Source organism: Curvibacter sp. GW821-FHT01G03 (genome assembly GCF_059422285.1).
Genome location: NZ_JBWKWP010000026.1, coordinates 1 through 56007, shown reverse-complemented (window position 1 = coordinate 56007; position 56007 = coordinate 1). Strand labels below are relative to the sequence as shown.

At 66.8% G+C, this 56007-nt stretch carries 50 protein-coding genes (1 of these 50 only partly in view); 18 read left to right on the top strand and 32 right to left on the bottom strand.

The genetic code is table 11. The features are described from left to right. Positions 1 to 104 carry the end of a tRNA (N6-threonylcarbamoyladenosine(37)-N6)-methyltransferase TrmO gene (tsaA, locus tag AC07VS_RS26505; protein ID WP_494752449.1) on the top strand. 385 nt of this gene lie to the left of the window's left edge, so 104 of the gene's 489 nt are visible here — the last part of the coding sequence; its start codon lies off the left edge, out of view; it ends in the stop codon at positions 102 to 104. A 6-nt stretch (positions 105 to 110) separates the two neighbouring features. Here the strand turns inward: tsaA and AC07VS_RS26500 are convergent, their stop codons facing one another. Further along, positions 111 to 377, bottom strand: coding sequence for a hypothetical protein (locus AC07VS_RS26500; RefSeq protein ID WP_494658833.1), 267 nt, complete (start codon positions 375 to 377; stop codon positions 111 to 113). Between the two features lie 360 nt (positions 378 to 737). Between AC07VS_RS26500 and AC07VS_RS26495 the strand changes: the two genes are divergently transcribed. Further along, the gene (locus tag AC07VS_RS26495) at positions 738 to 1520 is read left to right on the top strand and encodes a MipA/OmpV family protein (RefSeq protein WP_494752448.1); all 783 of its coding nucleotides are present in this window, start codon (positions 738 to 740) and stop codon (positions 1518 to 1520) included. A 27-nt stretch (positions 1521 to 1547) separates the two neighbouring features. Here the strand turns inward: AC07VS_RS26495 and AC07VS_RS26490 are convergent, their stop codons facing one another. The 3 genes from AC07VS_RS26490 to AC07VS_RS26480 all read right to left on the bottom strand — a co-directional run bounded on the left by AC07VS_RS26490 (position 1548) and on the right by AC07VS_RS26480 (position 5272). After that, positions 1548 to 2942 (bottom strand): DUF1501 domain-containing protein, encoded by a 1395-nt coding sequence (locus tag AC07VS_RS26490; RefSeq protein ID WP_494752447.1) that lies wholly within the window; start codon positions 2940 to 2942, stop codon positions 1548 to 1550. 7 nt (positions 2943 to 2949) lie between these two features. Next, on the bottom strand, positions 2950 to 4692 hold the full coding sequence (locus AC07VS_RS26485) for a DUF1800 domain-containing protein (protein WP_494752446.1): 1743 nt from the start codon (positions 4690 to 4692) through the stop codon (positions 2950 to 2952). Positions 4693 to 4783: 91 nt separating this feature from the next. After that, positions 4784 to 5272: a hypothetical protein gene (locus AC07VS_RS26480; RefSeq protein WP_494658829.1), complete on the bottom strand. Its 489-nt coding sequence runs from the start codon at positions 5270 to 5272 to the stop codon at positions 4784 to 4786. An 838-nt stretch (positions 5273 to 6110) separates the two neighbouring features. On the opposite strand from AC07VS_RS26480, the gene AC07VS_RS26475 reads away from it, so the two are divergent. The 3 genes from AC07VS_RS26475 to AC07VS_RS26465 all read left to right on the top strand — a co-directional run bounded on the left by AC07VS_RS26475 (position 6111) and on the right by AC07VS_RS26465 (position 9412). Further along, complete coding sequence (locus AC07VS_RS26475) at positions 6111 to 6437, top strand: hypothetical protein (protein ID WP_494658828.1); 327 nt, start codon at positions 6111 to 6113, stop codon at positions 6435 to 6437. 87 nt (positions 6438 to 6524) lie between these two features. After that, positions 6525 to 8114, top strand: coding sequence for a DUF1800 domain-containing protein (locus AC07VS_RS26470; RefSeq protein WP_494658827.1), 1590 nt, complete (start codon positions 6525 to 6527; stop codon positions 8112 to 8114). Positions 8115 to 8137: 23 nt separating this feature from the next. Further along, a complete protein-coding gene (locus AC07VS_RS26465) occupies positions 8138 to 9412 on the top strand; it encodes a DUF1501 domain-containing protein (RefSeq protein WP_494658826.1) in 1275 nt (424 codons plus the stop codon). A 16-nt stretch (positions 9413 to 9428) separates the two neighbouring features. Here the strand turns inward: AC07VS_RS26465 and AC07VS_RS26460 are convergent, their stop codons facing one another. Both AC07VS_RS26460 and AC07VS_RS26455 read right to left on the bottom strand, forming a co-directional pair. Continuing rightward, entirely contained in the window at positions 9429 to 10394 is a 966-nt protein-coding gene (locus AC07VS_RS26460; RefSeq protein ID WP_494658825.1) for a Bug family tripartite tricarboxylate transporter substrate binding protein, read from the bottom strand. 33 nt (positions 10395 to 10427) lie between these two features. Continuing rightward, entirely contained in the window at positions 10428 to 11549 is a 1122-nt protein-coding gene (locus AC07VS_RS26455; protein ID WP_494658824.1) for an L-talarate/galactarate dehydratase, read from the bottom strand. Positions 11550 to 11663: 114 nt separating this feature from the next. Between AC07VS_RS26455 and AC07VS_RS26450 the strand changes: the two genes are divergently transcribed. After that, a complete protein-coding gene (locus tag AC07VS_RS26450) occupies positions 11664 to 12665 on the top strand; it encodes a LacI family DNA-binding transcriptional regulator (RefSeq protein WP_494752445.1) in 1002 nt (333 codons plus the stop codon). Between the two features lie 272 nt (positions 12666 to 12937). Continuing rightward, positions 12938 to 15322, top strand: a complete 2385-nt coding sequence (locus tag AC07VS_RS26445; protein WP_494752444.1) for a DNA polymerase II — start codon at positions 12938 to 12940, stop codon at positions 15320 to 15322. A gap of 520 nt (positions 15323 to 15842) precedes the next feature. On the opposite strand, the gene AC07VS_RS26440 is transcribed toward AC07VS_RS26445, so the two are convergent. The 3 genes from AC07VS_RS26440 to AC07VS_RS26430 all read right to left on the bottom strand — a co-directional run bounded on the left by AC07VS_RS26440 (position 15843) and on the right by AC07VS_RS26430 (position 17825). Continuing rightward, positions 15843 to 16325, bottom strand: a complete 483-nt coding sequence (locus tag AC07VS_RS26440) for a GreA/GreB family elongation factor (protein WP_494658821.1) — start codon at positions 16323 to 16325, stop codon at positions 15843 to 15845. Positions 16326 to 16524: 199 nt separating this feature from the next. Then, positions 16525 to 17241 (bottom strand): flagellar filament capping protein FliD, encoded by a 717-nt coding sequence (gene fliD / locus AC07VS_RS26435; RefSeq protein WP_492350477.1) that lies wholly within the window; start codon positions 17239 to 17241, stop codon positions 16525 to 16527. 68 nt (positions 17242 to 17309) lie between these two features. Next, on the bottom strand, positions 17310 to 17825 hold the full coding sequence (locus AC07VS_RS26430) for a DUF4405 domain-containing protein (protein WP_492350476.1): 516 nt from the start codon (positions 17823 to 17825) through the stop codon (positions 17310 to 17312). A 136-nt stretch (positions 17826 to 17961) separates the two neighbouring features. Between AC07VS_RS26430 and AC07VS_RS26425 the strand changes: the two genes are divergently transcribed. Continuing rightward, on the top strand, positions 17962 to 18537 hold the full coding sequence (locus tag AC07VS_RS26425) for an Lcl C-terminal domain-containing protein (RefSeq protein WP_492350475.1): 576 nt from the start codon (positions 17962 to 17964) through the stop codon (positions 18535 to 18537). Positions 18538 to 18564: 27 nt separating this feature from the next. On the opposite strand, the gene AC07VS_RS26420 is transcribed toward AC07VS_RS26425, so the two are convergent. Beyond that, on the bottom strand, positions 18565 to 18960 hold the full coding sequence (locus AC07VS_RS26420) for a high-potential iron-sulfur protein (RefSeq protein ID WP_492350474.1): 396 nt from the start codon (positions 18958 to 18960) through the stop codon (positions 18565 to 18567). A 118-nt stretch (positions 18961 to 19078) separates the two neighbouring features. Continuing rightward, the gene (locus AC07VS_RS26415) at positions 19079 to 20077 is read right to left on the bottom strand and encodes a Bug family tripartite tricarboxylate transporter substrate binding protein (RefSeq protein ID WP_492350473.1); all 999 of its coding nucleotides are present in this window, start codon (positions 20075 to 20077) and stop codon (positions 19079 to 19081) included. Between the two features lie 289 nt (positions 20078 to 20366). Between AC07VS_RS26415 and AC07VS_RS26410 the strand changes: the two genes are divergently transcribed. Then, on the top strand, positions 20367 to 21560 hold the full coding sequence (locus AC07VS_RS26410) for a porin (RefSeq protein ID WP_492350472.1): 1194 nt from the start codon (positions 20367 to 20369) through the stop codon (positions 21558 to 21560). Positions 21561 to 21715: 155 nt separating this feature from the next. On the opposite strand, the gene AC07VS_RS26405 is transcribed toward AC07VS_RS26410, so the two are convergent. The 4 genes from AC07VS_RS26405 to AC07VS_RS26390 form a co-directional block, all read right to left on the bottom strand. Further along, entirely contained in the window at positions 21716 to 22273 is a 558-nt protein-coding gene (locus AC07VS_RS26405; protein WP_492350471.1) for an RBBP9/YdeN family alpha/beta hydrolase, read from the bottom strand. A gap of 111 nt (positions 22274 to 22384) precedes the next feature. Beyond that, positions 22385 to 23440 carry a beta-keto acid cleavage family enzyme gene (locus tag AC07VS_RS26400; protein WP_492350470.1) on the bottom strand — a complete coding sequence of 352 codons (1056 nt, stop codon included), beginning with the start codon at positions 23438 to 23440 and terminating at the stop codon, positions 22385 to 22387. A 57-nt stretch (positions 23441 to 23497) separates the two neighbouring features. Further along, positions 23498 to 24346 carry a TauD/TfdA dioxygenase family protein gene (locus AC07VS_RS26395; RefSeq protein WP_492350469.1) on the bottom strand — a complete coding sequence of 283 codons (849 nt, stop codon included), beginning with the start codon at positions 24344 to 24346 and terminating at the stop codon, positions 23498 to 23500. Between the two features lie 35 nt (positions 24347 to 24381). Further along, positions 24382 to 25362, bottom strand: a complete 981-nt coding sequence (locus tag AC07VS_RS26390; RefSeq protein ID WP_492350468.1) for a quinone oxidoreductase family protein — start codon at positions 25360 to 25362, stop codon at positions 24382 to 24384. A gap of 130 nt (positions 25363 to 25492) precedes the next feature. On the opposite strand from AC07VS_RS26390, the gene AC07VS_RS26385 reads away from it, so the two are divergent. After that, positions 25493 to 26566 carry an AraC family transcriptional regulator gene (locus AC07VS_RS26385; protein WP_494658814.1) on the top strand — a complete coding sequence of 358 codons (1074 nt, stop codon included), beginning with the start codon at positions 25493 to 25495 and terminating at the stop codon, positions 26564 to 26566. Here AC07VS_RS26385 and AC07VS_RS26380 read toward each other — a convergent pair. Then, positions 26462 to 27493 carry an AraC family transcriptional regulator gene (locus tag AC07VS_RS26380; RefSeq protein ID WP_492350466.1) on the bottom strand — a complete coding sequence of 344 codons (1032 nt, stop codon included), beginning with the start codon at positions 27491 to 27493 and terminating at the stop codon, positions 26462 to 26464. The two genes, AC07VS_RS26385 and AC07VS_RS26380, sit on opposite strands and share 105 nt — an antisense overlap. A 139-nt stretch (positions 27494 to 27632) precedes the next feature. Here AC07VS_RS26380 and AC07VS_RS26375 point away from each other — a divergent pair, with 139 nt between their 5' ends. The 4 genes from AC07VS_RS26375 (at position 27633) to AC07VS_RS26360 (ending at position 31879) form a co-directional block, all read left to right on the top strand. Further along, the gene (locus AC07VS_RS26375; RefSeq protein WP_492350465.1) at positions 27633 to 28616 is read left to right on the top strand and encodes a tripartite tricarboxylate transporter substrate binding protein; all 984 of its coding nucleotides are present in this window, start codon (positions 27633 to 27635) and stop codon (positions 28614 to 28616) included. Positions 28617 to 28843: 227 nt separating this feature from the next. After that, positions 28844 to 30505, top strand: a complete 1662-nt coding sequence (locus tag AC07VS_RS26370) for a 3-(methylthio)propionyl-CoA ligase (protein ID WP_494752443.1) — start codon at positions 28844 to 28846, stop codon at positions 30503 to 30505. Further along, positions 30502 to 31578, top strand: coding sequence for a YeiH family protein (locus AC07VS_RS26365; RefSeq protein WP_494752442.1), 1077 nt, complete (start codon positions 30502 to 30504; stop codon positions 31576 to 31578). Before AC07VS_RS26370 ends, AC07VS_RS26365 begins: the two co-directional genes overlap by 4 nt. Then, the gene (locus tag AC07VS_RS26360) at positions 31571 to 31879 is read left to right on the top strand and encodes a Rieske (2Fe-2S) protein (protein ID WP_494658810.1); all 309 of its coding nucleotides are present in this window, start codon (positions 31571 to 31573) and stop codon (positions 31877 to 31879) included. Before AC07VS_RS26365 ends, AC07VS_RS26360 begins: the two co-directional genes overlap by 8 nt. Positions 31880 to 31908: 29 nt before the next feature. On the opposite strand, the gene AC07VS_RS26355 is transcribed toward AC07VS_RS26360, so the two are convergent. Then, complete coding sequence (locus AC07VS_RS26355) at positions 31909 to 32985, bottom strand: tartrate dehydrogenase (RefSeq protein ID WP_492350461.1); 1077 nt, start codon at positions 32983 to 32985, stop codon at positions 31909 to 31911. Positions 32986 to 33094: 109 nt separating this feature from the next. Between AC07VS_RS26355 and AC07VS_RS26350 the strand changes: the two genes are divergently transcribed. Continuing rightward, positions 33095 to 34003, top strand: a complete 909-nt coding sequence (locus AC07VS_RS26350) for a LysR family transcriptional regulator (protein ID WP_492350460.1) — start codon at positions 33095 to 33097, stop codon at positions 34001 to 34003. A gap of 136 nt (positions 34004 to 34139) precedes the next feature. Continuing rightward, entirely contained in the window at positions 34140 to 37976 is a 3837-nt protein-coding gene (locus AC07VS_RS26345; RefSeq protein WP_494752441.1) for an ATP-binding protein, read from the top strand. Between the two features lie 168 nt (positions 37977 to 38144). Here AC07VS_RS26345 and AC07VS_RS26340 read toward each other — a convergent pair whose 3' ends face one another. The 3 genes from AC07VS_RS26340 to AC07VS_RS26330 form a co-directional block, all read right to left on the bottom strand. Further along, complete coding sequence (locus AC07VS_RS26340; protein WP_492350458.1) at positions 38145 to 38981, bottom strand: TorF family putative porin; 837 nt, start codon at positions 38979 to 38981, stop codon at positions 38145 to 38147. 129 nt (positions 38982 to 39110) lie between these two features. Next, positions 39111 to 39482 (bottom strand): hypothetical protein, encoded by a 372-nt coding sequence (locus tag AC07VS_RS26335; protein WP_494752440.1) that lies wholly within the window; start codon positions 39480 to 39482, stop codon positions 39111 to 39113. A 138-nt stretch (positions 39483 to 39620) separates the two neighbouring features. Further along, positions 39621 to 41096, bottom strand: coding sequence for an MFS transporter (locus AC07VS_RS26330; protein ID WP_494752439.1), 1476 nt, complete (start codon positions 41094 to 41096; stop codon positions 39621 to 39623). Positions 41097 to 41187: 91 nt separating this feature from the next. Between AC07VS_RS26330 and AC07VS_RS26325 the strand changes: the two genes are divergently transcribed. Further along, positions 41188 to 42132 (top strand): LysR family transcriptional regulator, encoded by a 945-nt coding sequence (locus AC07VS_RS26325; protein ID WP_492350455.1) that lies wholly within the window; start codon positions 41188 to 41190, stop codon positions 42130 to 42132. 13 nt (positions 42133 to 42145) lie between these two features. Here the strand turns inward: AC07VS_RS26325 and AC07VS_RS26320 are convergent, their stop codons facing one another. The 12 genes from AC07VS_RS26320 to AC07VS_RS26265 form a co-directional block, all read right to left on the bottom strand. Continuing rightward, positions 42146 to 42595 (bottom strand): Lrp/AsnC family transcriptional regulator, encoded by a 450-nt coding sequence (locus AC07VS_RS26320; protein WP_494658804.1) that lies wholly within the window; start codon positions 42593 to 42595, stop codon positions 42146 to 42148. A gap of 109 nt (positions 42596 to 42704) precedes the next feature. Then, positions 42705 to 43961: an NAD(P)/FAD-dependent oxidoreductase gene (locus tag AC07VS_RS26315; protein WP_494752438.1), complete on the bottom strand. Its 1257-nt coding sequence runs from the start codon at positions 43959 to 43961 to the stop codon at positions 42705 to 42707. Between the two features lie 122 nt (positions 43962 to 44083). Next, entirely contained in the window at positions 44084 to 45277 is a 1194-nt protein-coding gene (locus AC07VS_RS26310) for a saccharopine dehydrogenase family protein (protein ID WP_494752437.1), read from the bottom strand. Between the two features lie 221 nt (positions 45278 to 45498). After that, complete coding sequence (locus AC07VS_RS26305; protein ID WP_492350451.1) at positions 45499 to 47655, bottom strand: xanthine dehydrogenase family protein molybdopterin-binding subunit; 2157 nt, start codon at positions 47653 to 47655, stop codon at positions 45499 to 45501. 15 nt (positions 47656 to 47670) lie between these two features. Beyond that, entirely contained in the window at positions 47671 to 48138 is a 468-nt protein-coding gene (locus tag AC07VS_RS26300) for a (2Fe-2S)-binding protein (RefSeq protein ID WP_492350450.1), read from the bottom strand. 155 nt (positions 48139 to 48293) lie between these two features. Further along, a complete protein-coding gene (locus AC07VS_RS26295) occupies positions 48294 to 49835 on the bottom strand; it encodes a UxaA family hydrolase (protein WP_494752436.1) in 1542 nt (513 codons plus the stop codon). Between the two features lie 35 nt (positions 49836 to 49870). Then, a complete protein-coding gene (locus tag AC07VS_RS26290) occupies positions 49871 to 51013 on the bottom strand; it encodes a mannitol dehydrogenase family protein (protein ID WP_494752435.1) in 1143 nt (380 codons plus the stop codon). 13 nt (positions 51014 to 51026) lie between these two features. Beyond that, a complete protein-coding gene (locus tag AC07VS_RS26285) occupies positions 51027 to 52037 on the bottom strand; it encodes a zinc-binding alcohol dehydrogenase family protein (RefSeq protein ID WP_494752434.1) in 1011 nt (336 codons plus the stop codon). A 52-nt stretch (positions 52038 to 52089) separates the two neighbouring features. Continuing rightward, entirely contained in the window at positions 52090 to 52863 is a 774-nt protein-coding gene (locus AC07VS_RS26280) for a transporter substrate-binding domain-containing protein (RefSeq protein ID WP_492350446.1), read from the bottom strand. A 35-nt stretch (positions 52864 to 52898) separates the two neighbouring features. Continuing rightward, complete coding sequence (locus AC07VS_RS26275; RefSeq protein WP_492350445.1) at positions 52899 to 53627, bottom strand: amino acid ABC transporter ATP-binding protein; 729 nt, start codon at positions 53625 to 53627, stop codon at positions 52899 to 52901. Continuing rightward, positions 53611 to 54261, bottom strand: coding sequence for an amino acid ABC transporter permease (locus AC07VS_RS26270; RefSeq protein WP_492350444.1), 651 nt, complete (start codon positions 54259 to 54261; stop codon positions 53611 to 53613). The genes AC07VS_RS26275 and AC07VS_RS26270 overlap by 17 nt, the downstream gene beginning before the upstream one ends. Positions 54262 to 54279: 18 nt before the next feature. Continuing rightward, a complete protein-coding gene (locus AC07VS_RS26265) occupies positions 54280 to 54963 on the bottom strand; it encodes an amino acid ABC transporter permease (protein WP_492350484.1) in 684 nt (227 codons plus the stop codon). 236 nt (positions 54964 to 55199) lie between these two features. Here AC07VS_RS26265 and AC07VS_RS26260 point away from each other — a divergent pair, with 236 nt between their 5' ends. After that, entirely contained in the window at positions 55200 to 55901 is a 702-nt protein-coding gene (locus tag AC07VS_RS26260; protein ID WP_494658796.1) for a FadR/GntR family transcriptional regulator, read from the top strand. Positions 55902 to 56007: the final 106 nt, after the last annotated feature.

Genomic DNA, 56007 nt, shown 5'->3' with positions numbered 1-56007 from the left:
CCTATGTCCCCAAGTTCGATGTACGCCAGACGGAACGTGTGGGCTGGTTCGCCAAGAACCTGCCCAGCCTGGAGCAGACGCGATCAGATGATCGGATGAGTTAGGGCGCGTTAATTGAACGCTTGCTCAGCCGGCGGCCCGACCCTTTGCAATGCAACCGCCAGGTCTTGTGCATCCACCGCTTTCAGCAAGAGGGACTGGGCAGCGCCATCGGGCCTCAAGAAGCTCAGCACCACATCGTTTGAGCCCATGACAGTTTCAAGCGCCCATTCCTCGACCTGAAGTGCGGGCCTGGCTTGGGTGTCGCAAGTGACCGCCGCGCGCACCCAGACGGTTTGCTCACCAGCGCTACCGCTGCCATCGTCCAGGACGGGCAAGGGTTGACGTCTCCCGAATGGCGCTGGGATCAAGGCCTCGCCCCATGAGGCCGACGTATTGTCCTCCCTCGCCTCCCTCGAGGCGAGGGAGGGCGTGACGATGCCAGAGCGGATTGACTGCATGATGGTCGCCGGGTTCGTTATATTCTTCAGTATATAGTCCTTGCTTGTTGCACGACAAGCAATCGGTGCCTTTCGTGAAGGGCAAGGGTGGCACACGGGTGGGAAACGGGTGCGAGACGGGTGTGTCACCGCATGAAGCACGCCCCACCTTGGTTGGATGGTCGCCCTGCCGGGCTTGGGTACACTCGCGCCGCAACCAGTCCCGGACGCTCGCTCGGGCGTCCCACCATCAAAAGCATGCCCACACCAAGCACCTTCAAAATTCCATGCCCCACCGGGGCCCTGATGGCCTCGCTGCTGGCCGCTTTGGCCACGCTGACGCCAGCGGCCGGTCGTTGTGAGGACACTGCCGCCAAGCCCGACGCCGAGGCCTTCAGCGGCGACATCGGCCTGGGCGTGTTGCATGGCGGCAGCGGCATTCAGGGCGTGTCGGCCCGAACCAGCGTGGTGCCTTATCTGAACTTCGAAAAAGGGCGTTTGTTTGCCCGCATCGATACCTTTGGCGTCAAGACCCTGCCCCTGGGGGCCGGCCATCTGGAGCTGCTGGGCCAGGTGCGCAGCGATGGCTACAAAGGCGGCGGTTGGTCGGCGCGCAAAGACCCGGTGCCCCTGGGGCTGGGCACGCTGCAGATCACCCCGGTGGGCGCCTTTGGCGTGAATGTGCTGCACGACTTCGGCGCCTCGGGCGGCACCCTGGTGCAAGCGCGCTACCTGGCCGAGCTGCCGCTGGGGCGCGTCACGCTGTACCCCGAGTTGGGGCTGGAGCGGCAGTCGTCGGGCTACACCCGCTACTACCTGGGCACCACGGCCGCCGATGCGGCTGCCGCTGGCCGGGCCTACCAGCCCGGTGCGGCCCTGAACCCCTATGTGGGCGGCCTGATTGAGCTGCCGGTGAGCGGCCCCTGGGTGCTGAACCTGTACCTGCGTCGGGTGTTCACCGACCGCAGCCTGGCCAACAGCCCCCTGGCCGGCCCGGGCCACCGCGATACGGCGCTGCTGGCACTGACCTGGCGCTACTGAGCGTTGTCGAGGTGGCCGGGCGAGCCCTCAAGCCCCCATGAAGACCAGATTGCCCGTTGAATAGTTGCCGATGTTGGGCAGCACGCTGACCAGGTCGGTGGCCGACACCCCAAACCAGGTGGCCAAGGTGGCGGCGTACTGGTCCACCGCGGTCGACGGCAACAACCTGCCCTGCCCCACATCGTCAGGGCCGTTGTTGGCGATGACGGGCGGGGTGCCGACGAAGCCTTGCCCCTTGACCGCATCGCCCACCACAAAGTGCATGCTGCCCCAGCCATGGTCGGAGCCGTCGTTGTTGCTGACCAGGGTGCGGCCAAAGTCGGAGGCCGTGAATGCCGTCACCTGCTTGGCCACACCCAGCTCCACCGTGGCCTGGTGGAAGGCCCCCAGCGCGTCGCCCACCGTCTTCATCAAGCCTGGGTGAACGGCCAGCAGGCTGTCATGGGTGTCGAAGCCGCTGATGGACACGAAAAACACCTGGCGCTTGGCACCCAGGGTGGATCGAGCGGCGATCAGACGGGCCACCATCTTGAGTTGGTCCGCCAGGTTGTTGCCGCTCGGGAAGGGGGTGCTCAGGCTGACCCCGTTGAGGGCCGTGCTCACCTGGCTGTTGGCCGAAATGGAGCGGGCACCGACACGGGCGTACTCGTTCTCGAACAGATGGACCCGGGTGGCGGTCATGAGTTGATTCAACGCGCTGCTGCAGGCGGCCGAACCAAACAGTGGCGACTGCAGGCCCGCCACGGGCACCGAGCCGGTGGGGGTCATCTGGTATTGCACGGCCGACTTGCCGGACAGGTAGACCGCATTGCCCGACACACCGATCGCCGTGAAGGTGGCATTGCCATTGCCCGCGGCAAACAGGTCACCCATGCGGCCACCCCAGCCCGAGACGGCACCCTCGGGCGACTCGGACTGCCAGAACGACTGCTGGTCATTGTGCGAGAACAGCTTGGGCGGCAGCGGCACGGAGCCGGCGGTGTACTGGGCCTTGGTGGTGGGCTGGATCAGCGTGCCCACATTGAGCAAGACCGCCATCTTGCCGGCGTTGAACAAGGGCAGCAGGGGATCCAGCCCGGGGGCCAGGGCGTATTGCCGCCCACCGGGCAGCGCGTTGGCGGGCTGCAGCAGCAAGGGGCTCAGGCTGTTGCGGTCGATGGCCAGGTTGCTGCGAAACTGAAGCTGGGCGTTGTAGCTGGCCTGGTCATAGGGCAGCAGGGTGTTGGCGTAGTCGTTGCCGCCGTACAGAAAGACGCAGACCAGAGCCTTGTAATCGCTCGCAGTGGCGGCCGCGGCCTCGCCCATGGCGGCCAGGCTCAGGGCAAAGGGCGTGGCGCTGCCCGCCAGGGACAAGGCAGCACCGCGCTTCAAGAAGGCACGGCGTGAGGCATTGTCAGGATGGAGCTTGGGGAAGTGGTTCATGACAGCCTCACTTTTGCGTGATGTACTCAGGACTGGCCAGCACCAGGGTCAGGGCGGCTTCGATGCGCCGCAGCTGCCCCGCCGACGTGCTGGTCGAGACGGTGGCCACCGCGCTCTGGATCAGGTTCAAAGTGGCGGCCGAAACCTGGCCGCCCGCCAACACCTGGTTGATCTCGGACAACAGAGCGGCCGGATCATTGGCCAGGGGCAGCAAGGTGCTGTAGTCGGCCGTCAAATCCCCGGCCCCGCTGCCGGCCACGACGCGCTGCATCCAGTTCACATAGCCGGCCACCGATGATTCGTTGGTGATCTGGAACTCGGGCCCGCACAGGTTCTGGCTGGCCAGCGCCGTGCCGGGGGGCACATAGCCGGGCCGATAGAAGTTGAACACCGAGCCCGAGCGCATGGGGCTTTGCCCCAGGCGGGTGGCCGGGTCTGAGGTGTCGCCAATGGCCCACTGCCCCGATGGCGAGGTGGCACCGTACGCGCGTGCCCAATTCAGGAAGCGGACCACCGGCTCGCGCAGCTTGCCATAGCTGGGCGAGGCGGCCAGGCTGGCATTGCGGGCCTCCGGGTCGAGCAAGATGGCGCGGATGACCGCCTTCAGATCACCCCGAACGCCCACCCCGTTGTTGCCGAAGGCAGCGGCCACCCGCGACACATAGGCCGCACTCGGGTTGCTGGTGACCAGGCGCTGGATCAGCTGCCGCCCAATGAAGGGGGGCAGGTTGGGGTGATTGAACAAGGTGTCGAGCGCGGTGTTGAGGGCATCGAGCGCTTGGGTGCCCGCGGCAATGGTGGTGCCGAGAAAGCTTTTGCTGCCCGTCTCGTAGTTGCTGGCGTGGTTCACCAACGGCCGCATCTGGTAATCCGGTGGGTAAGGCGCGGTCAAACCGGCCACGTCGACGTTCCACCCCGTGAAGACACGCGCCAGCCCGCTGACATCGGCTTGTTGGTAGGTCTCAAGGCCCGCACCGTGGCTGCCCGTCTTGACGCTGCCGTCAGCATTGAGCTGCAGCAGGCCAATGGTGAAGAGCTGCATCAACTCACGGGCGTAGTTCTCGTCGGGCTCGCTGCCCGTGCTGGGGTTGGCTTTGAGGTTGCCCCGGTAAGTCAGGTAGTACGCCATGGCCGGGCTCAGCGTGATGTCTTGCAGCAGCTGGCGGTAGTTGCCGAAGACGTTCGCCTCCAGGAGGTCGAGGTAATGCCCCACGGAGAACTGCCGCCACTGCGCATTGATGCCCAGCACCGAGACCACACAAATCTCTGACAAGGCCAGCACCAGGCGTTGGCGCAGCGGGTCGCCCGAGCTGATGAACTTGCGCCACAGGGTGTTGTCCAGACCGGTGGTGTTGTTGATGTGGCTGGCATCGGCATAGCCGTTGGCCTTGAGCCAATCGCAATGGCCCTGACTGGTCGGGGCATTGAACTGTGCCGTGATCCAGTCGCTGTAGTTGCTGGCCATCAGGGTGTTGAGGTCGGCCCGGCTGTAGCCCAGCGTGGCCTGGCTCAGAAACCGGCCGGCGTCGGCCGCACTGGGGCCTGCGACGGTCGCCGCCAAGGCCTTGGTCTCAACCGAGCCGCTGGCCAGGCCGGCCTGGCCCTCCCCGCCCCCACAGGCCGCCAGCGTGGTCAACAGCAGGCCCGCCCCGGCCGTGACGGCCACGCGCCCAGGGGCTTCGGGCCACTGCGCCGGTGGCAGCGAGCCCACATCATCGTTCGGCATCGGGGTCTCCAGGTCGGTCAACATGGCGGTTCCTTTCCTTGGTCAATCCCTTGCGGGCGGTGGCATGGGCAGGCTGGCCAGCACCGTTGGGGTGCACAACGCGCCGGCCTTGCCTTTACAGGCTACGGCTGGCGTCGCGCAAGGCCAGATCGGTGGCCCGGATGGCCTCATCGATGTGGCGGATCGCGCGATCCCGCAGGCCGCGCACATCGGCGTAGTCCTCTTCGCGGGCGATGTCGTTGTGCGCCTTGCGCAACAGTTCCATGGCACGGTTCAGGCGGCCGCGGCCGTCCAGGCGTTGGTCTACCGGCGGGTGGTCGTCCAGGTTCTTGCCATCGTCCAGGGCCGCGCGTTTGATCTCGTTGATGGCCTCATTGACGCGCTCCATGGCCGCCTCTTCATCGACGGTGACCCGCAAGTCCCCTGGGCGGTGCGAGAGCAGCCAGCGCGCGGCGCGCAAATCGCTCAAGGCGTGCAGGTAGGCGGGGTGCTCGGCGCGGTATTGCACGCGCAGCGGCTGAGGCGCGGGTTGGGCAGGCACCATCTGCACGGCGCAAGCCATCAAGGGAAGCGTGAGCAAAAGGCTGTAGGGCCAGGTTTTCATGGGTTCTCCTCGTGAAGGTCTGGTGGGGGCGAGGGGTCTCGATTCAGGCCCTGGCCAGAAGGCGCAACAAGCGCCGGGCCCACATTCGTCTGCCCCGGGCAGCGCTGGCCGACTGCGGCCCGGGTGACCTGCCCTGAGGGCAGGACCGCGCCTGCCCGGCTGGCGAGGCGAGCTCGCCTGAGCGGGTCTCACGGGCAATCTCTGAATCCGAGAACATCGGTTGCGCGGGCAGTTTCATGGTCGTTCAACAAGGTCGCCTACGGGCTTGATCCATTTGTAGCGAATACGTTACCGTTCGTTAACTGACCAGGCACTGACTGCCCCGTGATACCCGACAGCCCACCCAGCGTTCGACCGCTGGCAGGCGAAGCGGTGGCACAGTTCGCTCAGGGAGAGAATCCGTTTTGACCAAGCTGCCCGCGTTTGAAAGGCAGCGCAGACGACGCTGTTTTGAAGGCCTTCCCATGGAGCGCGACACGATTCCGTCCCAGCTTTTTACTGAAGAGACGACACCCAGGCGCCGCCCGCCCACCCGAAAGATCGGGGGCCTGGGCGTGGTCGTGATCGCGGCACTTTTGGCCCTGGGGGGCCTCGCCCTGACCAAACTCATCCAATGGCTTGTCAGGCCAGCCAAGAAGTAGAAGAGGCCGGGCCTGCCCCCGCCGGAGCCGCCTGAGCCACCGGCCAAGGCCGGCCCGCACCACGCAAGCCCGCCGCGCTGAGCGTCAAGGTTTACGCAAGCGATACGCAAGCCGGGTCAACTGCGGTTTCCAGGCCCACGTTGTAGGCCCAGGGTACCCAAAACCACTCAACCGCAACATCCAAGCAGGAGATCACCATGAAAAAGCAAGTCATCCTCGGTGCCGTTCTCACCACCCTGGCCTTGGCCGGCTTTGCGCAAACCCCTGCCGCCACCTGGAAGCAGGAGCACCCGCGACGCGCTGAAGTGAATCAACGCCTGGCGAACCAGAACAAACGCATCCAGCAAGAAGCCAAGAGCGGCGAGATCAGCGCCTCCCAAGCGGCTGCGCTGCACCGCGAAGACCATCAGATCCGGCAAGAGGAGCGCAGCATGGCCTCGCTCAACGGCGGTCACATCACCAAGGCAGAACAAAAGGCACTGAACCAGCAGGAGAACAGCGTCAGCCGGCAGATCGGCAAGTAAGCCACCGGCTGCAAGGGCCTTGCCAAGTGCAGCGCTTGTTTTTCAAGCCCCGGGGCCTCTGGCCCCACCTCTGACACCACCGCCATCATGACCCTGAACCCAAGCCAACTGAGCCGACGCCAACTGCTGAACCTGGGGCTGGGTCTGCCCCTGCTGACGGGTGTTGGCCTGGGGCCAGCACGGCCTGCCTGGGCCCAGGCCATGCCGCCGCCACAGGCAGACACCCTTCACCTGTTGAACCGCCTCAGCTGGGGCCCGAGCCCGGCGCAGGTGCAACAGGTGCAGCAGCTGGGCCCCGAGGCCTGGCTGGAAGAGCAGCTGCATCCCGAACGCATCCCCTTGCCAGAGGGCCTGGTGCGCACGCTGCAGGCGCTGCCGTCCACCCAGCTCAGCCAGCGTGAGGCCGTCACGCAATACCGCAACGCGGCCCAGCAGGCCCGGCGCGACCCCGGGGCGGGCAAAGAGGCGCGGCAGGACATGCTCAAGCAGGTCAGCCTGGAGGCCGGCGAAGCCCGGCTCTTGAACAGCCTGATCAGCCCCCGCCAACTGCACGAAGTCATGGTGGATTTCTGGTTCAACCACTTCAATGTGTTTGCCGGCAAGGGGCTGGATCGCGTGCTGGTTGAAAACTACGAACAAGAGGCCATCCGCCCCCATGCCCTGGGCCGTTTCCGCGACCTGCTGGGTGCCACGGCCCACCACCCGGCCATGCTGTTCTACCTGGACAACTGGCAATCGGTCGCGCCCGGCTTTCAGCCACGGCACCCCGGAGCCAAGAATGCGCCAACCGGCCTCAACGAGAACTACGCCCGAGAGCTCATGGAGCTGCACACCCTGGGCGTCGAGGGGGGTTACAGCCAGAGCGATGTCACGGAACTGGCCCGCATGCTGACCGGCTGGACTTTCGATCTGCGTGCCCGTGGCCCGTCCCTGTTTGTTTTCGAGGCGCCACGCCATGACACGGGCAGCAAACGCTGGCTGGGTCAAACCGTGGCATCAGCCGGCCAGGCCGAGGGCGAGTGGGCGCTTGACCAGTTGGCCCGCCACCCGGCCACGGCCCGGCACATCAGCTTCAAGCTGGCCCAATACTTTGTGAGCGACGACCCACCCGCCGCCCTGGTCGATCGACTGGCCCAGCGCTTTTCTGCCACCGATGGCGATGTGCGTGCGCTGCTGAAGACCCTGGTCACCAGCCCCGAGTTTCGGGACCCGGCCCACCATGGGGCCAAGTTCAAGACCCCCCAGCGCTATGTGCTGTCGGCCTTGCGCGCCGCGGCCGTGCCCGTGGTGAACGTGCGGCCCTTGCTGGGCGCACTGCGGCAACAGGGCATGCCGCTGTATGGCTGCCCCACCCCGGACGGTTACAAAAACACCGAGCAGGCCTGGCTCAACCCCGAAGCCATCACGCGCCGAGTCAACTTTGCAAGCGCACTGGCTGCGGGGCGGCTGCATCTGGATCGCCCGGCCCCCGCCCTGGCCACGCCGGGGCGCGGGGGCGGCAACCAACCGCCCCCTGGCGAGTCATCGCCGCGCCCTGCTCAGGCACTCGATGCCGGTACCTTGCTGGCCGCGCTGGGCAGCAGCATCTCGGCCCCGACCCGTGAGGCCGTGCAAAAAGAGCGCGTGGATTTGCAGGCAGCACTGGTTCTTGGCAGCCCCGATTTCATGCGCCACTGACTTTCGTCGACTGGAGCCCCCTCATGCAACGCAGAACCCTGATGTGCGCCAGCCTGGCCGCCGTGACGACGATCCCTTTGGGCCAATATGCGCTGGCGGCTGTGCGCACCGATGCCCAAGCGTCTGAAAGGCCGCGTCGCCTGGTGGTGGTTTTTTTGCGGGGGGCGGTTGATGGCCTGAACGTGGTGGTGCCCTACGCCGACCCCGGGTACGCGCGCAGCCGCCCCACCATCGGCCTGCGCGCGCCAGGCCAAGACGGGGGCACCCTCGACCTGGACGGCCAGTTTGGTCTGCATCCAGCCCTGGCGCCGCTGATGCCCCTGTGGCGTGCCGGCCAACTGGGCTTTGTGCACGCTTGCGGCTCGCCGGACCCGAGCCGTTCGCACTTTGATGCGCAGGACTACATGGAATCCGGCACACCGGGCCGCAAGGCCACCGAGGATGGCTGGATGAATCGGCTGCTGGGGCAGCTGCCACAGGAGGGCACGGCCCCAGGGCCGGCGCCCACGCGCGGCATCAGCGTGGGGCCGGTGCTGCCACGCATCTATGCGGGCCCGCAGGCGGTGGCCAATCTGGCCACGGGTGATGCGGCCAGCAAACCCATGGCCTTGGACCGTCCGCGGGTGGGGGCGGCCTTTGACAAGCTGTACGCAGGCCAAGACAAGCTGGCCACGGCCTACCAGGCATCGCGCCAGGCCCGCCGCGAAGTGATGGACTCGCTGCAAGGTGATGAGGCCATGAGCCAGGAGATGGCGGCAGCCAACAACGGCGCACCGCTGCCCAACGGCTTTCCGGCCGATGCCGCCCGTTTGGCCAAGCTCATGCGAAATGACCCTCGGGTCCAGCTGGCTTTCATGGCGGTCGGTGGCTGGGACACCCACGCCAACCAGGGCGCAGCCACCGGGCAGCTTGCCAATCGCCTTCAACCCCTGGGGCAAGGCCTGGCCAGCCTGGCCCAGGGCCTGGGCCCGGTGTTCGAAGACACCGTGGTGTTGGTGATGTCCGAGTTTGGGCGCACGGTTCGGCAAAACGGCAATGGCGGCACCGACCACGGGCACGGCAATGTGGTGTGGGCACTCGGTGGCCCGGTCGCTGGCGGCAAGGTGCATGGCCGCTGGCCGGGGCTGGAGCCCCAAGCGCTTTACGAAGGCCGCGATCTGGCCGTGACCACCGATTTCCGTGCCATGCTGGCCCAGGTGGCCAGTCGCCATCTGGGGCTGGCGGACCCGCAGCTGGCAGCGCTGTTGCCCGGTTTTCAGGCCCCTGTGGACTTGCGGCTGGACTTGATCCGTGGCTGAGGGTGGACGACCCTGATCAATCCACGCTGATCTTGCCCTGCTCAATGACCTGCCTCCAGCGGGCATGTTCGCGCGCCTGAAACTCGGTGAACTGCTCGGGCGTGCTGCCAACCACCTCAAAGCCCAGCTCCAGCAGCGGTTGCCGCACGGCCGGCTCGTTGAGGATGGACAGCACCGCGGCATGCAGGCGGGTGCGAACCTCGGCGGGCACGCCCTTGGGCAAGACCACCGCTTGCCACGAATAGACCGTGGCGCCCTTGTAGCCCAGCTCGTCCATCGTGGGCACCTCGGGCAACAGCGGCGAGCGCTGGCTGCTGGTGATGGCCAGGGCACGCAGCTTGCCGGCGCGCAGGTTGGGCAAGGCGGTGTTGATGTTCATGAACGAGGCATCCACCTGACCTCCGAGCAGGTCCTGCAGCGCGGGCACGCCGCCTTTGTAGGGGATGTGCAGGCCGGTGGTGTGGGTTTCGAGCCAGAACAGTTCCGCAGTCAAGTGATCGCTGGTGCCATTGCCCGCCGAGGCAAAGCTCAGCTTGCCGGGTTGGGCCCGCATGCGCTCCAGCATCTGGGGCACGGTCTTGTCGGGTGAGCCGGCGCGCACCGCCAGCACATTGGGGGCCTGCACGAGCACGCTCAGGTCGTCAAAATCTTTCAAGGGGTCGTAGCCCAGGCCCGATTTCAAGTGGGGGCCGATCACCAAGGGGCCGAGCGAGGTCACCAGCACCGTGTGGCCGTCGGGCGAGGCCCGTTTCGCCACCGCCGTGCCGAGGGTACCCCCTGCCCCAGGCGTGTTCTGAACCACAAAGATGCCGCCCCCCAGCTTGGCGGGCAGGCGGTTGGCCAGGGTGCGGGCCACGGAGTCGGTGGTGCCACCTGGCGGAAAGGGCACGATCAGGGTGACGGGACGGTCGCCGGGCCAGCCTTGGGCTTGAGCCAGCAAGGTGGTGCAGGCCAGTGTGAATGCAGCAATCAGGGCTTTCATCATGTCTCCTCGGGTGGGTATCGTGGTCCGGCCTCAGGCCGAGAAGCTGGCTTGCTCACGCGTCCAGTGGCGGGCCTGCTCGCTCAGCGAGAGGCCCAGGCCCGGGCGGCTGGGCACCAGCATCCGCCCGTTGCGGATTTCGATGCGTTCGTTGAACAAGGGCTCCAGCCAGTCAAAGTGCTCCACCCAGCCTTCACGCGGATAGGCGGCCGCCAGGTGGATGTGCAGCTCCATCGCAAAATGCGGGGCCACCAGCAAACCGGCATGGTCGGCCTGGGCGGCCACCTTGAGGTAGGGGGTGATGCCGCCCAGGCGCGGCGCATCGGGCATCAGAAAATCCGCGGCCCGGTGGCGGATCAAGTCCATGTGCTCGGCGGCGCTGGTGAGCATCTCGCCGGTGGCGATCGGGGTGTCGAAAGCCTGGGCCAAGGCGGCGTGGCCCTCGTGGTCGTAGGCATCGAGCGGCTCTTCGATCCACACCAGGTTGAAGGGCTCGAACGCCCGGCACATGCGTTGCGCGGTGGGGCGGTCCCACTGCTGGTTGGCGTCCACCATGATGGCCACCCCCTCGCCCAGGTGGGAGCGCACCGCCTGCAAGCGCGCCAGGTCCAGCCGGCCATCGGGTTGGCCCACCTTGAGCTTGATGCCACCGATGCCCCGTTCGATCGAGGCTGCCGCATTGACCAGCAACTGTTCGGTCGGCGTGTGCAAAAAGCCGCCCGAAGTGTTGTAGCAGGGCACCGAATCACGGTAGGCGCCCAGCAGCTTGGCCAGCGGCAATTGGGCGCGACGGGCCTTGAGGTCCCACATCGCCACGTCGAAGGCCCCAATGGCCTGGGTGGCCATGCCGCTGCGCCCCACCGAGGCACCGGCCCAGCACAGCTTGTCCCACAGCTTGCCGATGTCGCTGGCGTCTTCGCCCAGCAGTGTGGGCGCCACTTCACAGGCATGGGCAAACTGGCCCGGCCCGCCGGCCCGCTTGGCATAGCTCAGGCCCAGGCCGCGCTGGCCATCGGCGGTTTCCATTTCGACAAACAGCATGGCCACCTCGGTCATGGGCTTTTGCCGGCCCGTCAGCACCTTGGCGTCGCTGATGGCTTGGGCCAGTGGCAGGTAGCAGGACGAAACCTGCAATCGGGTGATGCGTGAATCCATGGCTTGTTAACGTTAACAAATTGATTGAAAAAAGAAGCAGGCCGATGCCTGCCGACGCAAATGTTATCGTTAACATTGCTTCGATGCCTGGTGGTTTTCCCTGATCATTGCTCGATGTCCTCTTCTCAGCCGCCCAAAGCCACCACCTTGCACGATGTCGCCCAGGTGGCCGGGGTGTCGTTCATGACCGTGTCACGCGCGTTGAACACGCCCGATCGTGTGTCACCCGCCACGCTGGACAAGGTGCGCCAGGCGATTGCAGCCACCGGCTACATCCCCAATCGGTTGGCCGGGGGCTTGAAATCCAGGCGCAGCATGACCGTGGTGGGCCTGGTGCCCATCATTTCGGTGGCCCAGTTTCTGCCCACCGTGCGCGCCCTGACCGAAGCCCTGGATGAGCAGGGCTACCAGTTGATCCTGGGCCAGATGGGCTACGACCACGCGCGGGAAGACAAGCTGATCACCACCATGATGGCGCGCCGCCCCGATGGCTTTGTGGTGATCGGCAAACTCAACTCTGCTGCCGCCCGCCAGCAACTGCGCACCGCCGGCATTCCCGTGGTGGAGACCTGGGACCTGGTGCCCGACCCGGTGGACATGGTGGTGGGGTTTTCGCACCAGCAGGTTGGGCGGGCCGTGGCCGATCATTTTCTGGCGCGCGGCCTGACCCGCCTGGCCGTGGCCACCGGGGATGACGACCGGGCTCAAAGCCGGCTGGCCGGCTTTTTGGAGCGTGTGGGACATGAGGTCCCCGTGGTGGTCAACCCCGCCCCCAGCAGCCTGGCGCACGGCCGTCTGGCCCTGACCGGCCTGCTGAAACAAGACCCACAACTGCAGGCGGTGTATTGCAGCTCGGATGTGCTGGCACAGGGGATCCTGGTCGAGGCCGCCGCCAGGGGCCTGCGCATTCCGCAGGACCTGGCCGTGTGTGGCTTTGGCGATGCCGATTTTGCGGAACACCTGTTCCCCTCACTCAGTTCGGTGCGGGTGGATGGTGCATGGATCGGGCGCCAGGCCGCTCAGATGATGCTGGACCGCTGTGCCGGCAAAACGCCGCCTGAGCGCAGGGTGGACGTGGGGTTCAGTGTGGTGGCTCGGGCCTCGAGCGGCGGTTGAGGCCGGGCGGCCTGGGGATTGACGGCCACCCCTGCCCCTGAACGAGGGCCGTGCCGCCTCAGAACCAGGCCCAGATGCGGCGCAGCAATGCGGGTGCCGGTCGGGAGGGGCGGGCGGGCCGGAACACGTAACGGGGTGCTTTGTACATGGGCTTCTCGGTGCGAGTATGGCCAATACTGTACAAAATATCAGTATCATGAGCAAGCACCCCCACCCATCAACCTGTTCGCCCATGGGGTCACGCATGGGCCCGCGCCAGCATCCTTGATCTGATGTCCTCCGTGCCCGCACCCACCGAGCTTTCGGGCTTCCTGCTCACCCGCCACTGGCGCGATCTCGCTGAGGGGACCGAGATCGAATACTGGCTGGCCACCGACCAGGGGCCGATGAAGGTGCTGTTGACCCAGCAGACCTCGGTCGCCTTTGTGTCGGCCCACCATCGGGCGGTGGTCGAGGCCCAACTGGCCAAGCTGCCAGGCCTGGAGCTCAAAGAGCTCGGTTTGAAAACCTTCGACCAGGCGCCCGTGCTCGGTGTCTATGCCCGCAGGTTCCGCGACCTCAGCAAGCTGGCGCAAGCCCTTCAGCCTCTGCAGATCCCACTCTATGAGGCCGATGTGCGCCCGCACGACCGATACCTGATGGAGCGGTTCATCACCGCCGGTGTGCTGGTCGAGGGCGGGCTGCGCGAAGGTTCTACCCTGGTCAACGGCCGCTTGAAGCCCTTGCCGGCTTGGCGCCCGACCTTGAAGGTGGTGTCGCTGGACATCGAAACGAGCGCGACCGAGGCGCTGTACTCGATCGCCTTGGACGGTGCGGGCGACCGGGTGGTGTTCATGCTGTCGCCGGCGCCAGCGCCGGCCGAGCCAACGAGGGACTTCAGGCTGGTGTACTGCCCCACTCGCCAGCAGATGATCGAGCAGCTCAATGCCTGGTTTGCGGCCCATGACCCCGACGTCATCATCGGCTGGAACGTGATCCAGTTCGATCTGCGGGTGCTGCAGAAGGCGGCCGACGCGTGCGCCGTGCCACTGCTGCTGGGGCGCGAGCATCGCCCCATCGCGTGGCGCACCCACCCGGGCCGCCAGGGCTACCTGTTCGCCCCCATGCCGGGCCGCGTGGTGATCGATGGCATCGAAGCCCTGAGGGCGGGCATGTGGAGCTTTCCGTCGTTCAGCCTCGAATCGGTCTCACAGGCCCTGCTGGGCGAGGGCAAGGAGATCGGCGATGCCTATGACAAGATGGCCGAGATCGAGCGACGTTTCCAAACAGACAAGCCCGCGCTGGCCAGCTACAACATCCAGGACTGCGCGCTCGTGTTGCGCATCTTCGACCAATTGGAGCTGCTGCCCTTCATGCTCGAACGAGCCCAGACGACGGGTTTGCAGGTGGATCATTTTGGCGGCTCCATCGCCGCGTTCAGCCACCACTACCTGCCACGCATGCACCGCCTGGGCTACGTGGCCCCGAACGTGGGGGACATCGCGGCCAAGGCCTTCCCGGGCGGCTATGTGATGGACTCCACGCCGGGCTTCTACGACTCGGTGGTGGTGCTGGACTACAAGAGCCTGTACCCCTCCATCATCCGGACCTTTCTGGTCGACCCCGTGGGCCTGGCCGAGGGATCGCACGCCGATGCCGAAAGCGGTCTGGTGCACGGGCCGCAAGGCACGCTGTTCTCGCGCGACAAGCACTGCCTGCCCGACATCGTGACCACCTTGTCGACGGCCCGGGACGAGGCCAAGCGCTCGCGCAACCAGCCGCTGTCGCAGGCCCTGAAGCTGCTCATGAACTCCTTTGCCGGCGTGCTGGGGGCCTCGGAGTGCCGATTCTTCAACCCGAAGCTGGTGTCCGCCGTGACCCTGCGCGGCCACGACGTCATGAAGCTCACCCGGACGTTCGTGGAGCAGCGCGGCTACCAGGTCATCTACGGCGACACCGACTCCATCTTCATCTGGCTCAAACGCCAACACCCCAACGCCGAAGCCCACGCCATTGCGGCCACCCTGGTGCAGCAGATCAACGCGTGGTGGACCCGCAAGCTGCGTGAGGAGCAGCAACTGGAGAACTTTCTCGAAATCGAGTTCGACACCCACTATGCCAAGTTCTTCATGCCCACCATCCGAGGCTCGGAGGTCGGCAGCAAGAAGCGCTACGCCGGCCTGAGCGTCGATGAAGCGGGGCGTGAGGAGATGGTCTACCGCGGGCTGGAGATGGCGCGCAGCGACTGGACCGCGCTGGCCCGGCAGTTTCAGGAGGGCCTGCTGTCGCGCATCTTCCACGGTGAGCCCTACCGGGCCTATGTGGCCGACTACGCGCGCTCGATGCTGGAAGGCCAGATGGATGCGCTGCTCGTCTACCGAAAACGGCTGCGTCATGAGTTGGATGCCTACCAGGTCAACACCCCACCCCAGGTGCGCGCAGCGCGCCTGGCCGACGCCCACAACGCCCGGCTGAACCGCCCCCAGCAATACCAGCGCGGGGGCTGGATCCAATACGTGATGACGCAAAACGGCCCCGAGCCCCTGGAGGCCCGGCATTCGCGAATCGACTATGAGCATTACCTCGCCAAGCAACTCCAGCCCATCGCCGACGCGATTCTCCAGCCCTTGGGCGACAGCTTTCTGGCCTTGACCAGCGCGCAGAAGCTGCTGTTTTAATCGACAACAAAGTCCGTCCGTGGTCGTGACGAGTCGTCGTCTGTTTGAACTCTTGAGCCGCCTGGTCAGGCCACACGCATGGGGCACCCCGGCCAGTGGCTCGCGGCTGATCCCTGCGTTGGATGCCGGCAAGGCGACGGAGCGCGCGGTTCCGAGCACCAACCTGTGGCATACCTCAACCGTCGCGGTGTCGTGAAAACTGGCGACGAGAATACCAAAGCGCACCGAGTCCCAACAAGAGATACGCCACGCATGCCAGCACGAAGGCCTTGGGGTGATCCTCGAAGTGGATGACCCTCGGGTGAGGGCCTTTGCCTATCTGCCATCTGTCTTCCACGATGGACCTCAGCGTGACGAAAACGAGCACGCCCCCCGCGATGCCCGCTGGCAATGGCGACCGTATACGCGGCCCACCATCCGGGTCATAGGTCAACTTTTCCCAGAGCGTCATGGCCTCCATCATCGCTCCATTCGACGTGTTTGGCGCAAGAGGGCGTGCTTGCCAGTGGGCTGCTCTCAATCATGCCACCTGCAACACCTCAAACCGCTGGCGGACAGGCCCGGTGCCAATCACCACCTCATCCCCCTCCCCTTTGCCCAGCAAAGCGCGGCCCAGCGGCGCATCGCTGCTGATGACCTGAACGATCTGGGTGCCGCTGTGCAGCTTCATGCTGCCGCCGGCAGGGCCCAAGAAAAGGTGCTGCTGCTGGCCGTTGGGATCGGCCAGGCAGACCCGTGCGCCCAACTGGATGCCCAGGCCGGCATCGTAGGGGCGTGGACGAAACTGGCGCCAATGGGCCAGGGCCTGGCGGATGGCCTCGGCGCGGCGCGCCTGGCCGGTGGCCAGGTAGGCGGCTTCGAGGCCCAGGGTGTCGTATTTGTTCTCGGCGATGTTTTCTTCGTGGGTGGCCGCTTCATGGGCCTCGCGCAAAGCCTGTTCGACCTGCAGCAGGTCTTGGGCCAGGCGGTCCAACACCTGCTGCTGGAGCATTGACTTGTCCATGGTGGATGAGAGTGGGGCGGCTCGCATCAGCGATGCGTGCAAAGGAGGAAGGGGGCAGCTTGGGGTGATGAGGAACAGGCCCTCACCGGTTGAGGCGCGCTGATCGTAGCAGGCTCTGTGGGCGGTGACGCGGGCCACGCGGCCTTTGGCCTGCAAGGGCTTCACACCGCGCGCCAGGCACGGCCTGGTGCTGGCATCGCTATGAACCCGAGGCCTGCTGATACACCGACAAGCCCGTGCTCTGCTGCAGGCTGAGCATGGCCTTTTGCTGCTGCGCCAGGGCGCTGCTGTGCAGATTGAGTTTGGCCACACTGGCGCCCACGTTGCCGTCGCCGGCCAGTTCCTTGTTGGCTGCGGCCTGCACTTGCTGGCCCAACTGGGCCAGGGCCGCCCTCACGCCGGCCGGGTCTTTGGCCAGGGCGGCGGCAAACTTGCTGGCATCTTGCTTCAGGGAGCCATCGGCCTGCACCGACAGCCCCAGCTTGCTCATGGCGCTCTGATTGGCCACGCCACCGGTCAAAGCGCCATCCAGATCGCGACCGACACGCCCCGCCGCTTGGGCCGCCTGGCTTGAGCCCGACACGGCTGCTGTGGTCTTGGCCGCCTTCACCGCCGCATTGAAGGCATTGAAGAAATCCCCGGTGGCTTGGGTCACCTCCGACGCTGACGAGACCGATGACAGCTGGGTCAAGGCCTGCGCAGCCGTCTGACCGGTCGCCAACGCCGACTTGAGCTGGCCAAACGATGACAACTGGGCGGTGGTGGCGCTCGCGTCGGCCTGGATGCGGGTGGCCGTCTTGGTCAGGGCCGCCGACGCCGCCGCCAAGGCACCCGTCGCTTGGGTGGCCTGAGAGCCCGACCCGTTGGAGGCCGAAGCGCTCAGCAGCGTGTTGAGGTAGGCGGTGTTGATGTTCATGGCAGCGCCAACACTACCACTTCACGCCCCCGCAGATCGCCCGATTTCAGGGGCCATCGGCCTGCTTTTCAGCGTGCTGCGCCAGCCCGCCCTTGCGCCAGGGTCTTGAGGGCGAGGCCCAGGCGCTCGCGGTCCTTGCCCACGGCCGCAGCCAGCGTGGCCTCATCGTCGGCCAGTGGGATGCCCGCTTCGGCCAGGGCCTGGCGGGCCTGCTCAGGTGTCTTGCCATACAGGGGGGCCAGCAGGCGGATGGGCGCGCCCGACACGGCCTGGAGGGCCAAGCCTGGGGTGGATGGGCCTTTGGGGGCGCCGCCCGACCAAGGCACGAAAGAGCCGGCCAGCACCAGGGCCAACAGCAGCATGAGCCACAGGGCCGGCCCAGGCTTGAAATAACGCTTGAAGCCGAACCAGTTGGCCAGCGCGTGCACCACCACCGCGGCCACCATCAGCCAACCCACCCATTCGTGCAGGGTCTTCTGAAGGCTGTTGTCCCAGTGGAAGAACATCAGCAGGCCGGTGGCCCCCATCAATACAAATACACCGATGGTGAGCGGCGTGGCCCACTCACGAGAAACCTTGATCATGAAACGAATCCTTGAAATGTCACACACGCTGCAGCCCTTGTGCGGGGCCCCAGCCGCCTCATTTTGGCGAGCCAATGTGCAAGCAATTTGAAGAAACGCAAGCCGGTGCACAAAGAGCCTGGGCACAATCCGGAACATGATCATTGCCCTGCCCCGCTCGTTGGCTGTTTTTCTGCTGCTTGGTGCAGCCCTTGGCGTGCAGGCCGCAGCACCCGAGCCTGCAGCGTTGCTGGCTGGCGATCCGCACAGCGACGAGGTTCGAGAGACGGCCTCTGGGCTGGTGTGGGCCCGTTGTGCCGAAGGCATGCGCTGGAGCGGCAGCCACTGCCAGGGCCGCCCCATGCTGCTGACCCGGGCCGAGGCCATGAAGCGTGCCGCCGAGCGCCAGCGCGACAGCGGGCTGGCCTGGCGCCTGCCCACTGCCAAGGAGTTGCAGCGCCTGGTCAAGCTCAACCGCCAGGACGAGGGCCTGGACCCCAAACTGTTTCCGGATGCGCCCCTGGGCTGGCACTGGTCGTCCACGACGCGCGCCAATGGCCAGGCCGTGAACGCCTACCGCTACGACAACATCACCCGCGGCGTGTCGGGCGAGTCGGTGAACCGGCTCAGCTTTCTGCAGGGCTGGTCGGTGGACCTGGGCACGGGTGAAATGAACGGCGAGGTGGCGAAGAAATCGGAACTGCCGGTGCGGTTGGTGCGCAACGAACGCTGAGGCCGATGCGCCGACGCCCGTGAAGGATCAGCCGGGCTTGCGCTCCCAGGCATTGCACCAGCCTGCGGCCGCCACCTCTTTGCCATAGAACAGACCGCAGCCCCCCTGGGGCTGAGCTGCATCGCCGGCATACAAGGCGCAGTTGGCGCAAGTCTGGCCAGGTTTGTAACTGGGGTTCTTGCCCGGGTCGACCCGGGTCGCATCGGCGCGGTAGGCCAAGCCCACTGCGCCGGGGTCGGATTCGTCGAGCAAGCCTGAGCTTGCCTGGGCCCGGGCCAGGCGGGGGGCCGCGGCCCAGGCGCCCAGCGCCAGCGCGGGCAGGCCCAGCAGCCACAGGCGGCGCGTGGAGGGGGGCCGGGCGTTGGCCGCAGGGTTGGGGAGTGAAGAAGTGGTGAGCAGCATGGGGTGCTTGGGGTGCGTCATGACCGCACTATAGAAGCCGCGCAGATCACCTGTGCGGCGCTCGGAATAACGCCGAGATGGCGCAGGGATGACGCTGGGATGACGCCGTGCGGGGCCTGGCACCGGCCTGCGGCAGCCCTCAGTCCAAAACCACCTTGCCCGCCTTGACCAGTTCGGCAAAGCGCTCGGTCTCGGTCTTGAGGGTGCGCGCCATGTCCTCGGGCCGGTCGCCCACGGGCTGGGCGCCGATCTCGTCCATGCGCCGGATGAAGTCGGATGACTGAATCACCTTGACCATCTCGGTGTTGAGGCGGGCCACGATGTCGCGCGGCGTGAGCGCCGGCGCCAGCACGCCGAACCAGGTGCCGATGTTGAAGCCCTTGAGGCCGGCCTCGTCCAGCGTGGGCACCTCGGGCAAGGCAGGCGAGCGGCTGGCGGTGGTGACCGCCAGGGCACGCAGCTTGTTGCTGCGGATGTGCGGCAGCACCGGGGTGATGGTGTCAAAGGACATCGTGATCTGACCGCCCAGCAGGTCGGTGGCCAAGGGGCCGCTGCCTTTGTAGGGGATGTGGGTGAGCGCCACGCCCGTGTTGTTCTGGAACTGGGTGCCGATCAGGTGCTGGGCCGTGCCATTGCCGTTGGAGCCATAAGTGGCCTTGTCGGGCTGGGCCTTGAGCAGGGCCACCAGTTCGGCCACGCTGCGCACCGGTGTGGCGCTGTTGACCACCAGCACATTGGGCACCACCGCCACCATGGTGATGGGGGAGAAGTCTTTCTGAAAGTCGTAGGGCAGCTTCTTGTAGACGCTGGTGGCAATGGTGTGGTGCACCGCACCCATCAGCAAGGTGTAGCCATCGGCCTTGGACTTGGCCACATAGTCGGCTCCGATGGTGGCACCCGCCCCTGGGCGGTTGTCGACGATCACGGGCTGGCCCAGGCTCTTGGCCAGGGCCGTGCCCAGGGCCCGCGCCAGCACGTCCGTGGTGCCTCCGGGCGGAAACGGCACCACCAGGGTGACGGGCTTGGCGGGCCAGGCCTGGGCCTGGGCGGCACCGGCAAGGCAGACCAGCGCCCCGACCGCGGCCTGCAGCAGCAAACGCCGTCGAGGCCTGGATGCCCCAGTTGGGTGAAAGTTCATGTCGGTCTCCTGAATGGGGGCTGGCCCTTGTTTGAAGACCGACTTTAGGAGTTCATGCAAGTTGTGAATCACCCCGGAAGTGAATCCACAGTTAACTCAGATTCAAGAATCGGGCCCCACGCCAACCCGGATCCCAGGGATCGGTACAGACCCCTAGCTGGCATGAAATGGCAAGAGCGTGTCGCCTTTTGCGAGGTGCCCGGCAACCGCCAAAACTAGATTCCCACCCCAGGACTCCTGCACCAGGAGACCTCCTGAAATCCAGCTTTTGAACCACATCGGAGACCTCATGAAAACCCGCACACTCACCACCAGCGCGCTCTGCCTGCTCGCCGGGGCGGCACAAGCCCAATCCAGCGTGACGCTTTACGGCACCCTGGATGCCGGGATCGTTCACCAGACCAGCTCGGCGGCCGGCTACTCGACCAGCTTTCCCGGCATGGCCAGCAACACGGGTCGCCTCACCAAGTTCCAGGACGGTGGCATCGGCGCGAGCTTCTTCGGCTTCAAGGGGACAGAGGACCTGGGTGGGGGCCTGAAAGCCCACTTTCAGATGCAGGGCAACATCAGCCTGGCCACGGGCGCAGGCAACCCGATCAGCGGTAGCCTGACGCCCAGCACCGCGGTCTTCAATCAGATTGCCACGGTGGGTCTGGGCGGTGATTTCGGCGACATCAAGGTCGGGCGCCAGATCAGCCCGCTTTACTACGCACTGGCCTACACCGACCCGCGTGAAGGCCGGTATTTCGGCAGCATCCTGGGCGCCCTGGTGGGGATCAACAGCTCGGCGGGCTGGGCTGGAACCACCACCAATGCCCCTCTGGGCGCCATCTACGATGACAACTCGGTGGTCTACACCTCGCCCACCTTCCGTGGGGTCACGGCCCATTACCAGCACACCTTTGGCAACGTGGCGGGCAACGCCAGTGCCGGGTCGCGCGATGCCCTCACACTGCTGTACAAGGCCGGCGGCCTGAAGGCCTCGGCTGCCTACTACAACGCCCGCGATGCCTACACCCTGCCTGCGGCCGCCACGGGCGCCAGCAACAACCGCCTGGTGCATCTGGGCGCCTCGTATGCGTTGGGCGACTTCAGCGTGAGTGCGGGCTACATGGGGGCCAAGAACCCCTCGGGCGTGGCCAGTGGCCAGGGCATTCTGAGCGCTGCCCGGCCGGCCTACGGCAGTGCCAGTGGCCGGGCCCACTACGATGTCTTCAGTCTGGGCGGCAGCTACCAGGCTGCGCCCCTGGTGCGGCTGACCGCGGGGCTCTACCGCATCAACGACAAGGCCGATTCGACCAACAGTTCACAACTTTGGGCGCTTGGGCTGGACTACCGCCTGAGCCCGCGCACCACCGCCTATGTGCAGGCGGGCCAGGTGAACAACAAGGGCACCATGAACCAGGCCATGGTGTATGGCGTGCCCGTGGCCGCCGGCCAGTCGACCACGGCCTACATGGTGGGGATCCGTCACTCCTTCTGAAGCTGACGGCTCAGTCCTGCCGGGTGACGTGCAGCCCAAGGGCTGCGCGCGAGTACGTCGCCAGGCAGGCTGGGAAGGGTTGAATCACCGTTCAAGCCCGCCGAGCCTGACCACGCCAACCCGCGCCTGAACGGCCCGCAGCGCGGCCCGGTCCATCAAACGCGCAGCTGTTCCAACAGCGTCAACGCCAGGGGCCAATCACCGTAACCAGAGGCCGGATTCAAATGGCCCACGGCCCCCAGATCCAGGCATTCACTGCCCCACTGAGCCACCAGATCCAAGATGCGCGCCCTGTCGCCCAGGGGGTCGTTGCGGCTGAGCGCCGCCAGGCTGCGAAACGGCAGCCGCTGCCTGGGCACCGGCAACCAGCCGGCCTGGGCCAGTTCGTCCAGGCTCGGGTAGCCCGGGGGCATGGCGGTTTCAAAATCAGGTGGGGTGGCCAGCAAGGCGCTGTGCACACGGTGGCACTGGCCTGAGGCCTGGGCCCAATGCGCCAGCATGATGCAACCCCCGCTGTGGGCCACCAGTTGCACCGGCCCTTCAATGGCACTGACGGCTTGTTCGATGGCGCGGACACGGGTCTGGCAATCCAGATCCTGGCGGCCCATGGCGGGCACGCTGCGCGCGTCGGGCAGGCGCTCGGCCAGCAGGGTTTGCCAGTGGCCTGGCACCGCATCGCGCAGGCCAGGAACGATCAGAACAGTGGGAAGCATGGCGCATCTCCGGGCTGTAAGAAGACATGAAAAAAGGGCGCTGCCTGCGCACGCGCCCTGCACACACCCGCCGGCGCCCGGTCGGCGCAGGGGCGGAGCCGTGTCATCGCGTCAGACTGGCTGGGCCAGGCCGCGCTGAGCAGGTCGACGGTTGGGGGCAAAGCCGTTGGCCGCCAGGGTCTGGTCGGCGTTGTCGTAGAAGGTACCGATGCGGTAAATCTCTCGGGCCTCTTGGGCATTGGCCACATCGCGGCCAAATTCTTTCGCCAGGCGCACCAGTTGTTCGATCTGCTCGACCGTGCCCATCTTGCGGTCGCGCCGCTGGGTCCAGAGGTTGTCTTCAATGCCACAACGCACGTGCAGGCCCATGGCAATGGCCATCATGTTCAGGGGCAGCACGTTGAGCATGGACGACTCCAGGGTCAGCACCGAGCCGTCCGGGCAGCCACGCACAAAATTGGCCAGGTTGTACAGGTTGGGCTGGTCAAACCCCCCGCCAATGGCCACCCAGGTCAGGATCAGCGGCACGTTGCAGACGCCCCGGCGCATCATGCGCTCGACCGTCTCCAGCTGGGTGATGTTGGCCAGTTGGAAGTGGGTCTGGATGCCCTTGGCAGAAAGGCGGCGGATGTGTTCCTCCACCCAGTCCGGGCCGGCTGGAATCGTCATCTCCCGGTAGGCGTGGTACATCGCAGGTTGCGCCAGCGTGGTGCCACGGATGTCGGCCTCGCACATCTGCTCGACCACGTTCATCTGGTTGGTGTTGATCGCGATGGTCACCTGGTCGGGGGTGGGGCTGAGCTCCGCCAGCATGTGGCGGGTGTCGTCGGACAGCCATTTGGCCACGTCGCCGTCGCCCTCGGGGGCGAACGAGATCGAGCCCCCAACCTGCAGGATCATGTCGGGCACGCGGGCCCGGATGCCGGCCAGCAACTCATTGAATTTGGACAGGCGCTTGGAGCCCTTGCCGTCGAGTTCGCGCACGTGCAGGTGCAGCACGGTGGCGCCCGCGTTGTAGCAGTCGACCGCCTTCTGGATGTGCTGTTCCATGGTCACGGGGATGTCTTCAGGGAAGTCTTCGGGCATCCACTCAGGGCCGTAGGGGGCCGCGGTGATGACCAGTTTTTGCTGGTTTTCAGGAAAGTTCGAGCCGTCAAGGAAGTTCATGGTGTGTCTCCGGATGGAATGGCAAATGGGGGGGCTTGAAACAGGGCCTGCAGCGCGTCAGTACGGCTTGTCGCCGATGATTCCGGCGCGCTCCATCTTGCGGTGGCAGGGCGGGTAGTCCATCACCGCGTAGTGCTGGGTGCTGCGGTTGTCCCAGATGGCCACGCTGTTGGGTTGCCAGCGCCAGCGCACCTGGTACTCAGGGACCATGGCCTGGTTGATCAGGTACTGGAGCAGTGCGGCACTGCCCTGGGTGTAGTCCTGGCCATAGCGCACCCGTTCGGGCGTGTGGAAGTTGGTGAAGTGCGTCGTGAAGGCATTGACGAACAAGACCTTCTCGCCGGTTTCGGGGTGAATGCGCACCACGGGGTGTTCGGCGTCAGGAAACTGCGCCTTCAGGGCCAGGCGCTTTTCAAGCGGCATGGCCGCGCCGAAGGTCGCCTCGATGCTGTGCCGCGCGCGCAGGCCCTCGATCTGCTGCTTCACGCTGTCGGGCAGGCGCTCGTAGGCCAGCACCATGTTGGCCCACTGGGTGTCGCCCCCCACCGGCGGGCACTCGACACAACGCAGCACGCAACCCATGGGCGGGGCCTCGCGCCAGGTGGCGTCGGTGTGCCAGGCGTTTTCGTAGCGATCGTTGGCTTGCTCGGGTGATTTGTAGATGCGCACCAGGCCGGGGTGGTCAGGGTCGCTGCCGGCCACGGGGTGGTCCTCCAGTTCGCCAAAGCGACGGGCAAAGGCCACATGGTCGGCCCGCGTGATGTCCTGGTCGCGCAGGAACAGCACGCGATGGCGCAACAAGGCAGCCCGGATCTCGGCGAACAAGCCCTCGTCACGCGCGGCATCGGCCAGGCTCACGCCTTGGACCTCGGCACCAATGGCACAGGTCAGTGCTTGAATTTTCATGTCATGTCTCCTGTCGGTCTTTTGGTGGTGGTCGCTCAGATCACGAAGATCGACGACCCGGTGGTCTGGCGTGATTCGAGTGCCCGGTGCGCCTGCACGGCGTCTTGCAGGGCATAGCGGTGCTCGATGTCGACGCGGATGCGGCCTGCCGCCACGTGCCCGAACACCTCGCTGGCCAGCGCGGCCTTTTCAGCGGGGTCGGCGATGTAATCCGCCAGGGCCGGTCGCGTGAGGTACAGAGACCCCTTCATGGCCAGCAGTTGCGGATCAAAGGGCGGGATGGTGCCGCTGGCCGTGCCGACACACACCATCAGGCCGCGGCGCTTGAGCGAGTCGAGCGAGGCCATGAAGGTGCTGCGCCCCACGCTGTCGAAAACCACGTCCACCCCCACGCCACCGGTGATCTCGCGCACCCGGGTGGCCACGTCTTCATGGCTGTAATTGATGGTGGCCACGCAGCCGTGGGCCTTGGCCACTTCGGCCTTGGCCTCGCTGGACACGGTGCCGATCACGTTCACGCCCAACAACCGGGCCCATTGAGCGACCAGCAGGCCAACGCCGCCCGCAGCGGCATGCAGCAGCAGCGTCTGGCCGGCCTGGAAGTTGTGGATCCGACGCATCAGGTAGGCCGAGGTCAGGCCGCGCATGGTCATGGCGGCGGCGGTTTCACAGGAGATCTCGGCCGGCAGCCTGATCAGCGGTGCCGCCGGAATGACCCGCTCGGTGCAGTAAGCCCCCAGGGTATTGAGAAAGCCGGTGTAGGTGACACGGTCCCCCAGCGCCAGGTGGTCGACCCCCTCACCCACGGCCTCGACCACACCCGCCGCTTCAACCCCGATGCCGCTGGGCAGGGGCACCGGGTAGGTGCCGTTGCGAAAGTAGGTGTCGGCGTAGTTGAGGCCCACGGCAACGTGCCGCAGCCTGACCTGGCCTGGGCCGGGATCCCCCACGGCCACTTCTTCGAGGCGGAGCACCTCGGGTCCTCCGGTTTCATGCATGCGAACGGCGAGCGCCATGGTCTTGTCTCCTGCAAAGGCGTCAATGAATGAGGCAACTCTAGGGATTGACCCGACTGGCGGCTTTGCAAAACATGTCTCAAACTTTGCATTTCATGCCAAACCCAGCCCCACAAAGCGCCCTGAACCGATGGCCCACCTGATTCGCTCCGCTGTCCTGACCAAGTTTCTGGAAGTGGCTCAGGCCGTGAACCTGAACCCCCAGGACGTGCTGCGCCAGGCGGGATTGACACGGGCCTTGATCGAAGACCCGGAACAACGCATTCCGTCGCGGGCCGCCGTGAACCTGCTGGAGGCCGCTGCCCGGGCCTCGCAATGCCCGACCTTTGGCTTGCGCATGGCACAGGCCCGGCAACTGGCCGACTTTGGCGTGGTCAGCCTGTTGATCAGCCACCAGGCCACCTTGCGCGATGCGCTGGCCACGCTGCTGCAATACCGCCACCTGCTCAACGAGTCCCTGGCCATGCAACTCGAGAACGTGGGCAAGATGGTGATCGTGCGCGAAGAGGTGGTGGTGGGCATGCTGTCGCCGCAGGCCACCGAGCTGGCCATCGGGGTGTTGTTTCGAATGTGCGCGGCTTTCCTGGGCGGCGCCTGGCACCCCCACAGCGTCAACTTCACCCACGCGGCGCCAGCCGACCTGTCGGTTCACCGCAGGGTCTTCGATTGTCGGGTCGAGTTCGGCAGCGAGTTCAATGGCTTCGTGTTCTCGTCGGCCGACCTGGATGCCCCCAACCCCTCGGCAGACCCGGTGATGGCCAGCTATGCCCAGCGGTTTCTGGAGTCACTGCCGAGAAACAGCCAGCACAGCACGACCGAGGCGGTGCGCCAGGCCATCTACCTGATGCTGCCCATGGGCCGGGCCAACAGCGAGTGCGTGGCCCAGGGCCTGGGTTTGAGCGTGCGCACCATGCAGCGCCAGCTGGATGAGGACCAGGCCAGCTTCACCGACCTGCTCAATGAAGTGCGCCGCGAGCTGGTGCAACGCTACCTGGCCAATGCCCAGTACAACATGACGCGGATTGCCGATTTGCTGGGCTACAGCACCCCCAGCGCCTTCACCCGCTGGTTTGCCACCCATTTCGGGCAATCACCGTCCTCATGGCGGCGCATCCAGGCGCAGCAGATCCTGCCCGCGACGCCACGCAGAAGCGCTGCACCCGAAACGCAGGCGAAACCAGTATGCGAAGGCGCTGGGTGCTGAGAACCCGAGCAGGCCCGCCACCTCATTCAGCGGGAGGTCACTGGCCTCAAGCTGACGCTGCACCAGCTCTTGCCGAACCTGATCGAGCAGTCGAGAGAAGGTCACGCCCTCCAGGCTCAGGTGGCGATGCAGGGTGCGCCGGTCCACGCCCAGATGGGCCGCCACCTGCTGGGCCGTGCAACGTCCGCCAGGCAACAAGGCCACGATCAATTGGCGCACGGTTTCATGGGCCTGCTGGGGTTGCCGGCTCAGGGCCTGGTCGAGCAGCTTCAGGGCAAAGCGTGCCATGTGCGGATCGCTGTGATTGAGCGCGACGTCGAGCTGTGCGGCCGAACAGACAATGCCGGTGAAGTCCTGGTTGAAGGCCAGCGTGGGCCCAAAAAATGCCCTGTGGCGCGCCTCGTCCCGGGGGGGCCGGTGCATGAACGCCACCCGCAGGGGCTGCCATTCGGGGCCCAGCAACTCTTTCAGGATGCGGAACATCACCCCCAGCGCCAGCTCGGTGGATTGGCGGATGGACGCCGAGCGCGGGACCAGCAAGGCCTCGCGGATGGTGACGGTGTCGGCCAGCCTGTCCAGGCGGGTCAGCAGCGAGGCATTGAGCAGGCGCAGGTAGCGGAACAAGGTGTTCAAGGCCGCCAGCGCAGTCGGCTCGGAGCGCATCACCAAGCCAATCGGCCCGAGGTTGGACAAGGTGCGCCCCGCGGCCAGGCGCAGCCCGAAATCCTCGATGCCGCTGGCATGCGCGCTGTCTTCCAGCAACTGGGCCACGGCGTCTGCGGACACCAGGGTTTCGGGGTCGTCCAGCGATCGCGGTGGCAAGCCCGCATGGCGCAACATGGCAGGCGCGTTCAAGCCCAGGGACTGCGCCAGGTCTGGGTAGCCGCTGAGGCTGGCACTGCGCACGGTGCGGAGGGTGAGCGCCATGAAATGTCCCAAATTCGAAACTTGATGTCCCAAATTATCAAGCATCGGCCGACCGCCCTGCCTACGATGACGGCATGGCTGAAACAGACCATGCACGGTCCCTTGAACCCGACCGGCCCCCAACCATCAGGAGACAAAGATGAACCTTCACACCCTCAGCGCCCTGACGCGCCGAGCCGCCTGTGCCGCCGCGCTGGCGCTGGCCCTGCCCTCGGCCATGGCCTGGACAGACCGCCCCGTGACCCTGCTGGTGCCGGCACCCGCCGGCGGCACCATGGACGTCATTGCCCGCCTGATGGCGGACCAGCTCGGCACGGAGCTGGGCAAGCCCGTGATCGTGGACAACCGCCCTGGCGCTGGTGGCGCCATTGCCGCGCAGGCGTTGAAGAGCGCGCCCCCTGACGGGCAGACCTTGATGCTGACCGCCAGCAATGTGCTGACCGAGATTCCGCACGTCATGAAAACGGGCTTCGACCCCCTGCGCGACATCAAGCCAGTGGCCGTGGTGGCCCGCGCCGGCATGGTGCTGGTCGGCAACCCGGCCCTGCCGGCCAAAGACATGAAAGAACTGGTGGCCTACCTCAAGGCCAACCCGGGCAAATTCAGCTTTGCTTCGTACAGCGCGGGCACCAGCTCGCAATACGCCGGCATGATCCTGAATCAAAAGGCAGGTCTGGACCTGCAGCACATCCCGTTTGCCGGCTCACCGCCCGCACTCACCCAGGTCATGGGCGGGCAGATTCCGATCATGTTCGATGGCATCGTGACCTCACGCGCCATGGTTCAGGCAGGCAAGCTGCGCGCCTTTGGCGTGGCCTCGAAGCTGCGCTCGCCCCTGCTGCCTGAGGTCCCCACACTGGCTGAACAAGGCTACCCGGACCTGGTGTTCAGCAACTGGCTGGCCGTGATCGCGCCGGCAGGCCTGCCCAACGAGCTGCTGGAGAAGATCCACACCGTGATCGCCCGGGCCGCCCAGGCCCCCAAGGTGCGTGAACGCATGACCGCTGCAGGCTTTGAGACCGAAGCGCCGCAAACACCCGCCCAGTTGGCCCAGTTGATGAAGGCTGACTACGAGCGCAATGGCGCCATCGTGCGAACCTTCAACATCCAGCTCAACCCCTGAGCCCGGCGGAGACGCCCACCTGTGCCGATGGCTGACCGCCCCTAGCGGACAGCCCATCGCCATGGACCCATAGCCACTCGCCCCGCCCCCCGCCGCCTCGATCCGAGGCCTCAGACCCTGAGCCGCGCGGCCCCGCGCGCGACACCCCAACCCCCTGCACCGCCGCCCGGCACCCTGGGCAGGCGCACGCCTGCCCCACTTCTTTGAAACCTCGTAGGACCCCCACCATGAACGGACTCATGATGCAGCAACCGCTGCTGATCTCTGCCTTGCTGCGTCACGCGGAACGGCACCACGGCGACCAGTGGCTGGTGTCCCGCCGCGTCGAAGGCGATGTGCACCGCTACACCTATCGGGCGTTGGCCGAGCGGTCGCGCCGCATGGCGCAGGCAATCGCCCACCTGGGGGTCGAGGCCGGTCAACGCGTGGGCACCCTGGCCTGGAACGGCTACCGCCACCTGGAGCTGTACTACGCCGTGTCGGGCAGTGGCGCGGTGCTGCACACCCTGAACCCGCGCCTGCACCCTGACCAACTGACCTGGATCGCCAACCATGCCCAGGATCAGGTGCTGTGCTTCGATCTGAGCTTTTTGCCGCTGGTGGAGTCAGTGGCGGCCCGGCTGGGCACGGTGCGTCACTTCGTGCTGATGTGCGATCGATCGCACATGCCGCAGACCACGCCACTCAAAGGCCTGCTGTGTTACGAGGACCTGATCGATGCGGCCAGCCCGGACTTCGAGTGGCCAGAGCTCGACGAGCTGAGTGCCTCGTCGCTGTGCTATACGAGCGGCACCACCGGCCACCCCAAGGGGGTGCTGTACAGCCACCGTTCCACTGTGCTTCACACCCTGGCCTCGGGCTTGCCTGACGCCATGAACCTGTCGGCCCGCGACGTGATCTTGCCCGTGGTACCCATGTTCCATGTGAATGCCTGGGGCCTGCCCTACTCGGCCTGCATGGTGGGCGCCAAGCTGGTGTTTCCGGGCCCGGCACTGGACGGCGCATCGCTGCACGCCCTGTTCGAGGCCGAAGGCGTGACCTTTGCCGCCGGCGTGCCCACGGTGTGGCAAGGCCTGCTGACCCACATGCAGGCCGGCGGCCATCGGTTCTCAACCCTGCAGCGCACGGTGATCGGCGGTGCGGCCTGTCCACCGGCCATGCTGGAGGCGTTCGAGGAACAACATGCGGTGCAGGTGATCCATGCCTGGGGCATGACCGAGTTGAGCCCGATCGGCACCATCGGCGTTTTGAAAGGCGAGCAACTGGCCTGGCCCAAGGAGCGGCGCCGGGCCGTGCAGGCCAAGCAAGGGCGGTCTGTTTTTGGCATCGACCTGAAAATCGTGGACGCCGAGGGGCAGGAACTGCCCTGGGATGGCTGCCAGGCGGGTGAGCTGCTGGTGCGCGGCCATTGGGTGGCTGCAGACTACCTGGGTTCGCCAGGCCCGAGCCCGCTGGTGGGCGACGGCAGCCACGGCTGGTTTCCAACCGGGGACGTGGCCACGGTGGACCCGCAGGGCTTCATGAACATCACGGATCGCAGCAAGGATGTCATCAAATCTGGGGGCGAGTGGATCAGCTCGATCGAGCTGGAGAACATTGCCATGGCCCACCCGGCGGTGGCCATGGCGGCCTGCATCGCGGCACGCCACCCGAAATGGGATGAGCGCCCGCTGCTGATCGTCAGCCTCAAACCCGGCGCCTCACTGGATCGCGCCAGCCTGCTGGCCTTCTACGAGGGGCGCATTGCCAAATGGTGGACCCCTGACGACGTGGTGTTCGTGGACCACATCCCCCTGGGCGCCACGGGCAAAATGCTCAAGCACCCCTTGCGGGCACAGTTCCAGGACAAGCTGCTGCAGCCGGCCACGGCCACCGAGGTGGCGGCATGAGCGCGTGGCGTGAACGCCTGGCCTTGCTGGGCCCGGGGCTGCTGATCAGCGCCATCGTGGCCGTCGCAGCCCTGTTTCTGGCGGATCACTATGGCGCGCCGGTGATGCTGTTTGCCTTGCTGCTGGGCATGGCGGTCAATTTTCTGTCGCAAGAGGGGCGCTGCCGCCCAGGCATCGAGTTCGCAGCGCGCCAGGTGCTGCGTTGGGGCGTGGCCTTGCTGGGGTTGAAGATCACGGCCGCCCAGGTCCAGTCGATGGGCTGGCAACCGGTGGCCATGGTGGTAGTGGCTGTGGTGGCCACCATCGGCTTTGGCATCGTGAGCGCGCAGCTCATGGGGTTTCAGAAATTCTTCGGCCTGCTCAGCGGGGGGGCTGTGGCCATCTGTGGCGCCTCGGCGGCCTTGGCCCTGGCGGCGGCGTTTCCGCAGCACCCGCAAAAAGAGCGCGCCACGCTGTTCACGGTGATCGGCGTGAGCACTTTGTCGACGTTGGCGATGGTGCTGTACCCCCTGGTGGTGCGCTGGTTGCAACTGGACCCACTGAACGCCGGCTTCTTTTTGGGCGGCACGATCCACGATGTGGCGCAGGTGGTGGGTGCCGGCTACAGCATGGGCACCGAGGTGGGCGATGCCGCCACGGTGATCAAGCTGATGCGCGTGGCCATGCTGGTGCCGGTGATCGCGTTTGCGGCCTGGATGACCCTGCAGCACGAACGCACCCAGCGCCAAGGCCAGACGCCAGGGGATGCCCCGGGGGCCGCCCCGGATGGGGCCCAGGGGATGGCCCAAGGGGGCACACGCCCCCCCTTGCTGCCCTGGTTTGCAGTGGCATTTGTGGCCTTGGTCATGGTCAACAGCACAGGCTGGCTACCCAGGCCCCTGACCCAGGCCGGCAATGAAGCCTCGCGGGCCTGCCTGGTGGCCGCCATGGCGGCCATCGGCATGAAAACCCATCTGAAGGACATTCTTTCGGTGGGCTGGAAGCCAGTGCTGCTGATGCTCCTGGAAACCCTGTTTCTGGCCGTCCTTTTCTATGGGCTGATGCAATGGGCCGGGCTGCACAGCCATGGCTGAGTGGGTCAGCGTTTTGCCCCTGGAGACCCTGCGCCAGCAGGGTCGGGCCCTGGTGCGCGTGGCCGGGCGCGAGTTGGCCTTGTTTTGGGTCGACGGCACCCTCCATGCGCTCGAAGACGCCTGCCCGCACGCGGGCGCCTCGCTGGCCTTCGGCACACTGGAAGGCCATTGGGTGCGCTGCCAGGCCCACGGCCTGCGCTTTGATGTGCGCAGCGGGCAGATGGCTGGGGCCAAGGGCTTGTGTGCCCACCGCTTCGAAGCCCGCGAGCGCGACGGCTGGGTGGAAATCAGCCTGGACTGAAATCCGGCCACCCTGATCAGGCCACCGGGTCAGATCGAGGTAGCCCCCAGGTGGGCGCACACCGCCTCGGTCACCTGGCCGGTGGTGGCCCGGCCTCCCAGGTCGCCGGTGTGCAAGGCCGGGTTGGCGGTGACGGCTTCGATGGCGGCCATCAGGCGGCGCGCGGCATCGTGCTCGCCCAGGTGCTCCAGCAGCATCACCACCGACCAGAACGTGCCCACCGGGTTGGCCAGACCCTTGCCCATGATGTCGAAAGCCGAGCCATGGATGGGCTCGAACATCGAGGGGTAGCGGCGCTCGGGGTCGATGTTGCCGGTGGGTGCGATGCCCAGGCTGCCGGCCAGTGCCGCCGCCAGGTCGCTGAGGATGTCGGCATGCAGGTTGGTGGCCACCAGGGTGTCCAGCGTGGCCGGCCGGTTCACCATGCGCGCCGTGGCGGCGTCGACGATCTCCTTGTCCCAGCGCACGTCCGGGAACTCGAGCGCCACCTGGGCGGCGATCTCGTCCCACATCACCATGGCGTGGCGTTGCGCATTGCTCTTGGTGATCACGGTCAGCAGCTTGCGCGGCCGCGACTGGGCCAGTCGGAAGGCAAAGCGCATGATGCGCTCCACGCCCACCCGGGTCATCATGGTGACGTCGGTGGCGGCTTCGATCGGGTGGCCCTGGTGCACCCGCCCGCCCACGCCGGAGTACTCGCCCTCGGAGTTCTCACGCACGATGACCCAGTTCAGGTCTTCGGGCCGGCAACGCTTGAGCGGCGCATCGATGCCCGGCAGGATGCGCGTGGGCCTCACATTGGCGTACTGATCAAAGCCCTGGCAGATCTTCAGGCGCAGGCCCCACAGGGTGATGTGGTCGGGAATGTCAGGATCGCCGGCCGACCCGAACAGGATGGCGTCCTTGCCCCGCAGGGCCTCCAGGCCATCGGCGGGCATCATCACGCCGTGGCGGCGGTAGTGGTCACCGCCCCAGTCGAAGTTTTCGAATTCGAAACCGAAGCCAGCGCCGGTGGCCGCCAGGGCCTGCATCACCGCCTGGCCTGCGGGCACCACTTCCTTGCCAATCCCGTCGCCGGGGATGGTTGCGATCGCATAGGTCTTCATGGCTGTGGGTCTCCGACAGAAATTGAGTGCTGTCACTGTAGGGAGGCCCGGGCCCGTTGGCGCGCCGCTATAGTGAAACCATCGTTTACTTGAATTCAACAATCACGCCATGTCCGAGCTCATTCAACCTGCCGACCTGGGGTTTTTCTCGGTGCTGGCCAGTGCTGGCAGCCTGAGCGCCGCGGGCCGCGAACTGGGGGTGACCACCCCGGCAGTGAGCAAGCACCTGGCCCAGATCGAGGCCCGGCTGGGGGTGCTGTTGATCAACCGGACCACGCGCCGCATGAGCCTGACGCCCGAGGGCGAGCTGTACCTGGCCCATGCACGCCGCATCCTGGGTCAGATCGACGACATGGCCGAGCTGCTGGGTGTCTCGCGCTCGACCCCGAGCGGCCTGCTGCGGGTGAATGCCACCCTGGGCTTCGGGCGCACCCACATCGCCCCCATCATCTCGCGCTTCGCACGCACCTACCCCAAGGTGGAGGTTCAGCTCCAGCTGTCGGTGAACCCGCCAGCCCTGACCGACGACAGCTACGACGTCTGCATCCGCTTCGGCGCACCGCCCGATGCGCGGGTGATTGCCCAGCGCATCGCCCCCAACCGGCGCCTGCTTTGCGCAGCCCCGGCCTACCTGAAAAAGTTCGGTACCCCCAAGGTGCCCAACGACCTGATCGGGCACAACTGCATCGGCATCCGCCAGGGCGAAGAGGCCTATGGCCTGTGGCGCCTGACCCCGCTGCGGGGTCGGCAAGACCGCACCGAATCGATCAAGACCCGCGGTACCCTGAGCACCAACGACGGTGAAATTGCCGTCAACTGGGCCCTGGAGGGGCACGGCATCCTGATGCGAGCCGAATGGGACATCGAGCGCCATCTGCAAAGTGGTCGCCTGGTGCAGGTGCTGCCGGGCTACGCCACACCCGATGCCGACGTCCATGCGGTGTACCCGCAGCGCCACCAATCGGCCACCCGGGTGCGCGCCTTCATCGAGTTTCTGAAACAGTCGTTTGCCCGCTAAGGCCTCCGGCCGCCGCACCGGCTTTCAGGTGTCATTTGGTAACAAAAATGCAAACCCATCCAGAGGGAATCGACCGTCCATCTAGAATCAATTTTTAACATTTAGCCCCGCCACGGCCAGACGAGCGGCTTGTTGAATGGTGACATCTCTCTCTTCAAGTGCTCCCGGGGCAGGTCTGTCGTTGCGGTTTTTCGGTCCCTTCGAGGTTCGCCTCGACGAGGGCCCGGTGCTGGCATTTCCGTACGACAAGGTGCGCGCCCTGCTGGCCTACCTGGCCCTGGAGCCTGCTGAGCACCCGCGCGAGGCCCTGGCCCTTCTGCTGTGGCCCGACCTGGAGGCCGAACAGGCCCGGGCCAATCTGCGCCGCTGCGTGTTCGATCTGCGCCGCAGCCTGGGCCCGGCCGGGGCTGACTGGATTGGTGGCGGCCACCGTGCCCTGCGCCTGAGCGACCAGGCACTGATCCATTTCGACGTGCCGGCGTTCGAGCGCAGTGCCACTGCGGTGGTGATCAGCCCGGAGGAACTGGCCCTGCGGCTGGAGCAGCAACTGGCGCTGTACCGCGGCCCCCTGCTGAGCGGGCTGAGCCTGCCCGATGCGCCCGAGTTCGAGGCCTGGCTGTTGGCACGCCGCGATGCATTGCATCGGCGGGCCCTGGCCTTGCTGGAGGAGCTGATCACCCACCACGAACAGCGCCACGAAGCGGCGCGCGCCCTTCAACATGCCCGGCGTGCCATCGAGCTGGAGCCCTGGCGCGAATCGCTGCAACGCAGTTGCATGCGGCTGCTGGCCCGCCACAGCCCCGAGGCAGCCCTGGCCCACTTCGACACCTTCGAGCGCCAGTTGGAACAAGAGCTGGGGGTGCGCCCCAGCCCGCAGACCCTGCAACTGGCCGAGCAGATCCAGCGCCAGTGCCAAAGCCAGGCCCCCGCCGGCACGGAGCGGCCGGCCAGGGTCGAGCGGCGCCGGCTGGTGGCCCTGGTGGCCGAACTGGACCTGCACCACCCCGGCGACGACGCCAGCACCCTGCTGCAGCAGGCCCTGAGCAGCGCGCAGGCCAGCCTGCAGGCGCGCGGAGCCCATGTGGCCCTGGCCGAGCGCGCCGAGCTGCTGGCCTATTTTGGCCACCCGGTGGCGCGGGAGCAGGCGCCCCGGGACGCCGCCGAAGCCGCGCTGGACCTGGCCGCCGCTTGGCAGCCCTTGGGCGCCTTGAGCTGGCGGGTTGGCCTGCACGTGGGCTGGAGCCATGGCGGCAGCGATGCCAACCGGCCCGACGAAGCAGGCACCCTGGCCCGAGAGGCTCGTCGCCTGGCCTGGCAAGCCCCTGCCCGGGGACTGGTGCTGGGGCCGACACTGCAACGGCGGCTGCACAACCATTTCCAGCTGAGCATGCAGGAGGGCCCTGATGCCCCCTCGCACGCCCTGTTGCTGGGCCGGCGGCCCCTGCCCGCCCACCCGCAGGCGAGTGAGCCCCAGCCCCCCCGGCTGCTGGGCCGACAGAGCGAACTGGCGCAACTGAACCAGCTGTGGCAGCAGGTGGGCCAGGGCGGGCGGGCCGCCGCCCTGCTGCTGCGTGCCGAACCCGGGCTGGGCAAATCACGCCTGGCGGCCACACTGGCCCGCCAGGTGCAGCAGGAGGGTGCCCAGGTGCTCACACTGCGCTGCCAGGCCGAATCGGCCCACACGCCCTACTTCGCATGGCTCGAGAGCCTGCCCGCATGGCTGGGGCTGGACCGCGATGCCGCCTCGTTGAACCAGCAAACCCTGGGCCAGGCCTTGGCCGCCTTGGGCCTGGAGCAGCCGGACCAGCTCCAACGTTTGCTGGGGCTGCTGGACAACAGGCCTCTGCCCCCCGAAGCTGCCGCCCAGGACGACACCCACCCGGCCGAGCGCAAACGCCACGAGCAAGCCTTGCTGTGCGAACTGATCGTGGCCCTGGGCCGGGGCGATCCGATGCTGCTTTGGGTGGACGACCTGCACTGGGCCGACGCGGCCACGCTGGAAACCCTGGCCCGCCTGGTAGCCCTGGGGGCCCCCGTGCTGCTGCTGGCCACGTCACGCCAGGCCCTGCCCCCGGCCCTGGCGCACAGCGGCATGGCTGAAATGACGCTGGGCCCGCTGTCCACCCACGCCGCGCGTGAACTGGTGCAGGCCCTGGCTGGGGCCCAAGCCCTGAACGAGGCCTGGCAGGCCGCCATCGTCAGCCGGGCCGATGGCGTGCCTCTGTTTGTGGAAGAACTGACCCGCGCCTGGCTGGCGGGCCTGAGCGAGCAAGTGCCCGACTCGCTGTGGGATGTGCTGGCCGCCCGGCTGGACAGCCTGGGGCCGGCCAAACACATCGCGCAGCTGGCGGCAGCCATCGGGCGTGACTTCAGCGACGCCTTGCTGCTGGCCCTGGGTGAGCCGGCCGACCGGGTGGCCGACGGGCTGGAGGCCCTGCTGCGCTCGGGCCTGCTGCGCCGGCAGCGCAGCGGCGCCTACCATTTCAAGCATGCGCTGGTGCGCGATACGGCCTACCAGTCGCTGGCCCAGGCCGAGCGCCGGGCCATCCACGCCCGGCTGGCCCAGGTGCTGCGCACCCACTTTGCGGAACGCCTGCAGGCCCACCCCGAAATCCTGGCCCACCACCTGAGCGAAGCCACCGACCCGGGCGCGGCCCAGGCCTGGCTGGCCGCCGGCCGGCAGGCTGCCGACCGCTCGGCCCACGCCGAGGCCTTGCACGACTTTCAGGCGGGGCTGGTGGCCTTGCAGGCCCTGCCGCCCACGGACGCCTACCGGGTGCGCACCGAACTGGAGCTGCAGGTGGCCCTGGGCACCTTGCTGGTGGCCACCGAAGGCTATGGCTCCGAGACCGCCAAGACCTGCTTCATGCAGGCTTGGGCCTTGAGCGCGCTGGCCCCACCCGAGCAGGACCGCTTCCCCCTGATGTGGGGGCTGTGGATGGTGGGACGCAGCAGCGCCGACGAACACCCACTGGAGTTTGCCGACCGCCTGCGCGACCAGGCCGGCCCCAGCCCCGACGCCGCCACCCAGCTGGCCGTGGCCTATGCCTATGGCAACAACACCCTGTGGCTGGGCGAACTGGTGCAGGCCCAGGCCCACCTGGAGGCCGCCGTGGCGCTGAGCCGCCAGGTGTCAGGCAACACCCTGGTGCGCCGCTTTGGCGAAGACATCGGCGTGGCTGCCCGGGCCTTGCTCAGCTGGGTCTGCTGGCTGCAGGGGCGGCTGGAGTCGGCCCGCACCCTGGCGCAGGAGAACCTGCAGCACGCGCGCCGCCTGGATCACGCCCACAGCCTGGGCTATGCGCTGGGTTGCGCTGCGGTGCTGCACCGCCACCTGGGCGACCTGGAGGGTGCGACAGCGCTGAGCCACGAGTTGCTGGCCCATGGGCAGCGCCACCAGTTGCTGTTGTGGCAAGCCGGTGGCGCCACGGTGTTGGGCTGGACCTTGGCCACCCAGGGCGATGACCGCGGCCTGGACACCCTGCACCAGGGCGTGGCCGGTGCCCGGCAGGCGTTTCGCATCATCGAGCTGACGTTCATGCACATCCTGGCTGACGCACTGCTGCGCCTGGGGCGCAGCGATGAGGCCCTGGCCGTGACCCGCGATGCGCTGACGCGCGCCCAGGCCAACCACGACCTGCACCTGGTGGCCGACTTTCTGCGCCTGCAAGGCGATGCACTGCTGAGCCAGCCGCACGCCGACCCCGCCGAGGTGGCCGGCTTGTACCAGCAGGGCTGGCAACTGGCCCAGACCCAGGACGCCCACCTGCTGGCCTTGCGCTGCGCCACCGCGCTGGCCCGGCTGTGGCAAGGCACGGCACGCCAGGCCGAGGCCCAGGCCCGCCTGAGCCAGGCGCTGGGCCGGGTCGACGCGCCAGTCCAATCCGCCGATGTGGGGGCCGATATATGGGCTGATGTGCGGGCCGCCAGGCAGGCCTTGAACCCACAGCCCAGCCTGGAACCGGTGAGCTGAACCGCACGGATCGAGGTGCGCGAGCCGCCAAGGCCCCGGGGCAGGACGCCGCTGCCGCCGGCAGTTGCGTGCGTGAATCTGGCGGCCAGCGGCAGCCTGCCCGGAACCCCTGGGCAGCCGCGCCTCAGACCCGAAACGCGGCGCTTGATGACGAAGCGGCGGCGACGCTCAGAAGGTCTTGCCCAGCGAGAGCACGACACTGGGGCGGCCCAGCTTTCTGGCGTCGGCCCCGGCCGAATTGCCCGCCTGGTAGTACGCCGTGTCGGCGTTGCTGCCCACCAGCGCGGCCCCAAAGTTCAGGCCATGCCAATCTTTGGCGAGGCCGATTTTGTAGTCGGTGTAAGAAAGCTCGCCGTAATGGCGCACCGAGGTGTGCCCCAGGTGCAGGCCGAGCGTGAGCTGGTCCCCCAGATCCAGGTTGTAGTTGAGGTCAAGGTAGGTGCTGCCGCGCGAGCCGCCCCGATTGGGCAAGGCGCTCCAGTAGGCATAGGCGGCAGTGTCGCCCTTGAGGCCGAAATAATCGCTGACCGCATACGAGAGCTTGGCACTGAAAGGGCCGTGGCTGAGGCCGGCGTACAGCTCGGTGTTGTCGTAAGCGTTGGCGCTCGGCTGGGCCGGTGCGCTGTTCAGGCGTGCGCTCGGGTAGAGGTAGTGCAGCAGACCCAGGTCGGCGCCCCACTCCGGCGCCAGATCAAAGCGGTAACCGCCATAGAGGTCGACCTCCAGGCTGGCCCCGTTGTTGTAGCTGTTGGACGACACGCTGGAGTTCCAGTTGCCCAGGTACCAGCCGCTGGCATGGGTGTAGTCAAAGCCCCCTTGCACGGCCGGCTGGCGCCAGCTTTGGGAAATGCCCCGAAAGCGGTAGTCCGACACCAGGCTCAGATTGCCGGTGAGCGTGTGTGCCGAGGCGTCGGCAGCAGCGGGTTCGCCGCTGGCCTGCGCCAGGGCGGCGCTGCAAAACAGGGTGAGCGCCAGGGGCGCCAGAACGTGGCTTGTCTTGATCATGGAAGGGGTGCCATCCGGTGATGGCGATGGAGGTTGTGCACGGCTATGGGTCATCGGCAGGCGGCCGCGCAAACGCCTTGTAGCTGCAGTGCAAGCACTGAGCACGCTCTGGCACCGGGGGCTGAGCCCTCAGCGGTGCCGGGGCGAAGGTGGATTGAGCGGAGGGTTGAGCCGAGGGTGTAGCGGGGGGTCTATCGAGCCCCAGTCGCAACTGGGCACTGCGCGCTGCAGGCAGCGCCGCAAAGCGGCCGCCTGCCCTGCCGGGTGGCTGATGTGCAGCTGCACGCGGGCATCGGCGGGCCAGGGCAGGCAGCATTCGATGCGGCTGTTCGGGCAGGTCGCCACGGCCTGGCGCGCCTGGGCCGCCTCGCAGGCGGCCACGGTGACACGCATTCTTTCAAGCGAACGGGTTGCCGGGGCAGCAGGTGGGCGATGCCCGGCGGCAGCCATGCGCGGGCCGGCCGTGTGCAAGGGTGACAAGAGAAAAGCGAACAGGCTCATGCGTGGGTTCCGACGTGCCTTGGGGGCTTGGCACTCGGGGATGAGCTTAAAAAGGAGCGCGTAAAAATGCCGATGAAGCTGGCAGGCCGGGCGCAAAAATGTCGTAAATGCCCGGGCGGCGCGCCCTGCGCATCCCACCTAGCGGAACACGCGCTGCAGCAGCACGGCCAGGGCCAGCGGTACGGAAAGACAGGCCAGCAACAAGAAGACACAGGCCGCCGGCTGGGCCACCGGCGTGCCCAGCCAGGCCCCCAGGCCCTGCAAAGCACCCCCCAGGCTGGCCAGGCGGCCTTCGCCCAATTGGTGCAACAAACCCGTGAGCAGTGCCACACTGAAAGACAGGCTGAGCTGGCGCACGATGTTCTTGACCTGGTAGCCGTGCGAGAACACCGCCTGGGGCAGCTCCACAAAGGTGCCCTGGGCCACCGGGCCGATGAACAGGGGAAGCGACAGGCCGCTCAGCACCGTGCCCAGCCCCAGCGCCAGCGCACTCCAACCCGAGCCCGGCCCACCCCCCTGAACCTGTGACAGCAGCAGGCAGGCCAGCGCCTGCAGCAGCACCCCCGACAGCATGTAGCCCTGGTGGCGCGGCCAGCGTTGCGCCGCAAAGATGTGCAGCAAGGCCATGCCGACGCTGCTCAACAGGCCCAGAGAGGTCCACAAGGCCGTGGCCAGCAAAGACAGACCCAGCTCCTGGTGCAGCATCCAGGGCAGAAGCAAACCCATGGCGCCGGCCAAAAAGTAGCCCAGGGCATAGAACACCAGGCCCACCAGGTAGCGCCGCTGCACCAGCCCACGGTAGTTGATCAGGGGGCGCTCGCGCCCCCACTGGCGCCAGGCAAACAGGCTGAGCACCAAGGTCGAGAGCAGGGCCACGGCCAAGCCCTGCGCGGGCAGCTCGTCGGCGCGCTGGAGCGGGATCTGCTGGATCACCCATTGCAGGCCGCACACACCGGCCAACACGACCAGCAGCCAGGCCCAATGCTCTTGCGAGCGTTCGTGGGGCGCGCTGCGCTGGTCCGGCAGGCAGGCCCTGGCAGCCCAGCCCACCAGCGCAGCCCAGACCAGGCCGAACCCGAACAGCGCCCGCCAGCCCCCCAGGCCCAGCAGACCGGCGGCCACCAACGGCGCCAGCGCGGTGCCCCCCAGCAGCGCACAGACAAAGGTCAGCAGGCCGTGGAAGCGCCGCTCCGGCGGCAACTCATTGATCAGCATGCGCCCGGCCACGAAGAAGGTGGAGCCCCCCAGGCCCTGCAGCAATCGACCCAGGGCCAGTGACAGCACGCTGCCATCGGCCGGGCTGCTGGCGCAGACCCCCGAGCCCAGTCCGAACACCAGCAGCGACAGGCCGACAAAACGACGGTAGCCCAGGCGCTCGACCACCCACTGGTGCTTGTAGAGCATGAAGACGGCCGCGGCGCCATAGGCGGCATAGACCAGGGCAAAGGCCGAGGCCGACACCCCGGCGCCCGCCATGATGGGCCCGGCGCCGAACAGGACCAGGCCGTTCTCCAGAAACTCCACGCTGGTCACGGCGGCCAGCGCCAGCAAGAGCGCGGCGGTGGAAGGGCGATCGCGAGCGACCTGAAGGGTGGAAACGGAAGCAACAGACATGGGCAAAAGGCAGCCCTGCAGCAGGCTGAAGAAACGATGATCTCGCTTGAGTTTGCCCAGAGCGGCACAATCACGCCAATCGATTGTTCTGATGCACAACATCAACATGGCTGATTTTGATCACACCGCGCTGCGCCGCCTGGACCTGAACCTGCTGGTGGCGCTGGATGCCCTGGTGGCCGAGCGCAGCGTGACCCGCGCCGCAGCGAGGCTGTGCCTGGGGCAGCCGGCCATGAGCCACGCGCTGGCCCGGCTGCGCGAGTGGCTGGGCGATGACATCCTGTACCGCGAAGGGGCGGTCATGGTGCCCACGGCCCGCGCCCAGGCCCTGGCACCGCGGGTGCGCCAGTGGTTGGCCGAGGCCCAGGCCATGACGCTGAGCGAGGCCGTCTTTGACCCCTTGCGCGTGCAGGAGCGCTTTGACCTGTGCCTGAACGATCCGCTGGAGGCCCTGCTATTGCCCGGCCTGGTGGCCGCCTTGCGGCAAAAGGCCCCAGGCTTGAGCCTGTCGGTGCGCCCGGTGCCGGCCTGGCAACAGCTGGAGCAACTGGACGCAGGCGAAATCCGCATGGCGCTGGGGCATTTCCCCCGGCTGCGCAGCGTGCACGAGCCGGTGCTGTTGTTTCGCTCGGGTTTCAGCTGCGTGCACAACCCGACCCTGCTGCAGGTGCCGGCCCGCCCCCGGCCGGCGGATCTGGCCCGGCTGCCCCACATCCACACCAGCTATGCCGGCGATGGGCCGGGCCTGGTGGACAAGGTGTTTCAGCAGTTGGGCCTGACTCGGCAGGTGGTGGCCCACACGGCCAACCCGCTGTCGATCCCCTTTGTGGTCAAGCAAAGCCCGCTGGTGGCGGTGCTGCCCGATATGTTGACGCGCCTGTTCGGCAGCCATGGCGATCTGAGGATCGTGCCCCTGCCCTGGCGCACCCTGGTGTTGCCGATCTCGATGGTGACGCACCGGCGCGACGCCTCTGACCCGCTGGCACGCTTTGTGTGCCAGGAGCTGCTGGCGGTGACGCGCTCGGTGTTCGCCTGACGCGTCAACCCGCTCAAACCTGGCTGCGGCGGTCGATCTTGCGGCTGAGGATGAGCGAGGTGTGGGTCTGGTGGATGCCCTCGATCTGGCCCAGTTGGTCCAGCAGGCGGTCCAGTTGCTCGGGCGTGTTGCAGCACAGCAGGGCCAGGTAGTCGAAGGCGCCGCTGACGGCACACAACTCTTCCACCTCAGGTAGGCGCTCCAGTGCCTGCAGCACGGCGCTGGCCTTTTTGGCATTGACGCTGAGGCCACACCAGGCGCGCACGGCCGCCCGCTCCAGCGGCTGGCCCAGGCGCACGCCGTAGCCGGCCACCACGCCCTCACGCTCCAGGCGCGCGATGCGCGCGGCCACAGTGGTGCGGGCGATCTGGAGCTTGCGCGCCAGGTTGGCCACGGGTTCACGGGCGTTGGCCTGGAGCAGGCTCAACAGGTGGCGGTCGGTGTCGTCGAGTTTGACGTCCATGGGGGATGCAAAGGTTCAAGGCTGGAGGCCGGCCCTCTGGCCTGGGCCAGGGGCGCGATGCGTCCACTGTAGCGGACGAAAGGTACTCTGCGAGGCCTGGACGCTGGCCTCAGCGCACAAAGCGCTCTGGCCGGAAGGGTGTGGCGTCCAACGGCGGGGACTGGCCGTCCATCAAGGCCGCCAGCAGCAAGGCCGTGCCGGGCCCGGTGCTGAAGCCGATGTGCTGGTGGCCAAAGGCCAGCCACAACCCGGGTCGCCCGGGTGCCGCGCCGATCACAGGGCGGCTGTCGGGCAAGGTGGGGCGTCGGCCCAGCCAAGGCTGGGACTCCAGCCGCTCTGCCAGCCCAAAAGCCTGGCGGGCAGCGGTTTCGGCCAGCCCCAGTTGGGTGTGGTTGGGGGGGGCGTCGAGCTCGGTCAGCTCCACCCCAGTGCTCAGGCGCAGGCCTTGGGCCATGGGGGAGAGCACGTAGCCGCCGGCGCTGTCGTACACGGGCCGGCTCAGGGTGGCCTCGCCCTCGGCCGCGTAGTGCATGTGGTAGCCGCGCTCAAAAGCCATGGGCACCGACAGGCCCAGGTGCTGCTGCAAAAAGCCCTTGCTCCAAGGGCCCAGGGCCAGGACCACGCGCTGAGCGGCCAACGGGCCGGCCTCACCCAGATCAACCTGCCAGCCACCGTCAGCCCCGGTGCGGGCCAGGCCCTGCACCGGGGCCTGCAGCAGGCGCCCGCCACGGGCGGTGAACAGGCCCGCATAGCTTTCGGTCACGGCACCAGGGCTGTCGACCGAGGCCGCATCGCGCACCCACAGGGCGCGGGGGAACAGGGGGCGCAGGTGCGGCTCCAGCGCATGCAGGGCACCAGCATCCAGAGGCTCGGTCTGCACGCCGAACTGGGCCAGGGCGTCGCGCCCCAATTGGCCCGCATCGAAGGCGGCCTGGCTGCGGTACAGAAAGATCCAGCCGTTCTCGCGCAGGCGATGGCCCTGCCCTGCCTCCGCCAACCACTGGCGATGGGCTGGCTGGCTGAGTCGGATCAGGGCGTCTAGGGCCGCGGCGGTCTGCTGGAAGGGGGCCTGCCGGGCCCGGGCCAGAAAGCCCAGCCCCCAGCCCGGGTGGCGCGCCAGAAAGGCCGGGTTGTAGCGGAACTGGGCCGTGCGGTTTTTGAGCAGGGTGGGCAGGCTGGCCCACAGGCCAGGGTTGTTGAAAGGGATCAGTGAGCTGCGGGCCAGCACACCCGCATTGCCGTAGGAGGTCTCTCGTCCGGGCCCCAATCGGTCGACCAGGGTGACCTGGTGGCCACGCCGTTGAAGCTCCAGCGCGCAAGACACGCCCACCATGCCAGCGCCCAGAACGGCAACCGTGCTACTCATTGAAAAAACCCTTTTGTTGGTCTGTGCGGCCGGCCAGGCCACCGAGCCACGCACCGCCGCGCTGCAGGCGCATGGCCGACGCGGCCCAGTATGCCACCGCACAGCTTTTGAGCGGCACACGATCAGGCGTGAACGGCAAGTGCCTTGCGCAGGAGCGGCACCGTCGCTGCCCCTGCAGGCGCAGAGGCTGTCGCAACATCCAGGCCAGGTTGAGCCGCCTCGCGCAGGCCGGCGTAGTGATGACCGACCCGGGTGGCCAGCAAGGCCTGCAGGTGCACCTGCTCCTGGCGGACAAAGCCCGCTGCGGGCAGTTGGCCGCGTTGCAGCAGCTCCAGCACCCCGACCACACCAGCGGCGGTGCTCAGCTCGATGGCGGTGCGCTGGCGGCCCCGCAAGGGGGCGCCCAGCACGCGGGCGAGGCGGGTCTGTTGCTCCAGGCGGCCCTGGCGCAGGCCGGTGGCCGAGGCATGCACGATGACCACGTCGTCACGGCTGTGCGGCACGGCGTGGTCCAGCACCTGGCGCAGCAGGTCGCGCTGTTCGATCAGGCGCAGGTCATGCAGCAGAAAGTCCATGGCGTCGCGGTGGCCTGGGTAGCGCAGGGTTTTGTAGCTGAGGTTGCGCACGCGGCCCTGCAGGGTTTCGCACAGGGTGCCCAGCCCACCCGAGGTGTTGAAGGCTTCGTAGGTGTCGCCATCGAGCAGCAGTTGCTCCAGCCCCTCCAGGGCCTGGGTGCTGACGCGCTGGCCTTGCACGATGGCCTCGCAGGGCTGGCAGTACTCGTTGATGACGCCGTCGATGCTCCAGGTGAAGTTGTAGCGCAGGCGGTTGGTGGCGTGGCGGGTGAGCGCGCCCACGCGCAGATTCAGATCGAACAACTCGTCGAAGCCCTCTGCCAGTTGCATGCCCAACATGCCGATCACCCCCGGCGCCAGGCCACACTGGGGCATGAGCAGGCTGCGGGCGCCCACCGCCAACTGGCGGATGGCCTGGGTGGCGGCCACGTCTTCGGTCAAGTCGAAGTAGTGCACCCCGAGCCGGGCCGCCTGGGGCGCGACGGTCTGGGCCAGGAAGTAGGGCAAGGCATTGATCACCACCGGGTGCTGTGACAGGGCCGCCGCGAGGGCAGCCGGGTCACGAACGTCGAGTTGCAGGGGCTGCACCAGGGCGTCGTCGGGGTGGGTGGCGGGCTGCTGGTCGGCCAGGGTGACGGGCAGCTGATGGGCCTCGGCCACCATGTCGGCGATGGTGCCGCCGACCTTGCCGGCCCCCAGGACCAGGACGCTGCGCAAGGGGGTGTGGGAATTGCGGGACATGGCGGACTCTCTCTCAAGGGGTGGATCGATGAGAAAAAGTCTAGGCGGGGTGCTGCACCGTTGCCAGAGCACAAAGTGCCGGTGGCAACAGGGCAGTTTGTCATTCTGACGGCTTGGGCTGCCGAAATGACGGTGGCCGGCCATGGCCCGAAGACACGGCCCTGGTCTGGGCTGGGTCTTCAGTGGGGGCCCGGGCCGTTCAGGCCTGTTTCGGGCCTGGCTCAGGCCTGTTTGAGCGCTTCGGCCGTGATGGGCAGGCGGCGCACCCGTTTGCCGGTGAGCGCGGCCACCGCATTGGCAATGGCGGGGCCCACCACGGCCGTGGCGGGCTCGCCGATGCCTCCGGGCTTTTCCTGGCTTTGCACGAGCACGATGTCGACCTTGGGCGCCTCGAACATGCGCACCGGCTGGAAGGTGTTGTAGTTGGTCTGTTGCACGCGACCGGCCTCGAGCGTGATCTGGTGCTTGAGGGCAGCACCCATGCCGAACACGACGCTGGACTGGATCTGGGCCTCGACTGTGTCGGGGTTGACCATGTGGCCCGGATCGACCGCCACGGTGACCCGGTGCACATGCACCTCACCCGCCTCGTTGAGGCTGACCTCGGCCACCTGGGCCATGTAGGTGTCATAGCCCTCCATCAGCGCGATGCCGCGGGCCCGGCCCTTGGCCAGCGGCTGCCCCCAGCCGGCCTTCTCGGCGGCCAGCTTGAGCACGTTAGCAAAGCGGGGCTTGCCTTCGAGCAGGCTGAGGCGGTAGCGGTAGGGGTCCTGGCCGGCGGCCAGGGCCAGCTCGTCGATGAAGCTTTCGTTGGCGAAAGCGTTCATGTTGTGGCTGACCGCGCGCCAGTAGCCCACGCGCAGGCCGGCATCGTGGATGACCAGGTCGTGCTGGGTGTTGGGGATGTTGTAGCCCGGCACCGAGGCTTCGGCCATGAAGGGATCCAGCGTGTTGGCGGGCAGGCCGAAGGCGCGCTGGGTAACCGACTGCGAGGCCACCTTGAAGTGCATGGCCACCGGTTTGCCGCTGGCGTCGAGCCCGGCCTTGAGCTGGTTGACGGCCACGGGGCGGTAGAAGTCGTGGGTGAAGTCGTCTTCACGCGTCCAGACCAGCTTGACCGGCTTGTTGACGGCCTTGGAGATCTGGGCCGCCTGCACGATGAAGTCCAACTCGAGGCGGCGGCCAAAGCCTCCGCCCAGGTAGGTGGTCTTGAGGGTGATGGCCTCGGGCTTGACGCCCAGCGCCGCCGCCACGGCCCCCTGCGCGCCTTGCTGGAACTGGGTGGGGCCCACCAGCAGGATGTTGTCGCCATTGACATGGGCCGTGAAGTTCATGGGCTCGAGCGGCACGTGGGCCTGCAGGGGCTGCACGTACTCGGCCTCGACCACCTTGGCTGCGCCCTTGAAGGCGGCGGCCACGTCACCCTGGGGCTTGGCGATCTCGATGGGCTTGGCGCTGGCAGCGGCGGCGCGGGTGCTGTTGATCATGCCTTCGCTGCTGAGCTGGGCGCCGGCGCCCTCATCCCATTGGATGGTGACGGTGTCGCGCGCCTTTTTGGCCTGCCACCAGCTGGCCGCGACCACGGCCACGCCGTCGGGGATCTGCACCACATCGATGACGCCGGGCATGCTCTTGGCCTTGGCGGCATCAAAGCTGACCACCTTGCCGCCAATCACCGGGCACTGGGCCAGCGAGGCGTAGACCATGCCGGGCAGCTTGACGTCGATGCCGAACTCGGCCGTGCCATTGACCTTGGCGGGGGTGTCGATGCGCTTGGTGCGCTTGCCCACCAGGACAAAGTCTTTCGGGTCTTTGAGGGCGGGCTTTTCAGGCACGGGCAGCTTGGCAGCGGCTTCAGCCAATTGGCCGTAGCTGGCCTTTTTGCCGCCCGGGCCGGTGACCATGCCCTGGTCGGCCTTGAGGCTGGCCACGTCGACACTCCACTGGTTGGCGGCTGCCTGCAGCAGCATCTGGCGCACCTGGGCGCCGGCCACGCGCAGCTTCTCCCAGCCGTCGCGCACCGAGGTGGAGCCACCGGTGATCTGCGCGCCCAACAGGGCGTTGACATAGACGGCCGCCGGTGGTGCGGCCACCACCTGGACTTGCTTGAGGCCGACGTTGAGCTCTTCGGCAATCAGCATCGACATGGAGGTGTAGACGCCCTGCCCCATCTCGGAGCGGGCCACCATCAGGGTGATGCGGTTGTCGTCGGCGATGTGCACCCAGGCATTCGGGGTGTGCACGGTGCCGGCGGCCTGCGCAGCGCCCGCGCCCAGCAGGGGCAGGCTGACGCCCATGATGAGGCCACCGGTGGCGGCGGTGGAGGTCTTGAGGAAGGCCCGGCGGGAGGTGTTGGCAACAGATTGGTGCTTGTTCATGTGGGTCTCCCGGGGTCAGGCCTTGTTGCGCATCATGGCGCCGGCATCCTTGATGGCGGCGCGCATGCGGTTGTAGGTGCCGCAGCGGCACAGGTTGCCGCTCATGGCCGCGTCGATGTCGGCATCGCTGGGGTTGTTGTTGCGCGACAGCAGGGCTGCCGCACTCATGAGCTGGCCCGACTGGCAGTAACCGCACTGGGGCACCTCGTGCTTGAGCCAGGCCACCTGCAGCGGGTGGTTGGCGGTCTTGGACAGACCTTCGACGGTGGCCACGTTCTTGCCGGCCACGGCGCTGAGCGGGGTCTGGCAGGACCGTGCGGGCTGGCCGTTGACATGCACGGTGCAGGCGCCGCACAGGGCAGCGCCGCAACCGAACTTGGTGCCGGTCATGCCCAGCTCGTCACGGATCACCCACAGCAAGGGGGTGTCGGTCTCGGCCTGGGCCGTGACCGGCTTGCCGTTGATCTTGAATTGAACGCTCATCGTGGGGCTCCATCTGGGTTGTTGTTCTCGCAGGGGAGGTTAGAGCGCCACCCAGTTGGGCCTATCCGGGTAAGCCCGGAAACAATTAGATACCGCCTCAGATTTTCTCAAATTGCGACAGATCTCGTCACAAATGACCCAGGCGGGCACCTCGCCTACATGACCGCGCCCAGTTGCCAGGGCAGGAACTCGTTGTCCCCCAGGCCGTTGTCCTCGCTTTTGCTGCGCTGGCCCGAGGCCGTGGCCAGCATGAGGGCAAACAGGTGTTGGCCCGCTTCGAGCACGGTCTGGCGCCCGTCGACCACGCCGCCGCAATCAAAGTCCATGTCGAGCGACATGCGCTGGAACATGGGGGTGTTGGAGGCCAGCTTGAGCGAGGGCGTGGGCTTGCAGCCATAGGTGCTGCCGCGCCCGGTGGTGAAGCAGATCAGGTTGGCCCCACCGGCCACCTGCCCCGTGGCCGAGACCGGGTCGTAGCCCGGGGTGTCCATGAACACCAGGCCCGGGGCCTGGACCGGCTGGGCGTATTCGAGCACCTCCATGAGGCCGGTGGAGCCGGCCTTGGCCACGGCGCCCAGTGATTTCTCGAGGATGGTGGTGATGCCACCCGCCTTGTTGCCAGGCGAAGGGTTGTTGTTGAGGTCACCGCCGTGCAGAGCGGCATAGCGCTCCCACCAGGCCACGCGCTGCATCAGGCGCTGGGCCACCTCGGGGCTGGCGGCACGGTGGGTCAGCAAATGCTCGGCGCCATAGATCTCGGGGGTTTCAGAAAGAATGGCCCGGCCGCCTTGGCGCACCAGCAGGTCGACCGCGGCGCCCAGCACCGGGTTGGCGCTGATGCCGGAGTAGGCATCCGAGCCGCCGCATTGCAGGCCCACGGTGAGCTGCGACAGCGGCACCCGTTGGCGCTGAAACTGATTGGCCTGGGCCAGCATGGCCTGCACGATCGCCTTGCCCGCGGCAATGGTCTCGCGGGTGCCGCCTTCGTCCTGGATGGTGAGGCTGGCCAACAGGCCCGCGGGGCGGGCCGCCATCTCGCTGACCAGGGGGGCGATCTGGTTGACCTCGCAGCCCAGACCAATCACCAGCACACCCGCAAAGTTGGGGTGGCTGGCATAGCCCCGCAAGGTGCGCTGCAACAGCGCCAGGCCCTCGCCATCACCGCCCATGCCGCACCCGCTGCCATGGGTGATGGCCACCACGCCATCCACATGCGGGTAGGCGGCCAGGGCTTCGCCCTTGAAGGCATCGGCAATGTGACGGCACACGGTGGCCGAGCAGTTGACGCTGGCGATCACGCCCAGGTAGTTGCGCGTGCCCACACGACCATCGGCACGGACAAAGCCGTCAAAGCCCAAGGCATCGCCGGCCGGCACGGTGGGCACGTAGCCCTGCCCGGGGTGCTGAGCACCATCCGAGTTCACCATGGCCAGGTTGTGCACGTGCACGTGCTGGCCCGGCGCAATGTCGACACAGGCCAGACCGATGCGCTGACCGTACTTGTAGACCGCTTGGCCACTGGCGATGGGCTGCAAGGCCACCTTGTGGCCGGAGGGGATGGGCTCTTGCACGAGCACGGCCGGGCCGGCACCCAGCGCGAGGGCCTGGCCCGCCACCAGGGCCTGACGGGCCACGGCGACGTTGTCGAGGGCGGACAGTTGCAGGGCGGGCGCTGGGGTGAGGGGGTCGGAGGTCATGGACGGGCGCTGGGTGGAGTCAGTTGGGGGGCGCATCAAGGCGTAGGGGCCAGTGCGGACTGCAGGCGCGCTTGCACCAGGCCAGGCGCGCGCTGGGCCGCCAAGGCCACGATGGGGGCGAGGCGTCGCAGCTTTTTGGCCGCGTGGTTCTGGGCGATGTCGGCGATGCGGTGCTCGAGAAAAGGGTTTTCGAAGCGCTCGCGCACGTCGCGCAGGTAGGCCTCGGCCTGGGGGCCTTCGCCCAAGGCCTGGAACACGGGCAGGATTTCGTCACGCCACAAGGCTTCTAGCTCGGCGCGCAGGGGGACATCGGCCATGGCCTGGCGCACGGTCTCAGCCACGGGGCGCTGCTCGATCAGCCAGCGCTCGGCCAGAAAGGTGTGGGCCGCGTTGAGCAGGAACAGCTTGAGGCGCTCGTGCGCGGCCAGGTCGTCGGTGAGCACGATGGCCGGATGCCGGCAGGGCAGTTGCAAACCGGCCTGGCGCTCGACCACCCACACGGCGTAGGGCTCGGCCACGGCGCCAATGGGGTCGATGGCCTCGGAGACGATGCGGTCGACCAGGGAGTTGGCCCAGACGGGCCCCTGGCGCAGCCAGCTTTGCAGGCTTTCGGGCAGGCCCCACTGCCGTGCCAGTTGGCAGACCCGGTCGCGCAGCACCTCGCCGTTGCGCTCCACCAGCTCGCAAGGCAGCAAGGTGAGGGTTTTGTTGGGGCTTTGTTGCCAGCGCCCGTGCAGCAGCACCAGCAGTTTGGCCGGGAAGCTGTGCGGCGCGGGACTGGCCTGGGCGAGTAGCTCGGGGCCGTCCTGCTCGTGCAGCTGGTAGCCCTGGTCGCCCGTGTTGGACACGATCACTTTCACATCGCCCTCGGCCACGGCCTGACGCAGGGCCGGCCAGTGGGTGTTGGCGTGCCAGGCCTCGCGCACGGCATCGCAGTGTTGCAGGCGATCCACCCGCTGCCCGCCGGCCACGCCCCGCATGCGCACCGGATAGCCCTGGCCGAGGGCCAGTGCGGCAATGCGTGCCGCGCCGTCGGCGCGGTCGGTGGTCTGCACCACGGTGATGCCGCCCAGGGCGTCGCCCGCCCCGGGCACCTGAGCCAGGGCTTCGGCGATGAACAGGTCGACGTGGGCCTGCAGAAAGCGGCTGGTGCCGAACTGGAGTATGGGTTGGACCATGGCGGTGGCGGGCTCAGATTTCGACGATGGCCTTGACCACGCCCTGCTTCGGGTCCAGCAAGGTGGCAAAGTGGGCGGGCACATCGGACAGGGTCATGCGGTGGGTGTTGAGGGCGGCGGTGGGCACCTGGCCGGCGCGCATGGCACTCAATACGGTTTCGAAGTCTTCGGTGGTGGCGTTGCGGCTGCCCAGCAAAGTGGTTTCGCGCTTGTGGAACTCGGGGTCAGAGAAGCTGATGGTGTCGCGCACCACCGAGATCAGCACGTATTGACCGCCGTGGGCGACGAAGGCGAAGCCGCGCTCGATGGCCCGGGCATTGCCGGTGGCATCGAACACCAGGTCAAAGAACTCGTTCTGGCTGGCTTCGGCCAGTTGGGCCTCATCGCCCTCTCCCAAGGCCACGGTGCGCGCCACGCCCAGCTCACGCTGGCAAAAATCGAGTCGGTCCTGGCGCCCGTCGAGGGCCGTGACTTCAGCCCCGCGCAGGCGGGCAAAGATCATCGCGGCCATGCCGATGGGCCCGGCCCCCACCACCAGCACGCGCTGGCCGGCCTGCACCCGGCCCCGGCGCACCGCGTGGGCGCCGATGGCCAGGAACTCGATCATGGCAGCCTGGTCGAGCGTGACGCCCTCGGCCTTGTGCACAAAGGCTTCCGGCAGCGACAGGTACTCGGTGAAGGCGCCGTCACGGTGCACGCCCAGCACCTGGATGTTGACGCAGCAATTGGTCTTGCCCTGCCGGCAGGCCACGCACTGCCCGCACGACAGGTAGGGCATCACATAGACCACATCGCCCACAGCCAGGCGACCGCCGGGCGCCGCCTCTTCGACCACGCCCGACAGCTCGTGCCCCATCACGCGGGGGTACTGCAAAAAGGGCTGGTTGCCGGTGAAGATGTGCAGATCGGTGCCGCACACACCGACGCGCTTGACGCGCACCAGCACCTCCCCTTCGCCGCGGCTGGGGCGGTCGCGCTCCAGGGCGCGCAGGGTTCCGGGGGTTTCACAGATGACGGTCAGCATGGCGGGATCTCGGTGGCGGGTGGGTAGAGGAGGAGTGGGTGGAGTGGACGGATCAGCCGCCGTGGTACTTTTTGTAGATCGCACCCAGCTTGCCGTTGTCGGTGTTGCGCTTGATCCAGTCGTTGAGCCAGGCCTTGAGTTCGGGCTCGTTCTTGCGCAGTCCGATGCCCAGCGGCACGGTCTGCATCACGAACTTGATGGCCAGATCTTTCTGGGGGGCCTTGGCCAGCACCGTGTTCACGATGGCTGGCGAGGTGGCAATGATGTCGGCCTGGCCGCTCACGGTGGCGGTGACCAGGGTGGCGTCGTCGTCGTAGCGCACCATCTGCGCACCCTTGGCCGACTGGGTGGCTACCTTGTCGTTGTTGGAGCCCCGGGTGGTGGCCACGCGCTTGCCGTTGAGGTCGTCAAAGCCCTTGATGTCGGCCCCTTTGGGCCCGGCCACGACTGCCTGGATCTGGGCATAGGGCACCGAAAAGTCGATCACCTTTTCACGCTCGGGCGTGACGGACAGCGAGGCGACCACAATGTCGGCTTTGCCAGTCTGCAGGAATGGGATGCGGTTGGGGCTGGTGGTCTGCACCACTTCGATGGCCACGCCCAGGTCATGGGCAAGCATCTGGGCCGTCTCGACGTCGGAGCCCACGGGCTTCAGGGCGTCATCCACAAAACCATAAGGGGGCGAGCCCGTGTCCAGCGCGATGCGGATCTTCTTCGCTTCACGGATGTCCTTGAGCAGGTCGGCGTGGGCCGGCGCCTGGCCCAGGGCCAGCAAGACGGCTGAAGCCAGCAGGGTGCGCAACAAGAGGGAACGACGGGCTTTCATGGGTTTGTCTCCTGGGTATGAATGGAATGAGCGGATCAGAGGCCGTTGCCGACGAAGTCGCGCAACTCGGTGGTGGCGGGCGCGTCGAGGATGGAGGCAGGCCCGTGCTCCCACACGCGGCCGCGGTGCATGAAGATGACTTCGTCTGCCACCTTGCGGGCAAAAGCCATCTCATGGGTGACGAGGATCATGGTCATGCCGTCAGCCGCCAGGCGCTCCATCACGCGCAGCACCTCGCCGGTGAGTTGGGGGTCTAGGGCCGAGGTCACCTCGTCGAACAGCATGAGCTGGGGCGACATGGCCAGCGAGCGGGCGATGGCCACGCGCTGCTGCTGCCCGCCCGAGAGTTGCGAGGGGTAGTGATCGGCCTTGTCGGCCAGGCCCACCTGATTGAGCACCGCCAGGGCCGTGTCCCGGGCCTGGGCCTTGCGAGCCTTCTGAACCAGGCGCGGGGCGAGCATGATGTTCTGCAGCACCGTGAGGTGAGGAAACAGGTTGTAGCTTTGGAACACGATGCCCACGTCGCGGCGCAGCTGATGCAGGTCCAGCCCCGGGCCGGTCACATCGTGCCCACAGACCTTGATGTGCCCGCTGTCCACGGTTTCGAGCCGGTCGATGCAGCGCAAAGCGGTGCTCTTGCCCGAGCCGCTTTGGCCGATGATGGCCACCACCGAGCCCTTGCGCACGGTGAAGGACACCCCTTCAAGCACACGCGTGCTGCCAAAGCACTTGGAGATGTTGTCGATCTCAACGATGGGCGACATGGAATTTCCTCTCGAGGCTGCGGCTCAGCACCGACAGCGGGTAGCACAGGACGAAATAGAGCGCGGCAACGATCATGAAGATGACGAAGGGCTCGAAGGTGGAGTTGTTGATGATCTGCCCGGCCCGGGCCAGCTCGACAAAGCCGATGGCCGACGCCAGCGACGTGTTTTTGACGATTTGCACCATGAAGCCCACGGTAGGCGGCGTGGCGATCTTGATGGCCTGCGGCAGGATCACATGCCACACCCGCTGGTGCCAGCGCAGGGCCAGGCATTCGGCGGCCTCGGCCTGGGTGCGCGGCACGGACTCGATGCAGCCGCGCCAGATCTCACCCAGGTAAGCCGACACGTAGATGGACAAAGCCAGGGCCGCCGCCGCCAGGGGAGCCACGTCCAGGCCCAGGGCCGGCAAGCCAAAATAGGTCAGCGGCAACAGCACCAGCAGTGGCGTGCCCTGGATCAGCTTGATGTAAAGCGATACCAGCAGACGCGACCAGCGCGGACCATAAGAGCTGCCCAGCGCCACGGCAAAGCCCAGCAGACCGCCACCCGCGAACGCCAGCAAAGACAGGCCCACAGTCCACAGCAAACCATCGAACAAAAAGCGCAGATGCGCCGCATTGAGAAATCCCATGTCGTGCTCCGTAACAGGTCAGAGTGGGGTGCCGAGACGGCGACGGCGTGGGAAAGCGAGGCGGGCCAGCAGCCAGAACAGGCCCCGCATGAGCAAAGACATCAGCAAGTAGGCGAGCGCCACAATCAGGTAGGTTTCTACCGATCGGTAGGTATCGGACTGAATGCGGTTGGCCACGGCCGTCAGTTCTTCAGCCGAAATCTGTGAACAGATCGAAGAGGCCAGCATCAGCAGCACATACTGACTGGTCAGCGCTGGGTACACCCGCTCGATGGCCGGTGGCAGCACCACATGCAACAGGGTCTGCCATCGGCTCAGGCCGATGCACTCAGCCGCCTCCAGTTGACCTTTCGGAATGGACTCAATACCGGCACGCACGATCTCGCTGGTGTAGGCCCCTACGTTGACGACCAGCGCCACGGTGGCCGCGGTGAAGGCGCCCACCTGCCAACCCAACGACGACAGCCCGAAATAGACGATGAAGACCTGGACCAGCAAGGGTGTGTTCCGGATCACCTCGATGTACGCCCCTGCACACCGCGCCATCCAGCGAGTGCCCTTGGTATTGGCGATGGCGCAAAGAACCCCCAGCAGAAAGCCGAAGAACGTGGATGCCAGTGACAGCGTCAAGGTGGTCCACGCACCGGCCAGCAGGTCTGGGGCATACGCGAGCGGAGCAGAGAAGTCGAAAGCGTAGTTCAAAGTGGTATGGGCGGTGCCATGCAAAGGCACCTGATCCTCTTTTTGGTAAGGCCAATTTGAATGCACAAAGCAAATTGGCCTTACCGGGTTTACCCGAATCCCATCATGAAAGAGACAAATTCATGCCGAATCGCTCACAATCTCGCATTCAGAGGCCTATTGATCGCCTTTACACTTCATCAAAGGCCCCTTTGGCCTGACCAATTGGACAGACCAAAATTCACATGAACCTGCCTATGAACGACTTGGAAAAGAGCCTGGAGCCCAGACGCCTGTATCAACAAATTGCAGATCGGGTGCGTGTGCTGATCCAAAGCGGTGATTTCCGCGAAGGCAGCCGCCTGCCTCCCGAAAGAGACCTGGCGCAGCAACTGGGGGTGTCACGTCCCTCGCTTCGCGAGGCACTGATCGCGCTGGAGATCGAAGGCAGCGTGGAGATCCGCATGGGATCCGGCGTTTATGTCTGCGCGCGAGCCATGCGACGGCCTGCCATGTCCATTCCGATGGGCGAGAGCCCTGCAGAATTGATGCAGGCCCGGGGGGTGGTCGAGGGCTCGGTGATTGTTCTCGCCTGCGTGAACGCCACCACGGAAGGGCTAGCACGCGTACGGGAAAGCATCGAAGGCATGCGGGCCGACATCATCGCGGGCCGGGATGTGTTGGCGCATGATCGAGAGTTTCATGTGCGCATTGCGGAGATGGCTGGCAACTCGGTGCTGACGGCACTGATCAGCACCCTCTTCGATGAAAGACAACGGCCTCTGGCCAGTCACATGCGCAATCGACTGGAAAGCCAACCCACTTGGAGCGCTGCACTGGCAGAACACGAGCAGATTTATCGCAACCTGGTCGCCAGAGACCCCTTGATGGCTGAGTCCGCCATGCGGGCCCACATTCGGTCGGCAGCGGAGCGCTGGGTGATTCCAGACGCAGCGTGAGTTGACAAACAATGCATGTCGCGAACGGTGATCCAAACCGGAAAGAACCCAATGGAGTGTGGAACTGCCGGGGTGGGCATGGGTCGTCAAAGCGGTGGTTGAAGCA

Bases quoted from the DNA above. Each gene is read 5' to 3' on its own strand.
- AC07VS_RS26285 (WP_494752434.1), bottom strand. From the start codon at position 52,037: ATGCTGACCGTCATCTGTGAAACCCCCGGAACCCTGCGCGCCCTGGAG.
- AC07VS_RS26400 (WP_492350470.1), bottom strand. From the start codon at position 23,440: ATGAACTTCCTTGACGGCTCGAACTTTCCTGAAAACCAGCAAAAACTG.
- AC07VS_RS26315 (WP_494752438.1), bottom strand. From the start codon at position 43,961: ATGAGTAGCACGGTTGCCGTTCTGGGCGCTGGCATGGTGGGCGTGTCT.
- AC07VS_RS26380 (WP_492350466.1), bottom strand. From the start codon at position 27,493: ATGGCGCTCACCCTCCGCACCGTGCGCAGTGCCAGCCTCAGCGGCTAC.
- AC07VS_RS26335 (WP_494752440.1), bottom strand. From the start codon at position 39,482: ATGAGCCTGTTCGCTTTTCTCTTGTCACCCTTGCACACGGCCGGCCCG.
- AC07VS_RS26365 (WP_494752442.1), top strand. From the start codon at position 30,502: ATGAGCGCGTGGCGTGAACGCCTGGCCTTGCTGGGCCCGGGGCTGCTG.
- AC07VS_RS26325 (WP_492350455.1), top strand. From the start codon at position 41,188: ATGCACAACATCAACATGGCTGATTTTGATCACACCGCGCTGCGCCGC.
- AC07VS_RS26305 (WP_492350451.1), bottom strand. From the start codon at position 47,655: ATGAACAAGCACCAATCTGTTGCCAACACCTCCCGCCGGGCCTTCCTC.
- AC07VS_RS26430 (WP_492350476.1), bottom strand. From the start codon at position 17,825: ATGATCAAGGTTTCTCGTGAGTGGGCCACGCCGCTCACCATCGGTGTA.
- AC07VS_RS26345 (WP_494752441.1), top strand. From the start codon at position 34,140: ATGGTGACATCTCTCTCTTCAAGTGCTCCCGGGGCAGGTCTGTCGTTG.
- AC07VS_RS26310 (WP_494752437.1), bottom strand. From the start codon at position 45,277: ATGTCCCGCAATTCCCACACCCCCTTGCGCAGCGTCCTGGTCCTGGGG.
- AC07VS_RS26350 (WP_492350460.1), top strand. From the start codon at position 33,095: ATGTCCGAGCTCATTCAACCTGCCGACCTGGGGTTTTTCTCGGTGCTG.
- AC07VS_RS26450 (WP_494752445.1), top strand. From the start codon at position 11,664: ATGTCCTCTTCTCAGCCGCCCAAAGCCACCACCTTGCACGATGTCGCC.
- AC07VS_RS26465 (WP_494658826.1), top strand. From the start codon at position 8,138: ATGCAACGCAGAACCCTGATGTGCGCCAGCCTGGCCGCCGTGACGACG.
- AC07VS_RS26355 (WP_492350461.1), bottom strand. From the start codon at position 32,985: ATGAAGACCTATGCGATCGCAACCATCCCCGGCGACGGGATTGGCAAG.
- AC07VS_RS26390 (WP_492350468.1), bottom strand. From the start codon at position 25,362: ATGGCGCTCGCCGTTCGCATGCATGAAACCGGAGGACCCGAGGTGCTC.
- AC07VS_RS26445 (WP_494752444.1), top strand. From the start codon at position 12,938: ATGTCCTCCGTGCCCGCACCCACCGAGCTTTCGGGCTTCCTGCTCACC.
- AC07VS_RS26280 (WP_492350446.1), bottom strand. From the start codon at position 52,863: ATGAAAGCCCGTCGTTCCCTCTTGTTGCGCACCCTGCTGGCTTCAGCC.
- AC07VS_RS26385 (WP_494658814.1), top strand. From the start codon at position 25,493: ATGGCCCACCTGATTCGCTCCGCTGTCCTGACCAAGTTTCTGGAAGTG.
- AC07VS_RS26275 (WP_492350445.1), bottom strand. From the start codon at position 53,627: ATGTCGCCCATCGTTGAGATCGACAACATCTCCAAGTGCTTTGGCAGC.
- AC07VS_RS26360 (WP_494658810.1), top strand. From the start codon at position 31,571: ATGGCTGAGTGGGTCAGCGTTTTGCCCCTGGAGACCCTGCGCCAGCAG.
- AC07VS_RS26295 (WP_494752436.1), bottom strand. From the start codon at position 49,835: ATGACCTCCGACCCCCTCACCCCAGCGCCCGCCCTGCAACTGTCCGCC.
- AC07VS_RS26440 (WP_494658821.1), bottom strand. From the start codon at position 16,325: ATGGACAAGTCAATGCTCCAGCAGCAGGTGTTGGACCGCCTGGCCCAA.
- AC07VS_RS26340 (WP_492350458.1), bottom strand. From the start codon at position 38,981: ATGATCAAGACAAGCCACGTTCTGGCGCCCCTGGCGCTCACCCTGTTT.
- AC07VS_RS26405 (WP_492350471.1), bottom strand. From the start codon at position 22,273: ATGCTTCCCACTGTTCTGATCGTTCCTGGCCTGCGCGATGCGGTGCCA.
- AC07VS_RS26270 (WP_492350444.1), bottom strand. From the start codon at position 54,261: ATGGGATTTCTCAATGCGGCGCATCTGCGCTTTTTGTTCGATGGTTTG.
- AC07VS_RS26370 (WP_494752443.1), top strand. From the start codon at position 28,844: ATGAACGGACTCATGATGCAGCAACCGCTGCTGATCTCTGCCTTGCTG.
- AC07VS_RS26375 (WP_492350465.1), top strand. From the start codon at position 27,633: ATGAACCTTCACACCCTCAGCGCCCTGACGCGCCGAGCCGCCTGTGCC.
- AC07VS_RS26495 (WP_494752448.1), top strand. From the start codon at position 738: ATGCCCACACCAAGCACCTTCAAAATTCCATGCCCCACCGGGGCCCTG.
- AC07VS_RS26330 (WP_494752439.1), bottom strand. From the start codon at position 41,096: ATGTCTGTTGCTTCCGTTTCCACCCTTCAGGTCGCTCGCGATCGCCCT.
- AC07VS_RS26480 (WP_494658829.1), bottom strand. From the start codon at position 5,272: ATGAAAACCTGGCCCTACAGCCTTTTGCTCACGCTTCCCTTGATGGCT.
- AC07VS_RS26485 (WP_494752446.1), bottom strand. From the start codon at position 4,692: ATGTTGACCGACCTGGAGACCCCGATGCCGAACGATGATGTGGGCTCG.
- AC07VS_RS26320 (WP_494658804.1), bottom strand. From the start codon at position 42,595: ATGGACGTCAAACTCGACGACACCGACCGCCACCTGTTGAGCCTGCTC.
- AC07VS_RS26420 (WP_492350474.1), bottom strand. From the start codon at position 18,960: ATGACGCACCCCAAGCACCCCATGCTGCTCACCACTTCTTCACTCCCC.
- AC07VS_RS26460 (WP_494658825.1), bottom strand. From the start codon at position 10,394: ATGAAAGCCCTGATTGCTGCATTCACACTGGCCTGCACCACCTTGCTG.
- AC07VS_RS26410 (WP_492350472.1), top strand. From the start codon at position 20,367: ATGAAAACCCGCACACTCACCACCAGCGCGCTCTGCCTGCTCGCCGGG.
- AC07VS_RS26475 (WP_494658828.1), top strand. From the start codon at position 6,111: ATGAAAAAGCAAGTCATCCTCGGTGCCGTTCTCACCACCCTGGCCTTG.
- AC07VS_RS26395 (WP_492350469.1), bottom strand. From the start codon at position 24,346: ATGAAAATTCAAGCACTGACCTGTGCCATTGGTGCCGAGGTCCAAGGC.
- fliD (WP_492350477.1), bottom strand. From the start codon at position 17,241: ATGAACATCAACACCGCCTACCTCAACACGCTGCTGAGCGCTTCGGCC.
- AC07VS_RS26455 (WP_494658824.1), bottom strand. From the start codon at position 11,549: ATGGATTCACGCATCACCCGATTGCAGGTTTCGTCCTGCTACCTGCCA.
- AC07VS_RS26290 (WP_494752435.1), bottom strand. From the start codon at position 51,013: ATGGTCCAACCCATACTCCAGTTCGGCACCAGCCGCTTTCTGCAGGCC.
- AC07VS_RS26300 (WP_492350450.1), bottom strand. From the start codon at position 48,138: ATGAGCGTTCAATTCAAGATCAACGGCAAGCCGGTCACGGCCCAGGCC.
- AC07VS_RS26425 (WP_492350475.1), top strand. From the start codon at position 17,962: ATGATCATTGCCCTGCCCCGCTCGTTGGCTGTTTTTCTGCTGCTTGGT.
- AC07VS_RS26490 (WP_494752447.1), bottom strand. From the start codon at position 2,942: ATGAACCACTTCCCCAAGCTCCATCCTGACAATGCCTCACGCCGTGCC.
- AC07VS_RS26415 (WP_492350473.1), bottom strand. From the start codon at position 20,077: ATGAACTTTCACCCAACTGGGGCATCCAGGCCTCGACGGCGTTTGCTG.
- AC07VS_RS26260 (WP_494658796.1), top strand. From the start codon at position 55,200: ATGAACGACTTGGAAAAGAGCCTGGAGCCCAGACGCCTGTATCAACAA.
- AC07VS_RS26470 (WP_494658827.1), top strand. From the start codon at position 6,525: ATGACCCTGAACCCAAGCCAACTGAGCCGACGCCAACTGCTGAACCTG.